Annotated in this window: 51 protein-coding genes and 1 pseudogene (1 of these 52 running past the window's edge); 20 read left to right on the top strand and 32 right to left on the bottom strand. The window is 68.1% G+C overall.

The genetic code is table 11. From position 1 onward, the window contains the following. The 3 genes from B2K11_RS19035 to B2K11_RS19025 form a co-directional block, all read left to right on the top strand. Positions 1-559 carry the 3' portion of a glycosyl hydrolase family 32 gene (locus B2K11_RS19035; protein ID WP_163620660.1) on the top strand. It extends 449 nt beyond the left edge of the window, so 559 of the gene's 1,008 nt are visible here — the last part of the coding sequence; its start codon lies off the left edge, out of view; its stop codon occupies positions 557-559. A gap of 24 nt (positions 560-583) precedes the next feature. Then, the gene (locus B2K11_RS19030) at positions 584-4,903 is read left to right on the top strand and encodes a GH32 C-terminal domain-containing protein (RefSeq protein ID WP_163620659.1); all 4,320 of its coding nucleotides are present in this window, start codon (positions 584-586) and stop codon (positions 4,901-4,903) included. 243 nt (positions 4,904-5,146) lie between these two features. Next, a complete protein-coding gene (locus B2K11_RS19025) occupies positions 5,147-6,031 on the top strand; it encodes a carbohydrate kinase (RefSeq protein WP_163620658.1) in 885 nt (294 codons plus the stop codon). A gap of 27 nt (positions 6,032-6,058) precedes the next feature. Here the strand turns inward: B2K11_RS19025 and B2K11_RS19020 are convergent, their stop codons facing one another. After that, positions 6,059-7,060 (bottom strand): LacI family DNA-binding transcriptional regulator, encoded by a 1,002-nt coding sequence (locus B2K11_RS19020; RefSeq protein ID WP_163620657.1) that lies wholly within the window; start codon positions 7,058-7,060, stop codon positions 6,059-6,061. A 170-nt stretch (positions 7,061-7,230) separates the two neighbouring features. Between B2K11_RS19020 and B2K11_RS19015 the strand changes: the two genes are divergently transcribed. The 4 genes from B2K11_RS19015 to B2K11_RS19000 all read left to right on the top strand — a co-directional run bounded on the left by B2K11_RS19015 (position 7,231) and on the right by B2K11_RS19000 (position 10,617). Continuing rightward, complete coding sequence (locus B2K11_RS19015) at positions 7,231-8,331, top strand: substrate-binding domain-containing protein (RefSeq protein ID WP_163620656.1); 1,101 nt, start codon at positions 7,231-7,233, stop codon at positions 8,329-8,331. A 75-nt stretch (positions 8,332-8,406) separates the two neighbouring features. Beyond that, positions 8,407-9,444 (top strand): ABC transporter permease, encoded by a 1,038-nt coding sequence (locus tag B2K11_RS19010; RefSeq protein WP_163620673.1) that lies wholly within the window; start codon positions 8,407-8,409, stop codon positions 9,442-9,444. Next, positions 9,441-10,241: an ATP-binding cassette domain-containing protein gene (locus B2K11_RS19005; protein ID WP_204260196.1), complete on the top strand. Its 801-nt coding sequence runs from the start codon at positions 9,441-9,443 to the stop codon at positions 10,239-10,241. Before B2K11_RS19010 ends, B2K11_RS19005 begins: the two co-directional genes overlap by 4 nt. A gap of 67 nt (positions 10,242-10,308) precedes the next feature. Then, positions 10,309-10,617, top strand: a complete 309-nt coding sequence (locus tag B2K11_RS19000; protein WP_163620655.1) for a putative quinol monooxygenase — start codon at positions 10,309-10,311, stop codon at positions 10,615-10,617. A gap of 82 nt (positions 10,618-10,699) precedes the next feature. Here B2K11_RS19000 and B2K11_RS18995 read toward each other — a convergent pair whose 3' ends face one another. From B2K11_RS18995 to B2K11_RS18980, 4 genes are all read right to left on the bottom strand, one after another. Beyond that, on the bottom strand, positions 10,700-11,365 hold the full coding sequence (locus B2K11_RS18995) for a class I SAM-dependent methyltransferase (protein WP_163620654.1): 666 nt from the start codon (positions 11,363-11,365) through the stop codon (positions 10,700-10,702). A gap of 76 nt (positions 11,366-11,441) precedes the next feature. Further along, positions 11,442-12,518, bottom strand: a complete 1,077-nt coding sequence (locus tag B2K11_RS18990; RefSeq protein WP_239526269.1) for an alpha/beta fold hydrolase — start codon at positions 12,516-12,518, stop codon at positions 11,442-11,444. Between the two features lie 381 nt (positions 12,519-12,899). Next, complete coding sequence (locus B2K11_RS18985) at positions 12,900-13,466, bottom strand: hypothetical protein (protein WP_163620653.1); 567 nt, start codon at positions 13,464-13,466, stop codon at positions 12,900-12,902. 19 nt (positions 13,467-13,485) lie between these two features. Beyond that, the gene (locus tag B2K11_RS18980; RefSeq protein WP_239526266.1) at positions 13,486-14,400 is read right to left on the bottom strand and encodes a DMT family transporter; all 915 of its coding nucleotides are present in this window, start codon (positions 14,398-14,400) and stop codon (positions 13,486-13,488) included. Positions 14,401-14,458: 58 nt separating this feature from the next. Here B2K11_RS18980 and B2K11_RS18975 point away from each other — a divergent pair, with 58 nt between their 5' ends. Beyond that, positions 14,459-15,013: an XRE family transcriptional regulator gene (locus tag B2K11_RS18975; RefSeq protein ID WP_239526265.1), complete on the top strand. Its 555-nt coding sequence runs from the start codon at positions 14,459-14,461 to the stop codon at positions 15,011-15,013. 31 nt (positions 15,014-15,044) lie between these two features. Beyond that, entirely contained in the window at positions 15,045-15,887 is an 843-nt protein-coding gene (locus tag B2K11_RS18970) for a PhzF family phenazine biosynthesis protein (protein ID WP_163620651.1), read from the top strand. A gap of 150 nt (positions 15,888-16,037) precedes the next feature. Here B2K11_RS18970 and B2K11_RS18965 read toward each other — a convergent pair whose 3' ends face one another. Next, positions 16,038-16,694, bottom strand: coding sequence for a GntR family transcriptional regulator (locus B2K11_RS18965; RefSeq protein WP_204260195.1), 657 nt, complete (start codon positions 16,692-16,694; stop codon positions 16,038-16,040). 207 nt (positions 16,695-16,901) lie between these two features. On the opposite strand from B2K11_RS18965, the gene B2K11_RS18960 reads away from it, so the two are divergent. Then, a complete protein-coding gene (locus B2K11_RS18960; protein WP_163620650.1) occupies positions 16,902-17,612 on the top strand; it encodes an alpha/beta hydrolase in 711 nt (236 codons plus the stop codon). Positions 17,613-17,692: 80 nt separating this feature from the next. Here B2K11_RS18960 and B2K11_RS18955 read toward each other — a convergent pair whose 3' ends face one another. The 13 genes from B2K11_RS18955 to B2K11_RS20720 form a co-directional block, all read right to left on the bottom strand. Further along, the gene (locus B2K11_RS18955) at positions 17,693-18,298 is read right to left on the bottom strand and encodes a GNAT family N-acetyltransferase (RefSeq protein WP_163620649.1); all 606 of its coding nucleotides are present in this window, start codon (positions 18,296-18,298) and stop codon (positions 17,693-17,695) included. Further along, positions 18,295-20,397, bottom strand: a complete 2,103-nt coding sequence (locus tag B2K11_RS18950; RefSeq protein WP_163620648.1) for a penicillin acylase family protein — start codon at positions 20,395-20,397, stop codon at positions 18,295-18,297. The genes B2K11_RS18955 and B2K11_RS18950 overlap by 4 nt, the downstream gene beginning before the upstream one ends. Before the next feature lie 4 nt (positions 20,398-20,401). Then, a complete protein-coding gene (locus B2K11_RS18945) occupies positions 20,402-22,189 on the bottom strand; it encodes an IucA/IucC family siderophore biosynthesis protein (protein ID WP_163620647.1) in 1,788 nt (595 codons plus the stop codon). Next, positions 22,186-22,740: a GNAT family N-acetyltransferase gene (locus B2K11_RS18940; RefSeq protein WP_239526264.1), complete on the bottom strand. Its 555-nt coding sequence runs from the start codon at positions 22,738-22,740 to the stop codon at positions 22,186-22,188. Before B2K11_RS18940 ends, B2K11_RS18945 begins: the two co-directional genes overlap by 4 nt. An 8-nt stretch (positions 22,741-22,748) precedes the next feature. Further along, positions 22,749-24,074, bottom strand: a complete 1,326-nt coding sequence (locus tag B2K11_RS18935; RefSeq protein ID WP_163620645.1) for a SidA/IucD/PvdA family monooxygenase — start codon at positions 24,072-24,074, stop codon at positions 22,749-22,751. Continuing rightward, positions 24,071-25,543, bottom strand: a complete 1,473-nt coding sequence (locus tag B2K11_RS18930; RefSeq protein WP_163620644.1) for an aspartate aminotransferase family protein — start codon at positions 25,541-25,543, stop codon at positions 24,071-24,073. Before B2K11_RS18930 ends, B2K11_RS18935 begins: the two co-directional genes overlap by 4 nt. A gap of 288 nt (positions 25,544-25,831) precedes the next feature. Further along, positions 25,832-27,109, bottom strand: a complete 1,278-nt coding sequence (locus tag B2K11_RS18925; protein ID WP_163620643.1) for a vanadium-dependent haloperoxidase — start codon at positions 27,107-27,109, stop codon at positions 25,832-25,834. Positions 27,110-27,325: 216 nt separating this feature from the next. Continuing rightward, on the bottom strand, positions 27,326-30,673 hold the full coding sequence (locus B2K11_RS18920; protein WP_163620642.1) for a BTAD domain-containing putative transcriptional regulator: 3,348 nt from the start codon (positions 30,671-30,673) through the stop codon (positions 27,326-27,328). Between the two features lie 163 nt (positions 30,674-30,836). Further along, on the bottom strand, positions 30,837-32,096 hold the full coding sequence (locus B2K11_RS18915) for a Wadjet anti-phage system protein JetD domain-containing protein (protein ID WP_163620641.1): 1,260 nt from the start codon (positions 32,094-32,096) through the stop codon (positions 30,837-30,839). Next, positions 32,093-35,452, bottom strand: coding sequence for an SbcC/MukB-like Walker B domain-containing protein (locus tag B2K11_RS18910; protein ID WP_163620640.1), 3,360 nt, complete (start codon positions 35,450-35,452; stop codon positions 32,093-32,095). The genes B2K11_RS18915 and B2K11_RS18910 overlap by 4 nt, the downstream gene beginning before the upstream one ends. Beyond that, positions 35,449-36,204 carry a DUF4194 domain-containing protein gene (locus B2K11_RS18905; protein ID WP_163620639.1) on the bottom strand — a complete coding sequence of 252 codons (756 nt, stop codon included), beginning with the start codon at positions 36,202-36,204 and terminating at the stop codon, positions 35,449-35,451. Before B2K11_RS18905 ends, B2K11_RS18910 begins: the two co-directional genes overlap by 4 nt. After that, entirely contained in the window at positions 36,197-37,666 is a 1,470-nt protein-coding gene (locus B2K11_RS18900; RefSeq protein ID WP_163620638.1) for a DUF3375 domain-containing protein, read from the bottom strand. Before B2K11_RS18900 ends, B2K11_RS18905 begins: the two co-directional genes overlap by 8 nt. Before the next feature lie 340 nt (positions 37,667-38,006). Continuing rightward, positions 38,007-38,210, bottom strand: coding sequence for a hypothetical protein (locus tag B2K11_RS20720; RefSeq protein WP_239526263.1), 204 nt, complete (start codon positions 38,208-38,210; stop codon positions 38,007-38,009). Between the two features lie 445 nt (positions 38,211-38,655). Between B2K11_RS20720 and B2K11_RS20520 the strand changes: the two genes are divergently transcribed. Then, entirely contained in the window at positions 38,656-38,847 is a 192-nt protein-coding gene (locus tag B2K11_RS20520) for an SDR family oxidoreductase (protein WP_204260194.1), read from the top strand. A 20-nt stretch (positions 38,848-38,867) separates the two neighbouring features. Then, a complete protein-coding gene (locus tag B2K11_RS18890; RefSeq protein ID WP_163620637.1) occupies positions 38,868-39,233 on the top strand; it encodes a DUF2255 family protein in 366 nt (121 codons plus the stop codon). Between the two features lie 76 nt (positions 39,234-39,309). On the opposite strand, the gene B2K11_RS18885 is transcribed toward B2K11_RS18890, so the two are convergent. Beyond that, on the bottom strand, positions 39,310-40,197 hold the full coding sequence (locus B2K11_RS18885; protein WP_163620636.1) for an aldo/keto reductase: 888 nt from the start codon (positions 40,195-40,197) through the stop codon (positions 39,310-39,312). Between the two features lie 82 nt (positions 40,198-40,279). Between B2K11_RS18885 and B2K11_RS18880 the strand changes: the two genes are divergently transcribed. From B2K11_RS18880 to B2K11_RS20710, 3 genes are all read left to right on the top strand, one after another. Continuing rightward, positions 40,280-40,810 (top strand): cupin domain-containing protein, encoded by a 531-nt coding sequence (locus B2K11_RS18880; RefSeq protein ID WP_345770794.1) that lies wholly within the window; start codon positions 40,280-40,282, stop codon positions 40,808-40,810. A gap of 423 nt (positions 40,811-41,233) precedes the next feature. Continuing rightward, a complete protein-coding gene (locus B2K11_RS20715; RefSeq protein WP_239526277.1) occupies positions 41,234-42,262 on the top strand; it encodes a PTS transporter subunit EIIB in 1,029 nt (342 codons plus the stop codon). Then, positions 42,145-43,344, top strand: a complete 1,200-nt coding sequence (locus tag B2K11_RS20710; RefSeq protein ID WP_239526273.1) for a glucose PTS transporter subunit IIA — start codon at positions 42,145-42,147, stop codon at positions 43,342-43,344. Before B2K11_RS20715 ends, B2K11_RS20710 begins: the two co-directional genes overlap by 118 nt. Positions 43,345-43,365: 21 nt before the next feature. On the opposite strand, the gene B2K11_RS18870 is transcribed toward B2K11_RS20710, so the two are convergent. From B2K11_RS18870 to B2K11_RS18850, 5 genes and pseudogenes are all read right to left on the bottom strand, one after another. Beyond that, positions 43,366-43,818, bottom strand: a complete 453-nt coding sequence (locus B2K11_RS18870) for a pyridoxamine 5'-phosphate oxidase family protein (protein WP_163620635.1) — start codon at positions 43,816-43,818, stop codon at positions 43,366-43,368. A 311-nt stretch (positions 43,819-44,129) separates the two neighbouring features. Continuing rightward, a pseudogene (locus B2K11_RS18865) lies at positions 44,130-44,420 on the bottom strand (hypothetical protein); the annotation flags it as partial. A 67-nt stretch (positions 44,421-44,487) separates the two neighbouring features. Beyond that, the gene (locus tag B2K11_RS18860) at positions 44,488-45,132 is read right to left on the bottom strand and encodes a response regulator transcription factor (RefSeq protein WP_163620634.1); all 645 of its coding nucleotides are present in this window, start codon (positions 45,130-45,132) and stop codon (positions 44,488-44,490) included. Beyond that, positions 45,129-46,640: a GAF domain-containing protein gene (locus tag B2K11_RS18855; RefSeq protein ID WP_163620633.1), complete on the bottom strand. Its 1,512-nt coding sequence runs from the start codon at positions 46,638-46,640 to the stop codon at positions 45,129-45,131. Before B2K11_RS18855 ends, B2K11_RS18860 begins: the two co-directional genes overlap by 4 nt. Before the next feature lie 274 nt (positions 46,641-46,914). Continuing rightward, entirely contained in the window at positions 46,915-47,553 is a 639-nt protein-coding gene (locus B2K11_RS18850; protein ID WP_163620632.1) for a hypothetical protein, read from the bottom strand. 221 nt (positions 47,554-47,774) lie between these two features. Here B2K11_RS18850 and B2K11_RS18845 point away from each other — a divergent pair, with 221 nt between their 5' ends. Next, positions 47,775-48,371 (top strand): hypothetical protein, encoded by a 597-nt coding sequence (locus B2K11_RS18845; protein WP_163620631.1) that lies wholly within the window; start codon positions 47,775-47,777, stop codon positions 48,369-48,371. Between the two features lie 66 nt (positions 48,372-48,437). Here the strand turns inward: B2K11_RS18845 and B2K11_RS18840 are convergent, their stop codons facing one another. From B2K11_RS18840 to sigJ, 3 genes are all read right to left on the bottom strand, one after another. After that, positions 48,438-49,175 (bottom strand): SDR family NAD(P)-dependent oxidoreductase, encoded by a 738-nt coding sequence (locus tag B2K11_RS18840; RefSeq protein ID WP_163620630.1) that lies wholly within the window; start codon positions 49,173-49,175, stop codon positions 48,438-48,440. 231 nt (positions 49,176-49,406) lie between these two features. After that, positions 49,407-49,886 (bottom strand): MarR family transcriptional regulator, encoded by a 480-nt coding sequence (locus B2K11_RS18835; protein WP_239526262.1) that lies wholly within the window; start codon positions 49,884-49,886, stop codon positions 49,407-49,409. A gap of 44 nt (positions 49,887-49,930) precedes the next feature. Beyond that, the gene (gene sigJ, locus B2K11_RS18830; protein ID WP_239526261.1) at positions 49,931-50,878 is read right to left on the bottom strand and encodes an RNA polymerase sigma factor SigJ; all 948 of its coding nucleotides are present in this window, start codon (positions 50,876-50,878) and stop codon (positions 49,931-49,933) included. 214 nt (positions 50,879-51,092) lie between these two features. On the opposite strand from sigJ, the gene B2K11_RS18825 reads away from it, so the two are divergent. Next, positions 51,093-52,082, top strand: a complete 990-nt coding sequence (locus B2K11_RS18825) for an alpha/beta hydrolase (protein WP_163620628.1) — start codon at positions 51,093-51,095, stop codon at positions 52,080-52,082. Between the two features lie 38 nt (positions 52,083-52,120). Continuing rightward, positions 52,121-52,864 carry an alpha/beta hydrolase gene (locus tag B2K11_RS18820; RefSeq protein WP_163620627.1) on the top strand — a complete coding sequence of 248 codons (744 nt, stop codon included), beginning with the start codon at positions 52,121-52,123 and terminating at the stop codon, positions 52,862-52,864. A gap of 100 nt (positions 52,865-52,964) precedes the next feature. Here B2K11_RS18820 and B2K11_RS18815 read toward each other — a convergent pair whose 3' ends face one another. Continuing rightward, a complete protein-coding gene (locus tag B2K11_RS18815) occupies positions 52,965-53,282 on the bottom strand; it encodes a hypothetical protein (RefSeq protein WP_204260193.1) in 318 nt (105 codons plus the stop codon). Between the two features lie 106 nt (positions 53,283-53,388). Next, the gene (locus tag B2K11_RS18810; protein WP_163620626.1) at positions 53,389-53,859 is read right to left on the bottom strand and encodes an amino acid transporter; all 471 of its coding nucleotides are present in this window, start codon (positions 53,857-53,859) and stop codon (positions 53,389-53,391) included. 238 nt (positions 53,860-54,097) lie between these two features. Between B2K11_RS18810 and B2K11_RS18805 the strand changes: the two genes are divergently transcribed. Both B2K11_RS18805 and B2K11_RS18800 read left to right on the top strand, forming a co-directional pair. Beyond that, positions 54,098-55,045, top strand: a complete 948-nt coding sequence (locus tag B2K11_RS18805) for a hypothetical protein (protein ID WP_163620625.1) — start codon at positions 54,098-54,100, stop codon at positions 55,043-55,045. Between the two features lie 84 nt (positions 55,046-55,129). Further along, positions 55,130-55,288, top strand: coding sequence for a hypothetical protein (locus B2K11_RS18800; protein ID WP_163620624.1), 159 nt, complete (start codon positions 55,130-55,132; stop codon positions 55,286-55,288). Between the two features lie 18 nt (positions 55,289-55,306). Here the strand turns inward: B2K11_RS18800 and hutI are convergent, their stop codons facing one another. Both hutI and B2K11_RS18790 read right to left on the bottom strand, forming a co-directional pair. Further along, entirely contained in the window at positions 55,307-56,452 is a 1,146-nt protein-coding gene (gene hutI / locus B2K11_RS18795) for an imidazolonepropionase (RefSeq protein WP_163620623.1), read from the bottom strand. Continuing rightward, positions 56,449-57,671: formimidoylglutamate deiminase (locus B2K11_RS18790; RefSeq protein ID WP_163620622.1), on the bottom strand; the 1,223-nt coding region annotated here is incomplete at its 5' end. The genes B2K11_RS18790 and hutI, both read right to left, overlap by 4 nt.

Here is a 57,671-nt window from a genome sequence, read left to right as displayed (position 1 = left end):
GGTGTTCGAGGCGCCCGGCATTCCGGGATGGCAGATGCTGGTCACGGCCCGCAGCAAGCAGGGAGCCGCCGACGATCGCGGCGTCATCGGACACGCGACGTCCAAAGACCTCTCGACCTGGACCCTGCAGCCGCCATGGTCCGAGCCCGGAGCCGGCTTCGGACAGCTGGAAGTCCCCCAGGTCGCCGAGATCGACGGTCGCCACGTCCTGATCTTCAGCTGTCTGGCCGGCGAACTGAGCGCGTCACGACGCGACAGTGCAGGGGGGGTGTGGGCGGTCCCGATCGACCGTCCCGAGGGCCCCTATGACATCCGCCGGGCGGTGCGACTCACCGACGAATCGCTGTACGCCGGTCGCTTGGTGAGGGACCGCGATGGCCGCTGGTACTTGTTCGCCTTCCTTCACGTCGACCCCGCAGGCGAATTCGTGGGCGCGCTCTCGGACCCGTTGCCGGTCTCGTGGGGCACCGACGGAAACCTGCGCGTCGCAGACGGCCGTTTCGACCACATCCACAACGGTGCGCTGCGCGTTCCCGCAGGTACCCCCAACGTCACCTGAACCCCGCCGTCGAAGGAGATGGACATGAGGACAACCAGGATGAGCGCGCCACTGCGCGCTGTCGCCGCCGCAGTCGCAAGCACCCTCGCCGTGGGGGTGCTGAGTTTCACGGCACCGCTCACGGCGACCGCCGCAGCCAACACGATCGAGAACCCGAGCTTCGAAACCGGCGACCTCGCGGGCTGGACGGCGCTGGAGGGCAACGCGTTCACCGACGCGCACGTCAGCGACGCGACCGACTGGGGCTGGGGCTGCTGCTTCAACCCCGATGGCACCTACCACCTTTGGGGAGCGGCGGCCGGGGGCGATGAACCCACAGGGAAGCTGCGGTCCTCGACCTTCACCCTGGGCGGAATCGGCGAGGTCAGCTTCCTGATCGGCGGCGGCAACGACATCGACAACCTCTATGTCGCGTTGCGTCGCGCCAGTGACGACACCGAGATCCGACGCGCGACCAACACCGCGTTCGCTGACTCCGAAGCGCTCACGCGAGTCGTGTGGGATGTGTCCGCGGAACTCGGCGAAGACCTCTACCTGGAAGTCGTCGACAACTCATCCGGCGGGTGGGGGCATATCAACCTGGACGATGTCCGCACCTACACGGAGACGTCGGTCACCCAGGTGATCAATCCCAGCTTCGAGAGCGGCGACCTCACCGGCTGGAACGTGGTGAGCGGGGATGCCTTCACTGACGCGCACATCAGTGACGCCACCGACTGGGGATGGGGTGGGCCATTCAACCACGACGGCACCCACCATCTCTGGGGTGCCAGCAACGGAGGTGACGCGCCCACCGGCACGCTGCGCTCCTCCACCTTCACGCTGACCGGGACCGGCACCATCGAGTTCCTGATCGGAGGGGGCAACGACATCGACAATCTGTACGTCGCCCTCCACCGCGCGTCTGACGGAGCGGAGCTCATGCGGGCGACCAACACCGGCTTCGCTGACTCCGAGAGCTACTCGCTGGTGCGATGGAGCGCAGCCGCCCACCTTGGAAAGGACCTGTACTTCGAGGTCGTCGACACCGCCACTGGCGGATGGGGGCACATCAACGTCGACGCGATCAACACCAACGTCGAGGTCCTCGGCTACGAGTTCGACAACGCCGGGTTCGAAACCGGAACGCTCGACGGCTGGACCGCCGAAGGAGCCGCATTCACCGCGGCACACGTCTCGGACGCCACCTCCACACCGGACAGCCACCCCTTCGATGCGGAGGGCACGTACCACCTGTGGGGCGGCGCGCTGGACTCGGATGACGCCATCGGCACCCTCACCTCGCCCCGATTCCGAGTCGGCGGGGACGCGGAAGTACGCCTTCTGCTCGGCGGATCGAAGAACCCCGACGTGTACGCGGCCATCGTCTCGGAGACCGACGGCAGTGAGCTCGCACGCGTCGGCGTCCCCCAGGCGACCGACACGTATCAGCCGGTGGCCATCGACCTTGGCGCGCACCGCGGCGACGTCGTGCGGCTGCGCTTGGTCGACAACTCGCCCACCGGGCACCTCAACGCCGACGGAATCCGAACCCTCCTCAACGACCCGATGCACTGGTCCTTCGACGAGGGATCCGGCAAGACCGTCGCAGGTGGGGCAGCGACCTCTGATGCCGTCGCCTACGTGTTCAACGATGCTGCCGACAAGCCCGACAGCGACCCACTGTGGACCGCCGGCGTCGTCGACGGTGCGCTGCTGTTCGACGGCTACTCGACATCCATCGAGCGGGAGGGAACGGCTGCGCTCGTCCCCAGCAGCACACTCAGCATCGAGGCGTGGGTCGCCCCGCGCTCCTATGAATGGGGCGACCTCGGCCAGGCCTCCGCGGTGGTCAACCAGCACGACGCCAAGGCCAAGACCGGCTACCTGCTCGGCATGTACCGGCACGGCACGTGGGGCCTCGAACTCGGTGACGGCGTGAACTGGCACACCCTCCGCGTCGGTGACGACGCCGTTCTCCCCAGCTACGAGTGGAGCCACGTCGCGGCCACCTACGATGCCGGCACCGGACTGATCCGCTTGTACCTGAACGGGGAACAGGTCGCTGAGAAGAACATCGGCGGAGGCACCCGCATCCTCGCCGCCGAATCGCGGCCGCTGCTGATCGGCCGCCACAACAACGCCGCCGTGATCAACGGAGCGTTCCGCGCGAACATGTGGAACGGCGCCATCGACGAGTTGACGGTGACCGACGCCCTCCTCGGTGCCGATGAGATCGCTGCTGCCGCCGACGCAGGTGCAGACGCGACCGCGCCGGCGATCACGCCGTCACGTGACCGTTTCGACGGGGACAGGTACCGGCCGCAGTACCATTTCCTGCCTCCGGAGCATTGGATGAACGAGCCGCACGCGCCTGTCTACTACGACGGCAAGTACCACGTCTTCTACCAGCACAACCCGCAGGGACCGTACTGGCACCAGATCCACTGGGGGCACGCCATCAGCGACGACCTCGTCCACTGGGAGGACCTGCCCGTCGCGATCGCCCCGACCGCGCCGGTGACACCAGACGGGGTGTGGTCCGGGAGTGCGACCCTAGACGCCGACGGAAAGCCTGTGCTGTTCTACACTGCCGGCAACGACGCGGCGGTGCCGAACCAGGCCACAGGCTTGGCGTGGCCGGTGGACGGAGCGGAGAACAGCGACCTCACCGAATGGCGCTTGGAGCCCGCGCCCGTCACCACCCAGGCGCGCGATCTGGCGTCCCCGGTGGGCACCCCGTGGTTCGGGCAGTTCCGCGACCCGTTCGTATGGAAGGAGACCGGCGACGACGGACAGCCGATCTGGTACCAGATCGTCGGCTCCGGCATCCTCGACGGGGACACCCGCGTCGGCGGAACCGCCCTGCTCTACACGTCCCGTGATCTGGTGAACTGGGAGTACCGCAACCCACTCTTCATCGGCGACGCCCTGAAGTACCCCAAAACGGGGCAGGTGTGGGAGCTGCCGGTGCTGCTCCCCGTCGGAGCCGTCGACGGCGAGGAGAAGCACGTCCTGGTCGTGAACCCCTGGTTCGACGGGTACAACATCAACACGGCGAAGAACACCTACTACTGGGTGGGCGAATGGGACCGCGACACGTTCTCGTTCGTGCCCGACCACGAAGAGCCGCGTATGTGGGACTACGGCGAGCACTTCACCGGCCCCTCCGGAATGGTCGACCCCGACGGCCGCACGATCCTCTTCACGATCACCCAGGACGGGCGCAGCGAAACCGACCACTACGACGCCGGATGGGCGCACTCCATGGGGTTGCCCGTCGCGCTGGGAATCCTGCCCAACGGCGATGTCGGTATCGAACCGATCGAGGAACTCGAGTCGCTGCGCGCTCAGCAGGTGGTGGACCTCAAGAACACCACCGTCGCGAAGGCCAACACCGCCCTGGAGAACAAGCAGGATCAGCTCACCGACCTGCTCGAGGTGAAGGTCGAATTTCAGGTCAAGGGCACCGACTCGGCCGTCGGCCTGGAAGTGCGGCGCAGTGCGGACGGCACGGAGCGCACCACCCTGACCGTTGACCCGGCAGAGAACACGCTCGCCGTCGATCGCAATTCCTCCAGCCTGGATCCGGACACGCGAAAGGGCGTCAACTCGGGCGAGTTCAGCGTCGGTCCCAACGGCAAGGTCACGATGCACGTCTACGTCGACCGCTCCGTCGTCGAGGCCTACGTCGACGGAAAGAAGTCCCTGACAACCCGCGTCTACCCGACACTCGCCGACGCCGTCGGACTGCGGGTCCTCGGTGACGCGAAGGTCCAGGTCAAGTCCGTCAAGGTCTGGAACCTCGATGGCGCCTTCGGACCCGTCACGCCCTCGCACTTCGACGAGCCCTCCACGCCCGAAGGAACCGGACTCCCCAATGGGGACTTCGCCTCATGCGATCTCACCGACTGGACGGTCATCGACGGCAACGCCTTCAGCAACGCCACCGTGACCAACGCCGACGACTGGGGATGGGGTGGCACGTTCCGACAGGCCAACGCCTGGGGCAGCACTGACCGCTGCCACCTGTGGGGCTTCGACGACGCCGTCGGCGACGCCGGCACCGGCGCCCTGCGATCCGCCACCTTCACCCTCGGCGGTGATGGCCAGATCGACCTGCTCACGGCCGGCGGCTACGACCCGGACAACCTTTACGTCGCCGCCATCCGCGCATCCGACGGAGCGGTGCTCGCCAAGGTGTCCGGAAACGAGCAGGAGGCGCTGCGCGCGCAATACCAGCGGCGAAACCTGGACCTGGCGGAGCACATCGGCGAGGACCTCTATATCGAGATCGTCGACCGCGCCACCGGCGGGTGGGGGCACATCAGCGTGGACGACATCAACGTCCCCACGACGCAGTAGTCGCGGTCAGCGGGCTTGCCATCCTCCCGACCTGAGCTCGGGAGGATGGCGACCCGTCCGCGAGCTGTACCGCTAGAACTCACCGGCGCAGGTTGGAAACCGTCGACCTCTGACTCGGATATCTTGCTCTCACAGCAACCCACGTCATCAACCGGGTCCTCTCCGAACGCTTGACCAACGTCCCGACCGACAATGTGCTGGCTCGCGACCAAGCGCCACCCAATCAGAGGATCCCGAGGAGAAATGACCCACCGACGAGACTGCGATGTTCTGGTGATCGGCGAGGCGCTCATCGACATCGTCCAGACGGACACTGACCGAATCGAACACGTCGGTGGCTCTCCAGCTAATGTCGCCCTCGGGCTGGGCAGGCGGGGAGCCGACGTCGCACTGTTGACCCATCTCGGGGACGACTCTCGTGGTGAAGCCATCATTCAACACCTGGAGCGATCCGGTGTTCACGTTCTGGTGGAGTCGATCAGCGCAGGGCACACCGCTACGGCCATCGCCACAATTGGAGCTGACGGCCAGGCGGAGTACGAGTTCGACCTGGCCTGGGCTGTGCGCCGCCCTGCGGGCTTGGCGCGAAGACTTGTGCACACGGGATCCGTGGCAACGTTTCTCGAACCAGGAGCGAGCTCTGTGCGCGACCTGCTCCGGGACACATCGGCCGCCGAGATCACATACGACCCGAACATCCGACCCGCACTACTGGGCTCCCACGATGAGGCGTTGCCGGTTTTCGAGGAAACCGCGCGGCTCGCCACGGTAGTCAAGATGAGCGATGAGGATGCGGCGTGGCTTTATCCCGGCGTCGCGCCGGATCTTGTGTTGGACGCCGTACTCGGACTCGGTCCTCGGCTGGGCGCGATGACGCTGGGGTCCAAGGGAGCGATCATCGTCAACGCCGATCATCGGGTGTGGGTCCCGGCGGCAGCAGTGAGCGTGGTTGACACGATCGGTGCGGGCGATACGTTCATGGCCTCATTGATCAACTCGCTGCTGATCACCGGAAGCGAGAACCTCGGCCGAGAAACGCTGGAGTACATCGGGCGCGACGCGGTCGCCGCCGCTGCAATCACCGTCTCACGCAAGGGCGCGGACCTTCCGTGGGCAGCGGAGCTCTAGCTGTACTCGGGGCACGATAGGGCGTCGCTACTCCGCCGCGGGTGCGATCTCGCCGCTGCCGCGGGGGATGAGCTTCGTGGGCGTGATGGTATGTCTGGCGGGGCTGGTGTCGCCTTCGAGCCGAGCGAAGACGCGCTCCACGGCGACCCGTCCGATCTGCTGCGGGTCCTGCGCGATGACCGTGACGCCCGGCTCCACAAGGTCGGCGAGGGGGATGTCGTCGAATCCTACGAGAGCGACCGCGTGCTGGAGGCCAGCCACCCGAAGCGCGTGCAGCGCGCCGACCGTGATGAGGTTCTGCGCGCTGAACACCGCGGTAGGCGGGGCTTCTGATGCGAGCAGTCGGGCCAGGGCGACCTGGGCAGAGGCGGCGTCGTGCAGTTCGGTGACCATCGGGGCCAGGGTGGTCGAGATTCCCGCGTGACCGAGCGCGTCGAGAAATCCCCGCTGTCGCTCGCGGGCGGTGCCGATGTCGAGGCGGTCGGCGAGGAGTGCGATGCGCCGGTGGCCGTGAGAGATCAGGTGCGCGGTCGCTAGTTCGGCGGCGGCGCGGTTGTCGCTCGTGACCGCGTCCAGCGTTTCATCGACGGGCTTCCGGTCGACGTAGACCACGGGCAGCCCACGCTGCAGCACTGCGCCGAGATACTGGGGGCGGGGGCTCGCGGTGGTGAGGATCAGCCCGTCGACTCTCCGCTGCAGGAACGCACTCACCGCGTACGCCTCGCGAAGCGGATCGTCGTCGAGGCTGGAAGTGAAGACCGAGACGCCCCGCTCGACGGCGGCGTCCTCGACGGCACGATGGATCGCCCCTGCGAACGGGTTATCGACGCTGCTGACGAGTAGCCCGAGCGTGCGTGTGCGGCCGCCTGCGCGACGAAGGCTGCCCGCCTGCAGGTCCACGTGGTAGTCCAAGGCCCGCACAGCGTCCCACACCCTGGAAGCCGTCGCCGGAGCCACATTTGCTTCGTGATTGACGACGCGCGACACCGTCTTGATGCCTACTCCGGCGAGCGCCGCAACCTGTTTCATCGTGGCGGTGGTTCGACCCTCATGATCGGGCCGCCGTGCTGACATCGTTGTCACGAACTCATCTCGATTCGGATTTGGTGACTTGACTCTATCCCAGGAGTCGACTACACCCGACTATGACATCGTTGTCAACGGACAGCGCGACCGAGAGGAATTCAATGAGGAATCACATGCACCGGGGCCGCAAGGCGCTTTTGACCACCTTCGCGGTGTCCGCTGTCGCGGCGCTCACCCTTACCGGTTGCGCCGGCGGCAGCGGATCGGCGCTTTCTGCCGGCGGCGAAGCGGGCGACGAGATCGGCGTCTCGCTGATCGTGAAGACGAACTCGAACCCGTTCTTCATTGCGATGCAGGAGGGGGCGCAGGCCGCCGCCGAGGCCAACGGCGTCAGCCTGACGCTTGCGGCCGGCAAGGAGGACGGCGATGAAGACACTCAGATCCAGGCGATCGAGGCGGCCATCTCGAAGGGCGATGCCGGCATCCTGATCACACCGAACGGACCTGCGGTGCTGGACGCAATCGAGAAAGCACGCGATGCGGGACTTTTCGTGATCGCGCTCGATACCGTTCCCGATCCCGCGGATGCCGTCGACATCACGTTCGCGACCGACAACTACCTCGCGGGGCAGTACATCGGCCAGTGGACCGCCGCCACGCTCGGTGATGGAGATGCGGTGATCGGGTTGATCGACCTCTTCGACGATAAGGCCGTGACGGTGGACTACAACCGCGACCAGGGTTTCCTGGACGGACTCGGCATCGACCTGGGCGACGCTCAAGTCAACGGCGACGAGGAGCCCACCGGAACGCTCCCGGGTGGCGGCACCTACACGATCGTGGGCAACGAAGCATCCCAGGGTGCCGAGGACGGTGGCCGCACGGCCATGGAGAATCTGCTCGCCAAGAACTCTGACATCAACGTCGTCTACACGATCAACGAGCCGGCCGCATACGGGGCGTACCAGGCGCTGGAGGCGGCGGGCAAGAGCGGAGATGACGTGCTCATCGTCTCGGTCGACGGCGGCTGCGCCGGAGTGGGGCAGGTCGCCGACGGCATCATCGATGCGACCAGCCAGCAGTACCCCGTCAAGATGGCCGAACTCGGCGTGGAGGCGATCGTGGAGCTGGTTGAAGACGGCACCGTACCGGAGACGAGCGAGGGCCTCGACTTCTTCAACACCGGTGTCGCGTTGGTCACGGACCAGCCCGCCGACGGCGTCGAGTCGATCGACACCACCGAAGCCGCCGAGATCTGCTGGGGCGGCGAGTAACACCCGAATCGGGATGCCGCGACGGCCGCTCTCCACGGCGGTCGCGGCATCCCTCCCTCGACACGACGGAGTGAAATTGTGACCCAAGAAGCACCGCCCACATCCACCCTCGACCTGGCAGCTGAGTTCCTCGATCGCCGGACGCCGCTTGACCGGGTCCGCGGCACCTTGCATCGTTACCCGGCGATCAGCCCAGCGATCGTTCTCGTCCTGGCGATCATCGTCTTCGGCAGCATCAACCCGCGGTTCTTCGCCCCCGCGAACTTGTCGCTCATCCTCGACCAGGTCTCGGTCGTCGGCACCGTGGCGATCGCCCAGACCCTCATCATCCTGACCGCGGGAATCGACCTCTCCGTCGGCGCGTCGATGATCCTCGCCTCGATGGTGATGGCGCAAACCGCGGTGCACAACGGTCTCCCGGCGCCCCTCGCTCTCTTCGCCGGCCTCATCGCCGCCCTCGCCGCGGGAGCACTCAACGGATTCCTCGTGACCCGCATCAAGCTCCCGCCGTTCATAGCCACTCTGGGAACACTCAACGTGTTCATCGCCTTGACGCTCCTCTACAGCGGGGGGCAGACGATCCGCAAGGCGGAGATGCCTGAGCTGCTGACGTTCACAGCCACCGCGTTCCCGATCGGGGATATCCGGCTCACGGTCGGGGTGATCATCATGCTCGCCCTCTACGTTCTGATGGCCTATATTCTCGGTCGCACCGCCTGGGGGCGGCACGTCTACGCCGTCGGCGACGACGCTGAAGCGGCACGTCTCGCGGGCATCTCGACCAGCCGTGTGCTGATGAGCGTCTACGTCGCCGCCGGCGCCGTGCTCGCGGTGGCCGCGTGGATCCAGATCGGCCGGTCCGGTGCGGCGAGCCCGAATGCCGGCGCGGATCTCAACCTCGACTCGATCACGGCCGTCGTCATCGGCGGCACGTCCCTCTTCGGCGGCCGCGGCGTCATCTGGGGAACCCTCCTCGGCGCGATCATCGTCGGTGTCTTCCGCAACGGACTCTTCCTCGCCGGCGTCGACGGGCTCTACCAGACTCTCGCGATCGGCATCCTCGTCATCGTCGCCGTCGCAGTCGACCAGTGGATCAGAAAGGTACGCAAGTGACTCTCATTGAAGGAGCAGTTGAGCCTGCACCCACCCCGGCAGGCGTCCCGGTCCTCGAGGCGAAGCGGCTCGTGAAGACCTTCGGTCGCGTCGTCGGCCTGGATGGCGTCAGCCTCACGCTGCACGCCGGCGAGGTGCTCGCCGTCATCGGCGACAACGGGGCCGGCAAGTCCACCCTCATCAAGTGCCTCACCGGCGCCTACATCCCCGACGAGGGGCAGCTGCTGCTCGACGGCGAGGAGGTGCACTTCAAACGGCCGCAGGACGCCCGCTCCGCGGGAATCGAGACGGTCTACCAGAACCTCGCCGTCTCGCCCGCTCTGGATGTGGCGGCGAACCTGTTCCTCGGCAGGGAGCGCCGTAAGCCTGGAATCGCCGGATCGGTGTTCCGCGCGCTCGACACGTCGGGGATGCGCAGAGAGGCGCGAGAACAGGTCCAGAAGCTGGGCATCTCAACGCTGCAGGACGTGACCGTCTCAGTTGAGAACCTCTCGGGCGGACAACGCCAGGCAGTCGCCGTCGCGCGCGCCGCGGCATTCGGGTCGAAGGTCGTGGTTCTGGACGAGCCGACCGCAGCTCTCGGCGTGCGCGAGTCCAACCAAGTTCTCGAGCTCATCGTGCGACTGCGCGAGCACGGGGTGCCGGTGATCCTCATCTCGCACAACATGCCGCAGGTGTTCCAGGTCGCTGACCGCATCCACGTACAGCGGCTTGGAAAGCGTGCAGCGACCATCACTCCGCAAACGCACTCGATGACCGATGCGGTAGCGATCATGACTGGCGCGGCACAGGGGTGAACCCGGTCGTCTCATACGCTGCAGCCGGCATTGCTCGGCACCAAGGACCCCGGAACGTGAATCCCGCATGACCGAGTCGGAAGCGGTCGTCCTTTACGCGGAGTTCACGGCGCGCGCCGGTGCCGCCCAGGCTGTCGACGGACTCCTGCGCGACTTCGCGCAGGTGGTCCGCGCGGAACCGGGCAACGTGACGTTCGACGTCTACCGCCGCGCGGAGGCGCCCGACCGGTTCTTCGTGTTCGAGATCTACCTCAATCGAGCGGCGTTCGACCAGCATCTCGCCGCTCCGGCAGGACGCGAGTTCAATGATGCACTCGGCCCCTTGATCGTGCAGTCCGGGAGCCAGCTGAGCTTCTTGCGGCCGGTCGAGCCTTGACGGCTCGACCGGGAGACCGCGGGCGAGGGGAGAAGAGTCCAGGAATCAAACGATCGGCGTGCTCGGCATCCAGGTGCGATGTCTACGCCCGCGCGATGCCGGCGATGTGGGTGTTGAACGGCAGGAAGGGGGTATGCACCCGGTAGCGCTCTACGGTGACCGTCGCGAATCCCGCGGCGCGCACGGATTGCTCCAGGTCGCGTTCGCAGGAGCAGCCCTCGAACGTCCATGCCCATGGACGGCGAAGCATCCGCTGGGCGAGGCGGGTCGGCGAGCCTGGCGCCGCCACGACGTGCTCCAGGAACCGGAAGGTGCCGCCCGGGCGCAGGATGCGCCGTACCTCGGCGAGCACGGCCGCTGGATCCTGCACCGAGCAAAGCACCAGCGAAGAGATCACGCTGTCCACACTGCTGTCGGGAATGTCCGTCTGCTCGGCCATGCGTTCGCGCAGATCGAGCTGCACGCCGCGCCGCTGTGCAGCTTCGATCAGACGGCCGTGCATGTACCGGTTCGGTTCGATGGCAACGAGCGTGCTGCCGGGGGGCAGGTGGCGGAGGTTGGCGCCGACGCCCGGTCCGATCTCGACGATCTCACGCGGCAGCCCGGCGAACAGACGCTGCTTGCGGCTGCGCAGGTTCCACTCCATATAGGGGTCCATCACTCGAAAGAACGCGGCATTGAATCGGCCGCGCAAGGCGTGCTGCTCGAAGGTGGCTTCCGGCGAGGTTGCGGTCGCGGTCTGTGTCATCTCTGCTCCTGGGTGTGACGTTGTGGATGACATCAGCGTGCGCCGCCGGCCACGGTCTTTCAGGCGTGGAACTACCTCACTTCGTCGATCCCGGCGCGTCGCGTCGGGCGACGAACCAGGCGGCGATCTGGGCTCGCGACGTGAAGCCGAGGCGCAGTCGGATCCGTTCGACGTGACCTTCGGCCGAGCGTTCGTCGATGCCCAGCCGGGTGGCGATCTCCCGATTCGTGCACCCCGCGCTGACCAGGGCGGCGACTTCCGTCTGCCGAGGTGTCAGCGTTCGTGGCCCGCGGGGCAGGCTGCGCAAGCCCAGGAACCGGCGAATCGGCGTTACGACGCCCTGGGCATCGCCCTCGTACGGCAGATGCGAGCGGCCGGGCACCACGACAAGACGCGCATCGGGAATGCCGTCTGCCAGTGCTGCCGCCTGCTCGACGGGAGCGGCCCGGTCTTGCGCACGATGCACCACCAGCGTGGGAGCGCGGACCCGCGCGAGCAGGTCACTCACGTCCAGGCTGTAACTCATCGCCAGCAGCGACCGGGCAGTTTCGGCGGTCGATGATGCCCGCTGGTACTGAGCGAACTGCTGACGCGACGCGGGACTCGCGTCGGGGGCGAAGATGTCGGTGAGCAGGTCGGAGCCCAGACCCCAGTGCGACTCGATCAGTCCGAGGACGTGGTCCTGCACAGCGGGCGGGGAGACCTCCGCGCCGGACGCCCATCCGCCATAGAGCACCAGCCGCCGGACGGATTCCGGGTGTGCCGCGGCCCAGGCCACCGCGACGAGCGCGCCCATGGACGTTCCCATCAGATCGAAAGGCTCGCGGCCGACGGCCTCGGCGACTGCGGCCAGCTGCTCCAGCTCATAAGACATGGACGGTGCGCGATCGGATGCTGCGGACAGACCGCAGCCGGCGCGGTCGTACCGCACGAGGCGGCACCCCTTCCCGAGGCTCTCGTAGAAGGCGCGCTCTTCTGGCAGTTCCCAGCTCAGCTGGAGATGACTGAGCCAGCCGCTGACATACAACAGCGGGCGCCCGGCGCCGATCGTCGCATACGCGATCTCGGTGCCATCGGTCGCCGTCAGCCGCCCCATGCGTTGCTGCACACGCCATTTCACCATGGCCGGGCTTCGGCTCGGCGAGATCAGCACGAAGGAAGCTAGGCCCCACCATCACCACTCATCCATCACCCAGCCGGCACGGGCCCTGCGAGACCCACCCATGGGGGTGCTTCTCTCAGCGCGATTGGGACGACCAGTCACGACGGCCCGCAGGAGCAGCGTTCGGAAGCCGGTCGCCACCAGTGCTTGTGGGTGCTCCGGAGGCCCGCGTCCGATCGATGGCCGGCGCGCCCGTAAACACCCGCGCGAGGAAGCGCGTCAACTGCAGCAGTAGTCCATCGCCATGCCGTCGGTCAGCTGCCCGAGTGTGAGACTGATCTCGAGGGGCAATCGGGTGCGAGCGTCGGAATCCGTATGACTGAGGCGCCGTCGCGGGTCAGAACGCGTGGACGGCTGTCGCCATGACGAGTTCTAGACCGCCCTCGACCTGGCTGGTGGTGAGCGTGTGGTGATGCCGGCGATCTCGGTGATGTTCGTGACGTGTGTGCCACCGCAGGGGATGTCGGTCGAGCCGCCCGGCAACTCGCAAACCCAGGTGCGCCGGGAAGACAGCCGGTCATCGTCACGATCGATGCGCACCGGCCCGCCGGCGCCGACCCAGGTGGCGAGCTGCGCATTGGTTCGATCGGTGACGGCGTCGAGGTCGTCCAGCGCAGTGACCATGAATCCTTTGCGACGCAGCGACTTGCCGATCCTGTAGATGTCGACCGAGTGATGGGGTGTGATGCGCGACTGCTGAATCGCCAGCGAGTCGAACGCGGGACTTCCGAGCGCATCCGTCGGGACGGCTTTGCTCCACGACCCAGCTAGTGCGGCGTCGAGAGCGAGCGCGGCGAGGTGGCACGCGGTGTGTGCCCGGGAGAGCGCAGCGCGGTGCTCCGGGTCGACGTCGATGCGGACCCCTTCGCCGGTCTCGGGTGGTGTGCCGTCGATGATGTGGGCCACGACGAAGGTCCAGCCTTCGGTTCCCGTGCGCACCGGCAAGTCGTGGGGAGGGTCATGCGTTGGTCCGTTCGCTCGGGAGGGGGTCAGGGAGGGGCCCGTCTGCAGACTCGTCGGGTTCGGTGCGTTCGCGCGGCTTGAGTTCGCTGACGACGGCGCCGGCGACGATGAGGACCGCCCCGGCGATCGCGACGGGGGGAAGCCTGTCGCCGGCGATGCGGCCGATGATCGCGGCCCACACCGGTTCGCCCGCGTAGATGATCGTGGCGCGCGTCGGTGAGACTGATCGCTGGGCCCAGTTCATCGTGATCTGGATGAGACAGCTCGCCGCGCCGAGAGCGACCGCCGCTGCCAGCCACCCCCACGAGAACTCGGGAGCCTGCTCGCCGACGACGGGCATGGTGGCGAAGCCGAGTAGTCCGGCCACGAGCAGCTGCACAACGGTGACCCGACCGAGGTGCACCTTGCCGGCGAAGAAGCCGATGAGGATGATTTCAGCTGCGATCGGAAGGGTGCTGGCCAGCGTCGCGATCTCGCCCGCCCCGAAGCTGAAGCCGACGTTGCCGGGGTCAGCGAGAAGCAGGAGGCCGGTGAAGGCGAGTGCCACGCCGAGCCAGGTGAGAAGCCCTGGGGGCTTTCGGAACACGATCCACTGCAGCACCGGAACCAACGGAACGTAGAGGGATGTGATGAACGCCGAGGTGCTGCTGTTGATGGTCTGCAGCCCAACGGTCTGCAAGCCGTACCCGAGGTAGATCATCAGCCCGATCGCACACCCAGCCCAGATCTCCTTCCACGTCAGTCCCGAAAGGACCTTTGCGAAGACCACCGCGGTGATCACTCCAGCAGTAAGAAACCGCATGCCGACGAAGAACCATGGCCCGCTGTACTGGACCGCGATGTGCACGATCAGGAACGTCGCGCCCCACACTGCCGTAATGGCGATAAGGGCGACCTCTTGCCGAGACAACGAGACCCTCCTGCCAGTGTGCAACATGCTGCACACTCTATGGTGCAGAATGATGCACATGCAAATCGAAGGAACGTCCGCGGTTCTCGCGCACGTCAGCGCTAACGTACGCAGATTTCGTGTGGCTGCGGAACTCAGTCAGGTCGCGCTTGCAGATCGTTCGGGCATCAGTCGCCGCACCATCGTCAAGCTCGAGGCAGGGGAGGCGAACATCAGCTTGACCGGACTCGATCACCTCGCGGATGCACTGGGTGTCACCTTCGTCGACCTCGTTGCAGCGCCGGCCGCACCGCATACGGACGTCAGGGAAGTCGCCTGGCAAGGGAATGTGCCGGGCAGCGAGGCCGTGCTGCTCGCTTCCGTTCACGCCGCGAAAGATGCGCAGCTCTGGGCGTGGACGCTCGAACCCGGCGACCGCTACGATGCCGAGCCCGACCCTGTGGGGTGGTCCGAGATGATCCTCGTCTCCGAAGGCTCCATCCTCATTCAGAAGGAAGATGGCGGCGTCACTCTGCAGACCGGCGACCATCTCGCCTTCCCCACCGCCCAGCAATACGCGTACATCAACGAAGAAAATGCTCGGGCGCGATTCATACGTGTGGTCGTGAGTTGAGACCAGCCGGAAAAGAGAGGCGAGCGCTCCCGTGAATCGCGGCTTCCGCCAGGTGGATGTATTCGGACAAGGCCCGACGCGCGGCAACCCTGTCGCGGTGGTGCTCGAGGCAGACGGCCTCGACGACGAGACCATGCGGCAGTTCTCCGTGTGGACGAACTTGTCCGAGTGCACCTTCGTGCTTCCCCCGACGAACGCGGGCGCGGACTATCGCGTTCGCATCTTCAGCCTGAACACCGAGATCCCGTTCGCCGGCCACCCGACCCTGGGTACGGCACGCGCTTGGCTCGACGCGGGCGGCATGCCGGCGGATCCCACGGTCGTCGTGCAGGAATGCGACGCAGGCCTCGTACCAGTCCGGATCGATGGAAGCATGCTCACCTTCACTGCACCTCCTCGTACGCGCTCTGGTCCCGTCGATGACGAGCTGCTCAAGACGCTCACCAGCATCCTCGGCATTGATGGCAGTCAGGTCCTCGACGCCGAGTGGCTGGACAACGGTCCTGGCTGGGTCGGCCTCTTGCTGGATGGCGCGGACACCGTGCTCGGTCTCCGACCTGATGCGTCCCACCACCCAGGCCGCTGGGACATCGGTGTTCTGGGGCTGCACCGAAGGAGCTCGGACGTCGCCGTGGAGGTGCGCGCGTTCTTCACCGAGGGCGAAGAGCCTCTTAGAGAAGATCCCGTGACCGGTAGCCTCAACGCTGCGGCGGCGGAGTGGCTGATCGCCAGTGGGCGTTTGACTGCTCCCTTCGTCGCTGCTCAAGGAACTGCGATGGGGCGACAAGGCCGAGTGCACATCACCAGCGAAAACGAGCAGGTCTGGGTCGGTGGGCACGCCGACGTCATCCTTACCGGAAGCGTCCTGATCTGAAGGCATGGCGGAACCAGGTCTCAGATCGGGCTCGCCGCTACGCCGCCGGCCTTGCGGGGTTTCGGAGCACCGTTCCCAGCGGGGCCGCTACACCCACGTACGACCCGAGTTCGCGTCGAGTCCGCCGATCCCGGGTAGTCCGTTTCGCGCCTAAGGGTGTGGTTCAGCGACGGGAAGACTGTGCCACGTCTGGAACGCGAGCTCGGCCGCGCCCTCGGCATCCGCGGCTTGGCACATCGCGATCAATGCGGCGTGGCGTTCGCGCGAGGTGAATCGGTCGATCGACACGAAGCGCAGGAACTCAGCCCGCCGCACGACGGGCTCGAACTGTTCGAGCACAGCTGCGAGAGAGGGATTGCCGGACGCGCGGACGAGCGCTCCGTGGAAGTCATCGTCGGCTGCGACAGCGGCGATGGCATCGCCGGACTCCACGGCCGCTGAGAACCTTTCGTTGGCCTCGCGCATCTCTTCGACGACCGAGGAGGCCAGGTCAGGTACTGCCAGACGTGCGGCGAGTTCGTGCATCGCGGCGACGACGTCACGTGCGTGTCGCACGGTGCCCTCTTCCATCTCCGCCACGACCGTCGAGCGTCCCGGCCGGGCCACGATCAGCCCGCTCGCAGCGAGCCGCAGAAGCGCTTCGCGTACCGGCGTCCGACTCACGCCGAGCCATTCCGCGAGCTCGCCGTCCCGGAGGCTCTCACCGGGCGCGAACGTGCCGTCGACGATCGCGTCACGCAGGCGCACATAGACGTCATCGCGGAGGAGCGAGCGGCCGACTGGTAGGTGATTCTGCGGGATCGGCATGCGATGTATTGCACACAGAATCCCGGCATCCGTCAAGTCTGGACGAGTCAGGGTGGGGGCCGACTCTGGGTAACCGACACCCCCGGAATATAGACCCGAGCATCCTTGTTGCTGAATGCAACATGCAATATATTGCTCGTGTTGGCTCCGCCGACTGACGAGTGCTCGCTCCGGAGACACCGGACGAGAGACAGAAAGGAAGAGAAAATGAGCACCTCCGATCAGCAGATCAAGAACGTTGTGCTGGTGCACGGCGCCTTCGCCGATGGCTCGGGCTGGCGTGGCGTCTACGACAACCTGACGTCTCGGGGCTTCAAGGTCACCATTGTCCAGAACCCACTCACCTCGCTCGAGGATGACGTCGCCGCGACCACGCGGGTCCTCGATCGACAGGACGGCCCTGCGATCCTCGTCGGCCACTCCTGGGGCGGCACAGTGATCACCGAGGCGGGCGTCCACCCCAACGTCGCGGGACTGGTCTACGTCTCGGCGCTGGCACCTGATGCGGGCGAGACCACCGGGCAGCAGTACGAGGGTTTCGCCGAGACGCCGGAGTTCGTCATCGATGTCGTCGACGACGGGTACGGCTTCCTCAATTCGGAGAAGTTCAAGGCCGGCTTCGCCCACGACGCGAGTGACGCCGACGCCGCGTTCCTGCGGGACGCGCAGGTGCCGATCAACATGTCGGTCTTCGCCACGCCCGTGAAGAACGCGGCGTGGCGCGAGAAGCCCACATGGGCTGTCATCGCCACGGAGGACAAGTCGTTCGACCAGGCGATGCTGCAGCACATGGCCACGCGGGCGGGCGCGAAGATCACGAACGTCTCTGCCAGCCACGCACTCTACGTGACGCAGGCCGGAGTCGTCGCCGACACCATCGCTGCAGCCGCAGAGGGCGCCCCACCCACCGGTCAGTGAGTCGCGGTGCGCCCACCTTCGGCGCCTCTCTCTCAGTGCGCCGGGGCGCGCGTCGGCTGCGATGTCCAGGAACCCGGACCTCACATGGGCTGCGGCGAGTTCTCCCACTCGTCGCGCGTGAGGAACGCGAGTCGCCCGGACTTGCCCGGCAGTTCGACGCGCGGTCCGAGAGTGAATCCGAAGAGGCCCGCGCGGGCGAGGGCGCGGTCGTTGTCGACGTCGGGCTCGATCACGATCCGCTCCGCGCCCGGCTGCGAGAACAGGAAGCCGGCGATCGCGTGGGCGACGCGAGTGGTGAACCGAGGCGCGGGCGCGCCACGGTCGCCGAGGAGGAAGTGGATGCCGACATCGCCGGATTGCACCTGATACACCTCGCCGACCGGGTCGTGCTCGGGCTCGTAGGTCTGCAGGAGCACGATCGGGAGGGCGTCGCGGCGGATCAGGAACGCGTGGTGGGTCGTCAATCCGTCGACGTAGGTGTACAGGTCGCGGAGCTCTTCGGGCGTCAGGTCGCCGAGCCCCCAGAAGCGGGCCGAGGGAGCGGTCACCCAGCGATGGATGACCTCGAGCTCGGCGACGGGATCGAGCGCCGACACCTCGAGTCGGCCGAGCCCGGGAACGTCGGCGGCGTGCACGAGGGAGCCGGCGGCGCCGGTCGCGAGGCGTGGGGTGGCGGTCGTCGTCATGCTGCTCCGGTCGGGGTGTCGGCGCGCAGGCGCGTCCAGTCGGTGAGGACGCGGACGGGACGGACGTCCGTCCAGGCCGCCAGTTGGTCGGCGAAGTGCGGGGACGCGGGGTCGCCTGCCGCGCCGAATGGCACGGACCACAGGCTGTTCTCGCGGTCGGCAAGGTCCCACGCCCACCGTGCGACGGACCCCCGCCACGCCCGGTCGGTGACCCCTGGGGTCGAACCCGCGCAGCGCACCGTGTCGCCGTCTCCCGACAGCGGAACGTCGAGCCCGGCGCCGGGATCCGCGCCGCCGGGCACCTCCGCGAGGACATGCAGCGGGAGCAGGCGATGCGTCGTCCCCCAGCTCCCCGCGTCGGCGGCGTCGTCGAGCGCCGCGGCGACCAGGACGGGGGCGTCGTCGCGCAGGGCAGGATGTTCCAGGAGCCGTGCGAGCGCCGCGGCGACCTGGCCGGTGACGCCGAGCCACGGGTCGAACACCGCACCGAATCCGTGGGGCCTGTGCAGTGCCCGCAGCGCGGGGTGCGCGGCCACTCGCCGTACGAGGGCGGCCCGCCAAGCGGCGAACGTGCCGGCGACGGCGGATGCGGCATCCATCCGCCCGTCCCACGCCGCGAGCCGATTGCGCGCCGCAGCCGCGCGCGGGGGCAGCGCATCCGACGGCAGCACGGCGAGCAGCGCTGCCACGGATCCGCTGGCCGTGTCGCCCCAGATCGGGAGGAATCCGTCGACGGAGCTCGGGCGCTGATCGTCGAGCAGGACGCGGATGCGGTCGGCGCGGTGCGGCGACGGGTATGCCCAGCCGAGGTCGATCGCTGCGTCCGAGGGACGCTCGTTCGCGTCCACGGCGACGTCGGCGACGGCACGGTGCGAGGCCCCGCCCCGGTCGGCGGCCGGGAGGGTCGTGGCGGCGTCCAGGGGAAGCCGGCGCTCACTGCGGGCGCGTTCGGGTGTCGTGCCGACGGTCGCCGACAGCACCATGCCGGTGCGGTCCGCGGCGAGCACGCGGTTGACCGGATCGACCCATCCCGAGAACGCCGCGACGACGTCGTCCGCGGTCCGTGCGCGCAGCAGGCCCAGGAGCGCGCCGGCGCCGAGGTCGGCATTCGCCCGTGCCGGCATGCGGATGCTCCACGCGACCAGTTCCCCGCCGTCGGGGCGCAGGTCGGTCACCACGGTGCCGCGTTCGGTCTCGAGCGCCTCGACCTCGACGCCGCGCCCGCCGCGCACGCGCACGACGGTGCGTTCGACGTCGATGGGACGCCAGCCGCCGGGGCCGAGCGCCTCGTATCCGCCGGCCACGGGCCGCAGGCGCTCGCGGAAGACGTCGACCGCGTGCGCGATGGCGTTGGTCACGCCCCAGGCTGCGTCGCCCGTGTGGCCGAAGTGCGCGATGCCGGGCACCCCAGGGAACGCGAGCCCGACGACGTCGAACTCGTCGCACGCCAGCCGCACCTGCTGGTAGACGCCGGGGAGCTCGAAGATGCGGTGCGGGTCACCGGCGAGCAGCGGCATCCCGCTGTCGGTGCGCGAGCCGTGCAGCGCCCACGCGTTGCTGCCCGACGAGGGCTGTGTCTCGTCGCCGCCGTCGCCGTACCCTGCGAACACGTCGACCCACGCGTCGCCCAGGGTGTCGGCGACGTGCTGCCGCCACAGCAGCAGCGGGAACGTGGAGAACAGCGCATGCGCGACGTGGAGCACGCCGAGCGGGTCGTGGTCGGCCCACGGTTCGAGCGGTCGCGCTCCGCCGAAGATCTCGTCGAGCGTGCGGAACTCGGCGGCATCGCCACCGGCCTCGGTCATCCCGCGCCGAACCCCTGCGGCGTAGCGGGCCACGAAGGCGCGGGTCTCGGCATCCGTCCCCGCCAGCGCCTTGCGCGCGGTGTCGTCGAGCCGCGCGCGGCGTGCGAACACGTCCCACGCGAGTCCCGCTTCGCCGATCAGCTCCGACAGCCGGCCGGCTGCGCGCAGCCGGTCGATCTCGATCTGCCAGCCGCGGTCGCGGGCCGTGACCTCGCCCTGCGCCTCGGCGAGAGCCCCGGCATCCGTCGCGCGGATGTGGGGGATGCCGAGGTCGTCGCGATACACCTCCGCCATGGAGTCAGACTTCCAGAAGCTCGCGCGGGGCCGCGATCGGCGAACGCGAGCGCGCGATCGGGTTCGTCAGGGTTCCGGCGTACATGAGCGAGGCGGACTGGTCGGCGAGGTCCACCATCTGCAGCGTGTTGCGCAGCTGCAGGCGGTTCAGGCAGGAGTGCGCGAACACGTCGGCGCGCAGATCGACGCGGGAATCGAGATCGGGATGCTGCCCCGCGTGCTCGTCGATGATCTCGGCGGCGATCCGCCAGAACTCGGCCTCCGGCAGCGTGCCGTCGACGTGCAGGATGCCGGCGAGGTGGCGCAGGACCCCGTCGAAGACGTCGGTGAAGATCGCGAGCGCCTCCTCCCCGTCGTCGACGGGTGACACGATGCGGCGGACGTCGTCGGGTACGGCGCGATCGGCGAGCAGTGCGACCTCCTCGCCGATGTCCTTCATGAACACCCCGGTGGGCACGTGACCCTCGAGGATGAGGATGAGGTTCTCGCCGTGCGGCATGAACGCGAGGTCGTGGGCGAGCAGGCAGTGCACGAGCGGGCGTAGGTAGACCCGCAGGTACGCCCGCACCCACTGCGCCGCCGGGATGCCCGACGCCCGCACGAGGGCGGTGGCGAAGGAGTGACCGGACGCGTCGCGGTGCAGCAGCGAGGCCATGGTGGCGAGGTGCTCGCCGGGGGCGATGAGCGGGATAGGGCTCTCGCGCCATAGCGCCGCGAGCATCTTGCGGTGCGCCGACGGCGTCGGGGTGCGGTGGTACGCGTCGCCGGTGTAGCCGATCGACGCGCGCTCCCGCAGCACGCGGAAGCCGGACTCCCGGAGCGTGGCGTCGCCGGCGACGAGGTCGGCGACCCAGTCGTTGATGGCGGGTGTGACGCGCATGTAGGCCGGCGACAGGCCCCGGAGGAAGCCCATGTTCTGCACCGCGAGGGCGGTCTTGACATAGTGGCGGTCGGGGTGGGTGGTGTTGAACATGGTGCGCACCGACTGCTGGGCGCGGTACTCGTCGTCGCTCTCCCCGATGAGGACGAGATCCCGGCGGGCGATGTCGGGAGCGAACGTGATCGAGATCCGGTTCTCCCACTGCCACGGGTGCACGGGGAGCAGGTGGTAGCCGTCGGGGTTCTCGCCGGTCTCCTCGAGGCGCGCAGCGAACCGGGCGCGTTCGGAGGGCGAGAACTCCTCGGAGAGGAGGGATGTCTCGTCGAGGCCGGCGCCGAGCGCGAGGTGGGAGAGCGACCGGCGGGCGGCGAGCCACACCAGCCGGAACGGGCGGCCGGACTCGGGGGCGTAGGCGGCGTGGTCGGACACGCCGAACCCGATGCGCCCGTTGTTGGCGACGAAGCCGGGGTGGCCCTCGGTCATGGCGGACTCGATGGTCTGGAAGTCCGCCACGGTGAGCTCATCGGCGGATGGTCCGCCGCGCGCGATCTTGAACGCGGCGCCGGCGAGCGTCGATGCGATCTCCTCGAGATAGATCGGCAGCAGCTGGTCGGAGAGGCCGAGCAGCTGCTGCAGCTCGAGGATGAGCGCCTGCGCGTCGAGCTCCGCGGGAGCCCCGTCGACGAGACGGTGCAGGCTGGCCTCGTCGATGATCCAATGCTCGAGCTCGGTGCGCACCGCCGCGAAGCGGTATTCGACAGCGGCGTGCGGCACCACCAGCCGCCAGCCGCCGACGACCGGCTCGGGGGCGAGCAGGCGCTCGTGGCTGAACTCGGCGATCGCCTTCGCGACGAGGTGGCGCTGGGCATGGGCGAGCGCCACGGGGGAGAGGTGCGAGGCGGGGGAGATCATACAAGTGCCTTTCCGGTGGCGGCGAGTTCTGAACGGCGGTAGTCGTCGCGCGTGCACACCGACAGCACGGCCGCCTTGCTGTGGGCGCCGTCCTCGATCGTCACGTGGCGCAGTTCGGTGAATCCGGCGCGCACGTTCTTGCGGCGGATCAGGTGGTTGCGGGCGTCCGGTTCGACGACGACGCGCTCTGCGCCGAGTTCGTCGAAGCACCATGCCATGACGGCAGCGAAGACCGCGTCGGTCAGGCCGTGCCGGGGGTGGTCGCCGGGCGGCGCGATGAGCACATGCATGCCCAGATCGCCGGGGAGGGTGTCATGGATGCCGTTCAGCAGCACGTGCGCCGGGTCGTACGTCTCGGCGAAAAAGGTCGGCGCACCGTCCACCAGCCCGAGCCAGCCATCCTGGTACGGGTCGGTCACCACGCTCGCGAGATAATCGCACACGGCGTCGACGTCGTGACCGCCCATCTGCCAGAACGCGGCGTGCGGGTCGGCGAGCCACCGCTGCACCACGGGCGCGTCCCGGCGTGGGTCGGCGGCGACGAGCGACACGGACGCCATCATCGTGCCACCCCGGATCCCGCGCTCGCCGCCTCGAACGCGTCGGCGGGAACCCCGAAGTCCTGGAAGGCGATGCGGCGTTCGATCGGATAGACCTCGCGGCCGGTGATCGACGCGAGGATCGACGAGTTGCGCCACGCACCGAAACCGAGGTCGGGTGCGGTGAGGCCGTGGGTGTGCTCCTCGCCGTTCTGCACGAACACCCGGCCACGGCCGCCGTCGACGCTGTAGTCGCGGGCGACCGCGAGACGTCCGAGAGCGTCGTGGTCGAGGCGCTCGGCCACGGGTGACAGGAACGGGGGCGTCTCGGCGGCATAGCCGGTGGCGAGGATCAGGGAGGCCGTCTCGCGTTCGTGCTCGCGGTCGAGCTGCCCGTGGCGCAGGCGCAGGCGGTAGCGATCACCGTCCCACTCGGCCGACGTCACCTCCGTGTCGGTCAGGAGCGTGGTCGGCACCGCGCCGTGGGCGCTGAGGCGGTACAGGGTGTCGTAGATGTCGTCGATGAGCTCGCCCGAGATGCCCTTGTAGAGGCTGCGCTGCTCACGGCCGAGGTGCTGACGGATGCCGAGCGGGAGGGCATGGAAGTGATCGGTGTACTCCGGTGAGGTCATCTCCAGGGTGAGCTTGGTGTACTCCATCGGGAAGAACCGCGGCGAACGGGTGATCCAGTCCAGGCGGTACCCGCCCTCGCGCACGCCCTCCAGCAGGTCGCGGTAGATCTCCGCCGCCGACTGCCCGCTGCCGACCACCGTGATCGAGTCCGACGCGCGCAGCTCGTCGCGGCGGTCGACGTAGTCCGAACTGTGGATCGCGGGGCCGTCGATGCCGCGCAGCGCCGGCGGGATGGCCGGCCGGGTGCCGACGCCGAGCACGACGTGTCGCGCGCGCAGCTCGCTCTGCTCGCCGGTGTCGGTGCGCATGGCGCGGACGACGTAGACGTCGTCGTCGAGGTCGTGCTCGATGGCGACGACCTCGTGATTCCAGAGCAGGTTCGGCAGACGGTCCGCGGCCCACCGGCAGTATGCGTCGTACTCGGCGCGCAGCGCATAGAAGCTCTCGCGGATGTAGAACGGGTACAGCCGGCCCGTGTGCTTGAGCCAGTTGACGAAGGAGAACTCCGACGTCGGGTCGGCCATCGTGACGAGGTCCGCGAGGAACGGGACCTGGATGGTCGCGCCCTCGATCATCATGCCGTGATGCCACCGGAGCCCATCGTTGCGGTCGAGGAACACCGCATCCAGCTCCGTGGGTTGGGCGAGGCACGCCAGGCCGAGGTTGAAGGGCCCGATCCCGACCCCGACGACGTCGTGCACGTGCCCGGTCATGCGGTCGCCTCCGCATCGGCGAGAAGCCCGTCGAACTCCGGGGCGATCCCCGCCAGCGTGGTCGCGGCATCCTTCACCATCGCGAGGACCCCGCGGATGTCGTCGGCCGTGGTCTCGGGGTTCAACAGGGTGAGCTTGAGGCAGGCCCGGCCGTCGATCACCGTCTTGGCGACGAGCGCGCGCCCCGACTCGAACAGGACCCGCCGAACGCCGGCCACCAGCGCGTCCTGCGTCGCGGCATCCGCTCCGTCCGGCCGGACGCGGAACAGCACCGTGCTCAGCTGTGTCCGGCCGACGAGCTCCAGCTCGGGATCGGTCGCGACCTCGTCGCTCACCCATTGCGCGAGGTCGATGACGGTGTCGAACATCTCGCCCAGACGCTCGGCGCCGACGGCGCGGAGCGTCACCCACAGCTTCAGCGCGTCGAAGCGGCGCGTCGTCTGCAGCGACACGTCGACCTGATTCGGCTCCTCGTTCTCGAGCGGATTGAGATAGTCGGCATGCCACGCGCCCGCCGCGAGGTCTCGCGGTTCGCGCACCAGCAGCGCGCTCGATGACACCGGCTGGAAGAAGCTCTTGTGGAAGTCGACCGTGACCGATCGCGCCCGCTCGATCCCGGCGAGGAGATGCCGGCGGCGCGGTGAGACGAGGAGCCCGCACCCGTACGCCGCATCGACGTGCAGCCACACGCCGCCGGCGTCGCACACGTCCGCGATCGGTGCGAGCGGGTCGATGACACCGCGGTCGGTGGTGCCGGCGGTCGCGACGACGGCCATCGGAAGGCGACCGGATGCCTCGGCCTCGCGCAGCGCGACCGTCAGGGCTGCGGCATCCATGCGTCCCTCGCCGTCGTCGGCAACGGCGATGACCGCGTCTTCGGTCAAGCCGAGGAGCAGGGCCGACTTGCCCACGCTGAAATGGCTCGACGCCGTTGCGAACACGGCCAGGCGCGCGAGCGCCCGCGGACGCGCGAGCTCCGTCCGCGCGAGCGCCGCTTCGCGAGCGAGGAAGAGGGCGTGGAGGTTCGACTGCGTGCCGCCCGAGGTGAACACCCCACCGCCGTGCGGGAACCCGATGCGTTCCGAGGTCCAGGTCAGGAGGCGGCGCTCCATGAGGGTGCCGACGGTGGACTGGTCGTAGGTGTCGACCGAGGTGTTCACCGCCGCGAGGACGGTCTCGGCTGCCACCGCAGGCAGCGCGACCGGGCAGTTGAGGTGCGCCGCGTAGGACGGGTGATGGAACCAGACGGCGTGCTCCAGGAACAGCTCATCGATCTCGCGGATCGCGCGGGCCGTCCCGACGCCGTCGACGTCGAGGGCGACGCCGTCGACGAGCTCCTGCAGATCCGAACGTGCCGCGCCGGAGAACGGCTGGGTCACTGTCTCGAAGCGCGTCGCCACTCGCGACGAGGTCTGAGCGACCAGCGAGCGGTAGAGATCGGCGGTGGGGCGTGTCAGCAACTCGTGCACCAGCACTCCTTCGGTTAGGTTTGGCTTACCTAACTTCTACGATCCTGGTGAGGGTGTCAACTCGGACGTCATCGTCCGGTGCGCTACCCCGCCGTCGTATTCGTCGACTTCGAAGGCGACGCGGGGTTCGTCGAAAGCTCGGCGGGCTTCGAGCCGGGCGCCGTGCGGAACAGCACCATGCGGCCCATCGACCACATATTTGAGCCGGATCGACCTCCCTTTCAGGCGGGTTCGATCCGGCTCAGCCTTCTGGATTCGTTTCGTTCCTGTCGAAGCGGCCGGGTCGGGTCACTTCACTGGCTGAAGGAAGTGCCGATCAAGCCAGCGGGCGGCGCCTTCACCGATCCCTGCGCCCTGGACCTCGGCCTCCCGGAAGTGGAGACCTTGGTATACGCGCGCGTCGATGGTGTCATCGACCACGGCACTGAAGTGCTTGTACTCTCGCGTCGCACCGGTCGCGATCCTCACGACACTGAAGTTCATCCTGTTGGTGTCGAAGAAGGCCATGGCAGCGTGCATGTATGCCGCCGAAACGCAGTTGTAGCCAGATGGATGCTCGGAATACGGCGGAGCCGCGAGGAGCGGCGCCCATTCCGTATCGCCCACGGTCTTGCGGTTGCCGTCATTGTCGCCCTCGTGGATGGCGGTCACCGGACGCCAGAAGTTCCAGAAGTTCTTGTCGTCGAAGCAGCTGATGACACTGTCTGCAGTGGCCAGGTTCAACATGGCGAAAAGGCGGGCTTCTTCGGCGAGCGTGAGTCCCTCCGCTTCGGATATCGCCCGGAATGTGCGGTTGAACAGCTCCGGCGGGTGCGCCGTGTACAAGTCGGCGACGACGTTCTGCTTGGCGGTGCGGCGGCTGTCGATTGCTCCGAGGTCTTTCACCTCGTTGTAGTCCTTTGCGTAGTCGTGGCTGGTCAGTGCGTTCGGCCCTGCCGTGCGGAGCTGGGATGTGCTCTCAAGCGTGAACGGTTCGACCGCGCTCACCCATGCAAGGGCGTTGCTCGGCTCTGGCGGCGAAATGGGACGCCATTCGCCGGGCCCGGTGCCGACCTGCCACAAAATGGGCCCGCCGGTGGGAGAAACCGCGTAGCGGCCGTCATCGGTTCGTGCTTCGAGCATGGCCGCCGCGGCGGCTGCACCTGCTGCCACCCCCTCGGTCTTGGCATCGCCGGCGGGGATGCTTGCGAGCGCGGCGGCATAGAGGCCATCAAGCCGGTCCCGGACCACCTGCGGCAACGCGGGTACCAGTCCGATTCCCAAGCCGACCAGCACGTGGTGCGCGGCGGTGGCGACGGCGGCCTCCTGCGATGCCGACCGGGACACCGCTGGAAGATCTGGCAGGTAGGGCTGGTATCCGCCTACGATCGCGTTGACCGCGTCGTAGACGGCTCCCTGCACCATCGCGAGGTGCAATTGCGAGACCGGCGGCGCCTGAGCTGCACCGGGAATGTCGGCCCCTGTGGGGTTTATCAGCGCGTCCGAAGCATGGAGATTCCAGACACGCACCGCGTCGGAATGCTGCGGCTGTGCCACCGCGGGCGCGGTTCCCAGCGCTGTTGCCACCAGCGCGACGAGAGCGGCAAGCGTGAAAGTGCCGAGTGTGCGCTTATGTAGTCCTGGTCGCATGATCCGTCCCCTTCTAGGTCTCACCTGACCGCGGCTAGGCGGTTGCGTCGCGACTCGTCACATGACTGGTCGGGCTGGACGCAGTGCGAGTGGGTGCACTCAACCAAAGCGCTGTATCAGTCCTGTATCGACCGTCCGGATCTCAGGCCGAGGTCACTCGCGGCATGCCGGGGCGTACGGACGAGATCCCAACAGCTCCGCCCACTCCTGTTCGGTGAGTACTCGTCCCGCGATCCCACAGGCGTGTTCCTGCCATACGGCGGGCTCGGCGACGACATGCTGCCAACCCCCCTGGAACTCCTTGAACATGACGGTGCGCTCATTGGGTTCGAGCCACACGTGGTGCCGTAGGACAAGACGGCCGGGAAGATCCGCCGACCAGTCCCCGAGATTCCATGTCATGATCGCACCCTCGATTCCGGCCGTGACCAACTCGCCGGTCGGTCGAAATTCGGCCGCGGTGACCCAGCCGTCATGACCGACCAGTGTCTCGAGGATCTCGCCGGTCATGGTGCTGGCCACCACGACCCCTGCACCTGCGATGGCGAGTAGCGGCCTGTCGGGGTGGAAGTCGGCCGCCCACGGAAAGGATGACAGCGAGATGGTGGTTGGTGCGGCGACCCCGGAGGTATCCACGATCCGCACCGCGCGTGGGCCGTCTCGGACCGCGATACGTCCGCCATCCGGACTGATGGCGAGAATTCCGTTGCCGGCGATCCGAGCGAGCTCTTCGCCCGTTGCCGTCTCAAGAACGATGGTCGTTTTGGATCCGCTGATATACATCCGCGAGCCGTCCGGAGAGAATTTCACGGCACTGAAGCTGAAGACCTGCTCGGACAGAGGATCGCGGAAGATTACGTCCAGATCCAGGAGAATCGGCCCGGTCAGGTTCCCCTTGGCGCCCCACCAGAGGGCGACCCCACCGGGCTGCCCTGTCGGCGCAAGCGCTGCAAAGAGGGATCCGTCGACCGAGAACTCGACGTCTGCGGCCGTCCGATCCACCCCCTCGTAGGTGGTCACGCCCGATCGGCCGGCGTCTGCGAGATCGAGCCTGCCCGTTCGCAGGAACGGGTCGGACGTCTCGCTGAAAACGACCGCCCCAGTGATGGGGTCGATCGCCGAGGTCACAACTCCGCTGCCGGACGGCGAGTACTCGCCGAGCTGCGTGCGGGCGTCGAGATCGAATAGGCGCACACCCTGATCGCTGTCGATCACCGATGCTCGGGTCCCGTCCTCGGCGACGGACATGCTCAAGGCGGCCACCTCGTCTTCCGGTATGCGGATGATGCTCGTCAGGTGGGGTGCGCGTGAGATGACGCGTACGAGGTTGAGGCGTGTCTCGGAGCTGTCCCAGAGCCGGGTGGCCTCCACGGCGAGCAGAAGCGCGCGGTCGAAGTGGGGCTCGTCGAGCGCGCGTGCGGCGACGCGCCGTGCCTCGGCGGCCGTCGCGGCGTGATTCGCCTGGAGCCCCGCGAGGATGCCGGCCGTGACAGCGACGATCGCGAGAGCGGCTGCCCCGGCCGACACCCAGGACAGTCGGCGCACCATCCGGCGCTCTTTGCGGAGCTGTCCTTGCGCGGCGGCGAGTGCTGCGGTCTCATGCGCTGCCGCGGCGTCGAGGAACTCTCGCTCAACCGCGGTGATCGCGGGATCGACCGCGTCCCGCCAGTGCTGGGCCGTCGACAGCCGGCCGCCACGGTAGAGCTCGCTGTCGGGTCGGCCCATCGCATCCCAGGCGGCGGCGGAGGAGCTGAGGTGCCGCATGATCCGTTGGCCCTCGACATCGTCCGCGAGCCACTCCTTCAACCGTGGCCATTCCCGTGCAAGCGCTTCGTGAGACACCTCAACCGACTCCTCGTCTGTCGTGATGAGCCGGGCATCGACCAGCCGGTCGACGATCTGCGCGTGCGCGTCGTCGATCGCGATGCGCGTGCGTTCGACGCGACGAGAGACGACCGCACCGTCCGCGGAGGCTTCGACGAGACGGAGCAGGATGTCGCGCAGCAACCGCACGCCCTCCTCCGAGAGCGTCGCGAAGACCTCCTCCGCGGTCTTCGCGACGGCACCAACGATCTCACCGGATGCCCGATACGCCTCGACCGTCAGAACGCGGCCCTCACGACGGAACCACACCTGACGCAAAGCGTGAGAAAGCAGCGGAAGCGTGCGCCCATCCGCATCGCGGACCAGGATCTCCACGAGGCCCGGCTCCAGGATGAGGCCCGCCTGATCTGCAGGCCTCTCGATCACGGTTCGGAGGCTGTCGGGTCCGAGCGCGGTGAGGAGGAGCAGATGCGACTGGATGATCTGGGCGAATCCTTGGTGATCGGCCAGGTCTCCGAGACGGTCGGCGCGGATGGCGACGACGAGCATGCCGCAGTACACCATCTGCGACAGGGCGTCGAAGAATTCGCGGATCTCGGCGGGGTCATCGGCGGCGAAGGCCTGCTCGCATTGATCGACGATCAGGAGCGACTCTCCCACGGGCAGATCGACATCGCGAAGGACATCGATCGGGTGCTCGCCGGGCGTCACGATGGCGACGTCGACACCTCGCGCGAGGAACTCGGCAGCGATCCCTGCCCTCACGAATGAGGACTTGCCGACGCCCGATGAGCCGGCGACGAGCAGCACGCCGCGCTCCTCGAGCGCCCGAACAGCGCCGATCAGCTCCTGCTCGCGACCGAAGTACCGCTCGGCATCCGCCACTCCCGCGGGAGGCAGCCCGAAGTACGGGCATTCCGGGCTCTCGGCTCGGAACACCCGGTCGGACATCAGCGCGGGATCCTGCCGGAGGATCGCCTGCTCCAGCTCGGCGAGCTCGGTGCACGGATCCAGGCCCAGCTCGGCGGCGAGCAGCACGCGCGCCCTGCGGACCGTGGCGAGCGCATCCGCTTGCCGACCCTGGCGGTACTGCGCCACGCTCAGCACCACCCAGCGTCGCTCGCGCAATGGTGCCTCGGCGACGCGGGCGCGCGCCAATGCGGTCACCTCCTGTACATCACCTGCTTGCAGCCGCGCGTCCAGAAGCAGCTCCTCCACACCGAGCCGCAGCTCCGCCAGACGTCCCGACGCGATCCGAGCCGGCCCCCAGTCCATGAGCTCGACGTAGGGCTCCCCCCGCCACAGTGCGAGCGCCTCCGAGAATGTGTGCGCTGCCCGCTCGGGCTCGCCTAGCTCCAGCTGACGCGAACCCCTTGTGACAAGTCGTTCGAACCGCTCGGCGTCGACGTCGATGTGCTCCGGGATCAAGCGGTACCCGCGCGGGGTCGTCTCGATCCGGTCGGGCGCGATGAGCCTGCGCAGCCGCATGATGCAGCCCCGAATGACATGGGACCATGAGGCGGGAGGATCATCTCCCCAGACCGCCGCCGCGAGGGAATCGACGGACAGGGATGCGCCGAGCCGGATGGTGAGCGCACCCAGCACCGCACGATCCCGCGGAGCCAGTGGAATCCGGCCATCGTCGAGTGTCAGCGCTCCAAGAACGCGAACCTCCATGGGGCCACTGTGCGCCCGGCTCCGACATCCGTCAAGACAGCTGCTATCGGCCGAACACGTCCGGAAGGCCCGTTTGTCCTGACACGATCGCACCGTTCCCGGTGAGCGGCGACATCGACGTCGGCACGTAGCTCGTGACCGGCAAATCCGGTGACCTCCGAGGTCAACCCGTCCCAGAATGCAGGCGTGGTGATCTGGGTCTGCTGTCGCTACCAGGCTGTCCTGCCAGCAGACGGCACAATGCACGCCGGGCATCCGCGAGATCGATGCGCTCCTGCTCGATTCGTCTTGTCGCTGCGGGGCCGGATGTGGCGATCGCCGCGTAGCAGTCCGCCTCCTCCGGGGTGAGATTCGCCAGCCGCGCTGTCGATGGCTGCAGGAGCTTGCCCGTGCGGTCCCGGTCGACCCCCAGGTGGACGTAGCGCACGCGTGTCGCCTCGTCCATGAGGATCGACTCGACGCTGACCCCGCGCGGTGACATCTCCGATCTGAGATTGTCGAGGATGGCGAAGCCGTCGCTGTCGATGTCTCCCCAGTAGACGATGCGGGCTCCGGTGATCCAGTCGATCCCACCGAGTAAGACCGCGGCGGCCATACCGCCACCCTCGACGACCACGGTGTCGGCGAGCCCGGGAAACCACAGACGACAGTCTCGGTTCTCGACGATGAGCACATTCCTCGGAAGGTATGCGAGTTCGTGGCTGTCGCCGGTGGTCCACGCGTCGTGGCGCCGACCACCGGTGGCGAGGTAGTCGGGGTCGACGTAGGTGAAGTGGATGACCGAGAGCCGCGGTCGCGTCTCGACCGCGGGGTCGCGGTCGACGAGCGCCGCGATGAGCTGCCGGTGGCCCGACAGCCACTTCGTATGCATGCCGGGAACCGGTAGCTGGCGGGACGTCCACCCGCTGAGGTCCTCGTGCTCGCGCAGCCAGGCGGCGACATCGACGGCGACATCCACGTCCGCATCGGAGAGCCGGCAGACCGTCCGCAGCGTTCCGGGCGTGAGGATCGCTCCGGTATCCCGCAGGCGAGCACCGACCTTGCGGGCGCGGTCCACATCCTCCTCGAGCGGGGATGCCGCGAAGTGGGCGAGTGCACGGATGCCGGCGGCCAGGGAGTCGATGTGAAGTCGCCGTGGTTCGACCGTGGTCCGGCCGGCGACGTTGATCCTGCTCTCCTCGAGGCGGACGCCCTTGAGGTCGGTGAGACCGGCGTTCCGCCATGCCGTGCGCCACTCGTGCCACGCTGGGATTCCGACTCGCTCGACGCTCGCCGAGCCTGAGATTCCCGGTCGCAATGACACCGCGAACGGCCGCTCGGCCTCGCCGACGAGTTCCGCGTAGATCCGCTCCGCCCATGAGTGCTCGAGGTGGCGTGCGAGCGCCTTCGCGGCGTCGGCCGGCTGGAGGAGCCGTTCGCTCACCCGCGAGCCTCCGAGAGGGCCACCTTCGGCTTGGCCCACGAGCGGCCGTGGGTGTCTTTGAGGATGTCGTACTCGACATCGACGTGCGGCTCGATCGCGCTGTACTTGTCGTTCGGAGCGCCGATGATGAGCTGGAACCCGAGACCGCGCCAGGCGCCGATCGCGCGCTTGGTGAAGTGCGCGTCGGCCTTGATGAGGGCTTCGTCGAGGAACACGGGAGCGTACCGTGGGCGCTCGGCGCCGGCGTCACCCAGCTGGTATCGCAGGGCCGCTCCGACGATGAACGCGATCAGCTCCTGGGACTCCCCGCCGGACTTCTCGCCGATGTGATCGTAGAGCGCGACGTGCTGCGCGGTGGTGGCGTGGATGCGCTCCGCGCTCACCCGCACGTGATTTCGGACGTCGACGAGTTCGGCGAAGTCCGGAGCATTGCGGCGCAGGCGGTTGATCAACCGCGACATCCGGTGGTAGGCGCGTTCGCGCTCCTCGTCGGTGGCGACGGATTCGATCAGCGCGCGCACCTCGCGGAGCTCTTTGCGGAATCGCCGGCGTACCTCGGACTGATTCTCGCGCGGTGTGATCTGCAGCCGGTGGTCATCGTCGTAGAACGGCAGATCCTGCATGATCACGTTGATGGGATCGATGCGGTCGCGGATCTCCCGCAGCGAACGGCTGAGTGTCGAATCGAGGTTGGTGAGGTCGTTCCCCGAGAGCTTCAGCAGGCTGTCGCGCCACTCCGTCTCCAGTTCGTGCAGGCCACTGGTCTCGAGGTCGGCGAGGATGCGCTCGAAGTCGCCGAGCGAATGGTCTGGGTCGGCGAGAAGGTTCGGGTTGGGCCAGCGATCCAGGAAGCCGCTCAGGGTCCGCCGCAGGCTCTCTCGCTGTTCCGCCACGGCGTCCTGGGCGGCGCGCTGATCGTCGCCGAACCGGCGCGCCGCGGAGTCGAGCGCCGCATCGAAGCGCGCCAGATCCTGCGTGCGCGTCGAAGATCCGGTCTGGTCGGGAACAAGGAACTGCGTGTCGAGGTAGGACGCCTGGTCATCGCCAAGCGCACGCCCTGCGGCCTCTGCCGCGTCGATCACCGCCTGGGCGGCGTCGACCTCGTCGGTTGTGGCCGCCCACGCATCGGCGAGGCGCTTCCGCTCCGCCTTGGCGCCGCCGATCTCCTCGCGCAGCTCGGCGGCCTCCTTTCTCTTCTGGTCGATCCGGGACTGGATGCCGGCGATGGCGGGGTTCGCGGCGGTGACGTCTGCGATGATCGCCTGCCACCGTTCGCGTTCCTGTTCGAGGGAGGCGACGTCGACCTCCTCCCAGGTGAGGCCCTGGATCTTCGCATAGGCGGCGAGCCGCGCGTCGAAGGCGTCGAGCTCCACAGCGGCCTCGGCGGCCGTCGTCTGGGCGGCTGCGAGCTCGGCGCGGACGGCCCCCAGCTGCGCATCGAGTTCGCCGAGGCGACGGTGGGTGGAGAAGCCGAGGACGTTGCCTCGACCGTGCCCGCCGTGCGCCCCGCGCGATCCGTGCGAGGTCTGCCCGGTGATCGTCAGCGTCATCCGGTGGTCCGCCAGCTGAGTCGCCGCGTCGACGCAGACGTAGCCGAACCGTCGGTCCAGCTCCTCCTGCAGCCAACCAGTGAAGGGGGTGCTCTTGTAGTCGAGCCGGCCGGGAAGGGTATGCGGGTCCCGTGCGCGGGCCTCCGGAAGGCCGGTGTGCACGCCCTCGTAGCGGAGGCGGTCGGCAGTGCGGACCGAGTCGATGGCGGCGCGGAACGCCGGCAGCAGCGCGACGTCGATGAGCAGCGTGGTGGCGAAGCCCCCGAGTGCGAGGTTGAAGGCCTCCCGCCAGGGCTCGAACTCCGTGCGGACCTCTATGAGCTCGCCGACGAAGGGCAGGTCGCCGGTGGCCAGGCCGGCAGCGCGCGCCAGCAGCTCACGGGATCGGCGGAGCCGGTCGGGGATGTTGTCGTCGCGGCCTTCGGCTTCGCGCCGCTCGGTCTCGAGGTCGGTCACGCGCGCCGCGAGGGCGTTCCTGGCGCCGACCGCAGCCGCGTACGCCTCACGGAGTGTCTGCTTGGCATCGCTGTCGGCGGCCGCCTCGCGGGCGCGACGCGACAACGCCTCGAACTCCCGCGCCGAGCCGACCTCGATCTGCAGCACCTCGAGGGCGGCATCGAGCTTCTCGCGCTCCCGTCCCACGCTCGCGAGCCGGTTCTCGAGTCCGCGCAGCTCCCGGTGCGCGGTCTCGAGCCGGTCGCCGCCCGCCGCGCGCAGCACCTCTCCGAGACCTTCCCGCGCCAGGTCCGCTGCCTCGGCCAGCGTCTGCTTCTCACGCACGGCGGCATCCGCGGTGCGGGTGCCGGCCTGCAATTCGGCTTCGACATCGCGCAGCAGGTCGAGGCGGCGGGATGCCCGCCACAGCGTCGCCAGCGAATCCGGCTCGGTGAAGCGGCCGATGGCGTCGAGCAGGCGCAGCCGCTCGGCCGCGCCTTCGATCCGCGCCCGCGCCGACCTGATCGGCTGCAGCGCGCGCACCTGATGCTGCGCGGTCAGCATGCGGCTGCGGGTGCCCTCGAGACCGTCGAAATGCGCGACCACCGCGTCGGCGGTGGCCAGTGTCTCGGGCTCCTCGAGCACCATCCGCTTGTAGAGGTCGTCGACGGTGGTGATCTGCTGCCCGGCCTGGATGCGGGCGAGGAGGCTCATCGCCTTGGCGCCGGCGCCGGCCGCGCCGATGCCGAGCACGGTATGAAGACGAGCAGAGAACTCGCGGTCGGTCGCGACGGTGTCCAATCCGACACTCTTGACGGCGGCATCCGTCAATCGCAGCGATGCCGCGGCTTCGAGCGAGCTCAGATCGAACGGACCATTGACGGTCGCACGCACACGCACCGTGTCCTCCAGGACGCGCGCGGCCGCCGGGATGTACCAGGCGCGCACCGCCGTGAAGCGAGAGCCGTCGTGATCGAGCCAGGTCATCGAGATCGCCGACCAGGTGTCGGTGCCGTCGCCGCGGAGCACCGTGAGCTTCGTGCCGTCCTCGGTGCGGGTTTCGTCGGTCTTGCCCCGCCCGTACGAGAGGATGTTGCGCTGCTCCTGACCCCGCGGCCGCCCGACGACGGCGCCGTTGGAGGCGCCGTTGAACGGAGTCGTGTGCGGCATCATGAGGGCCACATACGCGTCCATCAACGTCGACTTGCCGGAGCCCGATCCGCCGCACAGCAGCGTGGCCGCCGGCGAGAAGCGGACGCGGTGCGCCCCGTCGTAACCGCCCCAGTTGACGAGCTGGAGCTCATCGGCCACCCACTGCTGCCCGCGGGATGCCGCGGGGATGAGCCCGAAGAGCGTGTCGAGCATGGTCACAGTGGGGCCTCCGTGCTGTCGCCATCGACATCGAGGTCAGCGTCATCGACATCGTCCGCGTCCTCGTCGTCCGCCTCATCGAGGTCGATCGGTCCGGACCGCGCCGACTGCGTCTCGAGCCAGTCCCGCAGCGCCCGCAGGCGGTCGGAGCTGAGCAGGATCTCGACGAGTGCGTTGATCCGGTACCGGCCCTCCGACTCCTCCTCGATGACGCCGTCCTGGCGCAGCCGGGCGACCGCGCCGCGAATCGCCTTCTGCCGGCGGGCGGTGCTGCCGTCCGCCTCGGCGAAGTAGGTCAGGACCGTCTGCTCGATCTCCTCGATGTCGACGCGCGCCGATGACTCACCGGCGGTCGTCTCGCGCTGGAAAACCGTGCGCAGATGCACCAGCACGAGCGTCTCGGCGCGTGAGTACGCCTCATCGCGCAGCAGGATCGGGATCTCGAGCTCGTCCGACCGGATCTGCTCCTTGTACGCGACGCCGCGATCGTGGTCCACCACGAGCCGGACGAAGAGGTCGTTCAGGCGCGACTCGATGGTGTGCTGGTGATCCATCAGCACGGTCCACTCGCCGCGGTTGCGGTCGGCGAGCAGGAAGCGGCGCTGCAGCAGGCGCACGAGCACGCGCCGCACCTCGGGGTCGAGGACGCCCCGATCGCCGGGAAAGAGCTCCTCCGGATCGTGCTCCATCGCGACCGGATCGATGAACGGGTCGTCCGTCGCGGTGTCGGGCGCGGTCGCGAGGTCAGTCATTCTCAGGCTCTTTCACAGTGCGGGCGGTCACGGCGCCGAAAGCGAACCGGCGACTCGACCCATCGGGCCGTCGCGCTTCGGCGACGGAGACCTCGTCGCTCTCGGTCATGCCGTTGCGATGGGCGATCTCCAGGAGTCCGAGGAGGTCGACGGGGCGGCGCGTGTCGTCCGCGGCGCGCTCGAAGGCGGTCGCGAGGTCGAAGCGATCGCCGAGCGTCGCGACGTATTCTTCGAGCTCCGCGTACCTGGGCCCGCCCCAGGCGCGGGTGTCGGCATCCACGAATTCGATGTCGTCCGGTGCCGTCAGCGGCGCCGGGGCGCCCTGCGGGCGGAGGTCGCTGAGCGACTGCCGAAGGTGCCCGATGTCGGACACGGGCAAGGTGTGCAGCGGCTCGACGCGGTCGCCGGGCTTCGAGCTCTGCATCCACACGTGGAGTCCCGACATCACGCTTCGCAGAAGCTCGTCGACCTGACGGTCGCGGATCGGGTCATGGGTGCGCACCTGCGCCGTGATGACCTGCGACGCCCGACGCTGCGCGGTGAGGACGTCCTGCACGCCCTTCTCGACCTGGCGTCCGATCGAGTCGAGATCGCTGCGCTGTGAGGTGCCCATCAACCGGGAGAAGGGCTGCGCGAGCAGGGTGCGCAGCTGCGTGGTCAGGCGGTCGATGTGCTCCGGGTCGCCGATGAGGCGCAGCGCGCCTTCGAACGCTCTCCCCTCCGGCGTCGACTGCATCACGTGCTGACCGCGCTGCAGGTACTCGCGGAGGATCTCACCAGTGGGACGGATGTCGCGGCGCAGGTCCGCGACGACATCCCGCTGCATCGCCTTGATCGATTCCGCGACGCGGGAGAAGTCCGCGGGCAGCTCGCGAGCGAGGTGGAGGACGTTCTCCGCCTCCTCGAGCAGTTGCTCATCGTCGATCGGCTCCGCTTCGTCGTTGCGCAGCCGGGCGATCTCCGCATCAAGCGCATCACGCTCTTCCAGCAGCAGGGCGATCCGCTGCTCCGGGTCGGATTCCGCGTCACGCGACAGCCGCTCGACGGCGTCCAGCAGCGTCCGCACCCGCGACCGCGACACCCGCGCGCGTCCGCCCCCGGTCCGGCCCGCGATCTCGAGCGCGCCGACGGCATGCGCGGTCAGCCGGTAGACCTCGACATCGTCCTCGAGCTGCGGCGCGAGCCAGCCGACGCGCACCCAGCTGCGACAGATCTCGCGAGCGGTCCCGACGGGGAGCCGGCGCTCGTCCTCGTCGTATCCTGCCGCGCGCAGCTCTTCGAGAGCCTCGCCGATCTCGGCGTGGGCGTCGGCGACCGCGACCGAGCGGCGCTCGGACGTGAACACGATCGACAGCATGGCCACGACGAAGGGCGCATAGCGGCCGTGGAGAAGATCGAGAGTCGGATCCTTGAACGCCAGTACCGAACGCCGGTAAGCAGCCTCGGCGCGCGTATTCGACATCGTTGCAAGATTAGCCGTGCTGCCGACACCCCCGCTGAGCAGACCGCGACGAGCGCGAGGATGTCGCTGTGCTCAGTTCTACTGACCCGGTTCCGCGATCGGGTCAGCCAGACGGCCCGACCGGATCGATCAGGGCTCCGTCGCCGTTCTCGGGCAGGTCCCCCGCTCGACCGGCTCGAGGCGACCGCTGGAAGGTCGGAGACGCGGACCGCGCGGAGTGGACCGGCTGGGAGGTACTGGCGTTACACGTAAGAGCAGCCACTACCTCAGGTTGGGCCGCTGGAGTTCACTGGAACACGCATGCTTCGCCGCCATGCCTTGACCGATACCGCTCCCGCCCCTACCAAGAAGGAACCACCTCATGACTGAAGTCGCCGTCCTCATCGGCACCGGAAGCATCGGCGTCGCCGTCGGCCGCCGCGCCGCCGTGGGCCGCAAACTCCTCCTGGCGGATTTCAACGAACAGACGATGGCGGATGTCGCCTCCCGGCTGCACGGCGAAGGCTACGACGTCACCACCCAGCAGATCGACATCGCCGACCATGGCTCCGTCGCATCCCTCGCCGACGCTGCGGCGAGCCTCGGCGACGTCACCCGCGTCATCATCGCGGCCGGCGTCTCACCCGTCCAAGCCAACACGCAGCGCGTCCTCGAGGTCGACCTCGCCGGCACCGCCTACGTGCTCGAGGAGTTCGGCCGCGTCATCGCACCAGGCGGGTCTGGTGTCGTGATCGCGAGCATGGCCGGGCACATGGGCGACGGGTACCCGAAAGACGTTGAGTACGCCCTCGCCAATACGCCTGCGGCGGAGCTCTTGGAACTCGCAGCGCTCGACCCGGAAGCGGTCGGAGATTCCGGCGCCGCGTACACCCTCGCCAAGCGCGCCAACGCGCTCCGCGTGCAGGCAGCCGCTGTGACGTGGGGTGCCCGTGGCGCCCGTGTGAACTGCCTCAGCCCCGGCATCATCTCCCCCTCTGGCCCAGGACGAGATGACCGGCCCGAACGCCGCCGGCTATGCCGCGATGATCGACACCTCCGCCGCGCGACGGATGGGCACCCCGGTCGAGATCGGGAACATCGCCGCGTACCTGCTCGGCCCGGAAGGCGCGTTCATCACCGGCTCGGACCTGCTCATCGACGGCGGGGTCATCGCGGCCATGCGCGCCGGCCGGCTCGGCTGACCTGATTGGAGATCTTCGACATGAGTACCTGGACCAAGCAACACCTCGACACGCTCGCTCGCGCGAGCGAGATCCGCGTCGCCGGGCGCCGCCAAGACGGCTCCGCGCGCACGCTCGTCACCGTGTGGCACGTCGTCGTCGACGGCGCTCTGTACGTTCGCTCCGTCTACGGGCCCGAGGGCCAGTGGTACAGGGGCGTCATCCGCCATCTGGAGGGGTTCGTGTCCTGGGGCGGGGACACGCAGCCTGTCACCTACATCCCGGATCACGCCCACGACTCGGACATCGACGACGCCTACTTCGCGAAGTATGGCCGGGGTGCGCCATCCCAGCACATCACCAGCCCCATCGCGAAGACCACGACGCTTCGCATCGAGCCGAGGTAGTCGGCGACGCAAGCTGAACGAGTGAGCCCCTCGCCCCGAGACGGGACGAGGGGCTCACTCGTTCAGGCAATGTCCGTCACGCCTCGGGGATGGCGAAGGACAGGTACCGGTCGTCCGCCTCGGCGGAGGGCTGATAGGTGCTGCGGCCCGTGTCGAGCCCGTCGATGCGGGCGACCTCGTCGGCGGTGAGCTCGAAGTCGAAGATGTCGAAGTTCTCGGCGATCCGCTCCGGCCTCACAGACTTGGGAATGGCAGACCGGCCTTGCTGCACGTGCCAGCGCAACATGACCTGCGCCGCGCTCTTCCCGTGAGCTGCGCCGATGCCCTGCAGCACCTCATCCTCCAAGGTGCTCCTGCGATCGTCCCCGAATCCCGGGTAGAACGTGATGCCGCCGATCGGAGACCACGCCTGCGTCACGATGCCCAGTCCCGCGTGCAGCTCCTGAAGCTCGCGCTGCTGCGAGTACGGGTGCAGCTCGATCTGGTTCACCGCCGGCACCACGCTCGTCTGCGCCTGCAGGTCGGCGAGGTGCTGGGGCTGGAAGTTGGAGACCCCGATCGCGCGCACGCGCCCGTCAGCAAGCAGCTGCTCGAGCGCCTGATAGGCAGCGATGGTCCGGTCGAACCGGCTCGCGAGCGGCTGGTGCAGGATCAGCAGGTCGATCACATCGACGCCGAGCTTGCCAACGGCTTTGTCATAAGCGTGGAGGGTCTCGTCGAAGCCGAAGTCACTGACCCAGATCTTGGACTCCAGGAAGATCTCGTCGCGATCGATGCCGGATGCGCGGATGCCTTCGCCCACGCTGCGCTCGTTCAGATACGACGCCGCGGTGTCGATGTGGCGGTAGCCGGTGCGAAGCGCAGTCGTCACCGCTTCAGCTGTTTCGGCAGCCGGCGTCTGGAAGACGCCGAGACCGAGGGCCGGCATCGTCACTCCGTTGTTCAGTTCGAGTTGGATAACCATCTTTCGACTGTACGAACGCGCAGGCCGCGGCTGGGAGTGACTGTCATTACACCCCTGCGGCTGCCCGGATGCCTGTGTCCAGATGGCCGACCGCGATGTTGAAGCGCGTACTGACAGGGCCTCCCTCGCCAGAGGTGTCCGGCGCACACTGGACAACAGCTTCATCAGACCAGCGAAGGGAAACCCGATGCAAGTACAGCGGCCGGACACGGTCAAGAATCCGCCCGAGTGGTTCACGGGCGACGTATGGCTCGACCCGATCGCCGCGCCCAGCGCACCCGGACAGCAAGCCAACGCCGGTCTCGTCCGTTTCGCTCCTGGCGCGCGAACCGCGTGGCACTCGCATCCCGGAGGGCAGACCCTTCATGTCCTGGAAGGGATCGCGCGGATACAGTCCCGTGGCAGCGCGGCCGTGGAGGTTCCGGCCGGACAGACCGTGATCTGCCCGCCCGATGAAGAGCACTGGCATGGCGCCGCGCCCGGAAGCTTCATGACCCACCTCGCCATCTGGGACACCCTTCCCGGTCAGCCCAGCGCGGTCTGGGGCGACCACGTCACCGACGCCGAGTACGACGCACGCGGCAACGGCGGGGCGACGCACGAACAGGAGTGACGCCGCGTCAGCCGCCCGGTCCGACCGGATCGATCGGCGCACCGTCGCCGTTCTCCGGCGTCTGCGACGCGCATCCGCTGAGCGACACGGCGACGAGGGCGACGACACCAACGGTCGCCGAAGCCACGCCGCGGAGTGAATAGTGACTGTCATTACACCCCCTGCGGCCACCGGATGCCTGTGTCCAGACGACCGACCGCGATCTTGAAGCGCGTACTGACAGGGGTGGGGGTGCGGTCGTCGAGGTTCCGCCCGGACAGACCGTGATCTGCCCGACTCAGGTGGCACCGGCGTGAGGGGCTGAATCGCGCACTTCCGAGACGAGCCGGTATAAGCATCACGCTCAAATGGCGGTCATCCCTCACTGTCGCTCCAGGGGCCGCCGCACATTTCGGCGGGGAGCTCTTCAAGGGAGACGATCTGATGGCAAACAACACCGCAGCCGACATCGTCAAGAGTGTCGGCGGGCCGGCCAATATCGATAGCCTCACGCATTGCGCGACCCGGCTGAGATTCCAGCTGGTGGACTCTTCAAGCGTCGACCAGAAAGTCGTCGAGGCCATCCCGGGTGTGATGGGCGCGGTACCGCAAGCCGGCGACCGCTACCAAGTCGTCATGGGCGGCGCGGTCCAGACCGTATACAACGACATCATGGCGCTTCCGGATATGAAGTCCGGCGGCGGAGGTGGCGGGGCCGACGATATCGACGCGATCAAGGCGCGGGAGCGCGCCAAGGGCGTCCGCGGCAAGGTCGCGTGGATCGACTCCTTCTTCGAGTTCCTGTCGGACTCGTTCCGGCCGCTCCTCGGGGCATTGCTCGGGGCGTCGTTCTTCATCACCTTCATGGCCCTCATGGCCACTCTGAACGTCATCCCCGACTGGAACGCGCCCGGCGTCACGCTGGAACCGCAGTGGGCGTTCGTCAACCTGATGTGGCAGTGCATCTTCGTGTTCCTGCCGCTGATGGTCGCCTACAACGCATCGAAGAAGATCGGCGCCGACCCCTGGGTGGGTATCGGGATCATGGCGGTGCTGATGCTCCCGGGGTTCCTGGCGCTCGGCGATGGGGTGGAGCCGACGAACGTCTTCGGCGTGGACGTCACGATCGTCCCCATCTTCGGCTTCCCGCTGACGATCTTCGACTACAGCTCGCAGGTCTTCCCGCCGCTGCTCATGGCCGCTGCCCTCGGTCCGCTCTACAAGCTGCTGCGCAAGATCATCACGCCCAACCTGCAGCTCATCTTCGTGCCGTTCCTCGCGATGCTCGTCATGATCCCGCTGACGGCGTTCATATCGGCCCGATCGGCGTCTACGCCGGGGCTGCGCTGGCGAACCTGCTCGCGGCGATCAACGGCTTCTCGCCGTTCATCTTCGCGATCGTCATCCCGCTCGCCTATCCCTTCATGGTGCCGCTGGGTCTGCACTGGCCCATCAACGCCGTCATGCTCCTGAACATCCAGACACTCGGATACGACTTCATCCAGGGCCCGATGGGTGCGTGGAACTTCGCGTGCTTCGGCGCGACCGCCGGTGTGCTCGTGCTCGCGATGCGCCACCGTGACACGCAGATGCGGCAGACTGCGACGGGTGCCCTCGCGGCCGGCCTGCTCGGCGGGATCTCGGAGCCGTCTCTGTACGGAATCCATCTGCGCTTCAAGAGGATCTATCCGCGCATGCTCGTCGGATGCTTCGTCGGCGGCCTCATCATCGGCACGGGCAGCTGGATCATGAGCCTGCCGGACGGCATCACGACCCCGGCGTTCGTGTTCACATCGCTGCTGACGATCCCGGCGTTCGAACCGATCGGCCTCTACGCGATCGCGATCGCCGGCGCATTCTTCACGTCGATGTTCCTCGTGATGGGTGCCAACTTCCGCACGCCCGAGCAGCAGGCGGAGTTCGAGGCGGTACGGGATGCCGCCGAGGCCGCCGCCGTAGCGGAACACGTTGCGCCGGCGGCCGTGGAGGCGGGCGAGGCCCGCGCGATCGACGCATCGGAGCCTTCGGCCGCTGCAGCGACGGCCGCAACGGCCACCGCGCTGCTCGAGCGCGTCGCGATCGAGGTCGCCGCACCCCTCGACGGCGAGGTCGTACCTCTCTCGGAGGTGCCCGACCCCGTGTTCGCTGGAGGGACGATGGGCCCGGGTGTGGCCATCATCCCGGCCGGCGACACCGTGTACGCGCCAGCGCCGGGAGTCATCGCGGCTGCGCAGCCGACGGGTCACGCGTTCGGTCTCGTCCTCGACGGCGGGGTGGAACTGCTGATCCACGTCGGCATCGACACCGTCAACCTGAAGGGCGAGGGTTTCGACGTGAAGGTGAAGAACGGCGACCGCGTCGAGCTCGGTACGCCGCTCGTGACCTTCGATCGGAAAGTGATCGAGGCGGCCGGGTACCCGCTGATCACCCCCGTAGTCGTGCTCAACGCCGATGACTTCGGGGACATCACCCCCGTCCTTGAAGGCACGGTGACGGCCGGGACGCCGGTGATCACGGTGCTTCCCAAGCGGCCGGCGACGGACGCGCCACCATGACGGGTACTGCGTGCCGGGCGCTCAGTTCCTGTCGTCCACATCGCTGGCGCGGTACCGGTCCGGCTCCAGCGCTCGCGCGAAGCGTCGACCGCTGACGGTATGCGCGGAGATGCGCACCCAGCGGTATTTCAGGGTCGGCGCCCATGAAACGAGGCCGAGTGCATCGGCGGCGTCGATCTCACTCTGAGTCTCGAGGCGCCTCGCGGTCCCCTTGATCACCACGCTCGCGGCTTGTGCGTCGTCGTACTCGTCGACCTCGAAGGCGACCTGTCGGTTGGCGGAGATCTCAGCGAGTTTGGACCCCGGAGCCGTGCGGAAGAGCACAGACGGTCCGTCGACGACGTAGTTGACGGGAAAGATGTCGGGTACATCGTCGACACTGGTGGCGAGGCGTCCGAGTTCGCGCCGCGCGAGCAGATTCCAGCATTCATCGGTGGTCATTGCCAAGACGGCGGAGTCCTGATTCGAGTCCATGAGGATGAGCCTCCCGTGCGGAGCAGATGTCGGCGGGCGTCTGCTCTGCACAGTCAATCGCGGATGCAACGGATCCGCCACCGCGGGCGGCAGGCAGGTCGTGTTCGCTTTACGCCGGCGCCGTCACGGGAGGCGCAGACGATGTGTCATGGGCGCGCCAGAGTCCGGCGCCGGGCGCGAGCGTTGTCCGGACCACTCGAGGGGTCGTCTTCGGCGACGGGCGGCTCGTCGGTCTCCGGGTGCCACACGCCCTTGTCCTGATCGAGATCGCCGGATGCCGTGAGCGTGTGCTCCAGGTCGGTGTCGAAGTGGTCGGCGATGAGCATGATCCCGCCCGAGGAGTTCGCCGACTTGGCGAGCTCCTCGATCCATGCCCGGGACAGTTCCGCCGGCTTCGAGTCGTCGAAGACGAACCGCAGGGGGATCGACGGCCCTAGCCAGATGGTGGTGCGGCCGCGGGGCTGGTCCTCCGGATGCCGCCAGGACACCGTGAAGCTCTCGTTGCGCCGGAGCTTCGTGGCGATCACCACTTTGAGGTGCGCGAGCGCGCGGTCCTCGATGTGAATCGGGGTCGCAGACCCGCCGTAATAGATCGTCCCCATGGGACGAATCCTCGTTCGTCTGTCCCCGCACGCATAGGCCGAAGGTCCCGTCCTCGCGGGCGTCCGGTCAGCCCTGGTGGTGCTTGCGCTCAGCACCGTACACGGCGGCTTGAGTGCGGCGTTCCATCCCTAGCTTGGCAAGCAGTCCACTCACGTAGTTCTTCACCGTCTTCTCCGCCAGGCCGAGGCGTTCACCGATCTCGCGATTCGTGAGTCCTTCTGCGATCAGTGAGAGGATCTGGTTCTCTCGGAGCGACAGGGCGGGGCGCGGGGATTCGCGAGCGGTCTGCGACTCCGGGTGCAGGGCCTTCGCGGCATGCAGCAGGACATCCGTTGCCTGGACGGTCGCTCCGCTGGCGGCCCGGCGGATGGCCTCGACCAGGAACCGACTTCGAACGTCCTTCAGCACGTAGCCGCTCGCGCCGGCGAGCACGGCGGAACGGAGTGCTTCGTCGTCGTCGTATGCGGTCAAGATGAGGCAGAACACGTCCGGGTTCGCAGAACGGATGTCGCGGCACAAGTCGATACCGCTCCCGTCGGGAAGACGCGCATCCAGCACCGCGACATCCGGCCGCGTGGCCGCAATCCTGCGCATGGCCTCGTGTACCGTCGCGGCTTCGCCGACGACGTCCAGATCGACCTCGGCATCGACCAGTTGAGCTATCCCGCGCCGCACGATCTCGTGGTCGTCGACGAGGAACACGCGGATCATGCGCGCTCCGCATGAGCGGGACCAACCGGGACGCTCCACTCGATCCGAGTGCCGCGCTCCGCGCGGGAGGCGACCCGGCAATAGCCCGTTCGCAGCGACGCGCGTTCGGCGACGTTGGCGAGTCCGCTTCGCGGCGCGGAGTCGGAGATCCCCTGTCCGTCGTCGGCCACAACCAGCGTCACGTCCTCCCCGGCGATCGCCACTTCGATCTCGAGGGTCTGCGCCTGGGCATGCTTGAAGACGTTCGTGAGCAGTTCTCTGAGCACCGCCACCAAGTCATCTGCGAGCTCAGCGGAGACAAGGCTGTCGAGCGGGCCCGCGAACGAGATCCGCGGCTGGGACGTCCACGTTGCCGCGACTTCCGCCACGACGTCCAGGAGCCGGTCTCGCACTCGTTTCGATCCACGCCGTTCGCCGCTGCTGAGAGCGAAGATGACCGTGCGGATGTCCCGGATGGCCGCATCGATCGCGTCGATCTGGGCGTCGATGTCAGAGGAGCTCTCGGGGTCGACGGTGGCCGAGACAGCTTGGAGCGCAAGTCCGGCGCCGAACAGGCGCTGGATGACATGGTCATGCAGGTCGCGTGCGATGCGCTCTCGGTCTTGCGCAGTAGTCAGCCGCTGGCGGTCTTCGCGTGCGCGCACCACTTCGAGGGCGATGCTGGCTTGAGCGGCGAATGCGAATGCCATATCCACGTCTGCGTCGGTGAACGCCTCTCCGCCTTTCGGTCGTGAGACGCTCAGCACGCCGAGCGGTTCGTCGTTCGCGAACAGAGGGATCGCCAACGTCGGTCCGACCTGTGGCCACCAGTCCAGCGTGGTCCATTGTGACCGGCCGTCGCTGCTCACTGCGCGCCGGGTGGCGAGGACGCGAGCAGAGAGCGTCCCGGCCGCTGGGTATGCGCGGCCGCGGAGCTGATCCGAGTCGGAGCCGTAGACGGTCGTCAAGGCCAGCTCGCCATCGCCGCGCGGGACCGCGACCGCTACGCGGTCAGCGTCGATCAGCGCCGCGACGCGTTCCGCGATGACGTCGAGCACGTTCTCGCCGCTGACATCCAACATGGCAGCCATCACCTCCGCGATGGTGGCGTTCCAGTTCTCTCGGGTGCGGGCGACGTCGTACAGGCGGGCGTTCTCGATGGCGATGCCGGCGGTGGCCGCAAGCGCGACGATGAGTTCTTCATCCTCTGCGCTGAAAGATCCGTTCTCGCTCTCCGTCAGGTAGAGATTGCCGTAGACCTGCTCGCCGACCCGCAAGGGTACGCCGAGGAACGACTCCATCTCAGGATGCTGGGCGGGGAACCCCGCAGAACGCGGGTCTTCGTGCAGATGGTCCAGTCGGATCGGCTCGCGGTCAGCGATGACGGCACCCAGAACACCGCGCCCCGACGGGAGAGGACCGATGCGCTCCACCGTCGGCGTGTCGATTCCGACATGGATGAAGCGCTCGAGGCCGCCCTCTGCGCTGATCACCCCCAACGCACCGTACCGCGCACCGACGAGGCTCATGCCGGCCTCCACGAGACGGCGAAGCACGACCTCGAGATCGAGCCTCTCTACGACAGAGGTCGTCGCCCGCAGCAGGTCCCGGAGTCGGTCTTGCGAGCGCTTGGCATCAGCCCCGGCTCCCCGATCACCGCCCCGGTGGGCTGTTGATGCCGCGTCCTCGGTCATAGCCGGCTCCCGTCGACGCGATTCTAGCGAGGCCGCACGCGCGTCGGTGGGCCGCTGTCACCGCTTTGGGTGGGGGCAGGGCGTTGCGGAGCAGCTTCGCGCGGCAGGGTCAGCCGCCCGGTCCGACGGGATCGATGGGCGCTCCGTCGCCGTTCTCGGGCAGGTCGCCACGCTCGACCGGCTCAGGGGAGACCTCCGGAAGGTCGGAGAAGAGGAGTTGGAGTTCGGCATCCGACGGCACGTGCACCGCCTTCGCGGCTGCCAGAAGCTCTTCGGGCGAGGCGTCGCTCATCCCCGTGACTCGGATCAACGCGCCGTCCCGGACCGCGATGTACTCGTGGACGCTGCCGCTCGATCGGTGCCAGACGCCTTCCTCATCGGTGCACGTCACCGCTTCGTCCGGCGCATCCCACAGCGGCGTCTCGGCGCAGGACGCCGCCGTCAGTTCACCTCGGTCCGTTCGAATGGTCAGCATGGCCCCGGTGGTCTCCTTGACCCAGGTGGCCGACATCCCGTCAGCGGCACCCGGCCCGACGGACTGCGGCGCCAGGTCGTAGCCGTCCACCCGGGTGGTGTACACGAGTTCGGGCGCGATCCCGACGACGCTGGCGCGCTCGGCGATCGAGCTCGGATCGGCTGCATCCGTTGCAGGCGCCTCCGATGCGCATCCACCGAGCGCAAGGACGAGGAGGACGACGACGCTCACGCTCACCGTGGCCCCTGCGCGGAGTCGACGTATCCCAGGCATGAAAGCATCCTTCCGCACACTCGGGCTGCCGCACCACGACACGGCCCTGTTCTCTTCCGGTCGTCACATCCGCGGGTTTCGTCCGGTCTTGTCTTGCGTGGGTGGCCGACTGACAACGGCCGGGACCGACTCGCACCTCGACATCGGAAGGACCTGTGATGACTGACCATGGCGAACCGGGCGACGGGCGCCGACACGGCCGCGATCGTGAGGAGCGCATGATGGCGGATGCCGACTCCAACGCCTCCGCGTTCAACAGTGCTGTGGGCACAGAGCTCTTCGTGCTCCAATCTGTCGCGAGCTCGACGATCAGTGAGGCCGGGACGCGCAGCACGATCTACTTGTCGACACTGTCCAGTGGGCTCGTGGCGATCGGGTTCGCGGGCGGATCGCCGGCGTTGCTGGCCAGTCTCGCCTTCACTGTCTTCCCGACGATCTTCATGCTGGGGTGGTTCACCGTCGTGCGGCTGGTCGACACCAGCGTCGAGAACATCACCGTGCGCCGGCGCATGGAGCGGATCAGGGAACATTTCGTCGGTTTGCATCCCTCGGGGCCGGATCTGATCTCGCTCGACAGCCCGCGCACCGGCGAGTTGGGTGTGCGTTACTCCCGCTCCTCGTTTCTCTTCACCATGGCGAGCATGGTCGGAGCCGTGAACGCCGTCCTCGGGGGAGCGCTCGTAGCCCTCCTTCTGATCTTCGCAAGGGAGGTGGAGCCTCTTCCGGCCCAGATCGCGGGGGTGGCCGTCGGGTTGCTGCTCCTCGCGGCGACGCTGACTTACGAACGCCGCCGCATCCGGGTAGCGTCCGCGGGGTGACTGGGGAGGGAGATCCGGGCACTCGCGCACCCGGCCATCGCACGGGCGTGCGAGCGAGAACCGGTGTCAGCGGACCTGATCGGTGGGGCGGATGAGGATCTGATTCACCGCGACATGGTCGGGCTGGCTCAGGGCGTAGACGACCGCCTGCGCGATATCCTCCGGCACCAGCGTCCGCATGGACTGTCCGATCTCCGCCGCGGTTGCCCGCATGGCCGGATCCGTGATGTGGCTGGTGAGCTCGGTGGCGACGAACCCGGGTTCGATCAGGATGACGCGCACCCCGCGGGCGGTCACCTCTTGACGCAGCGCCTCGGAGAATGCCGAGATGCCGAACTTGGTCGCCGAGTACACGCCGCTCCCGAGCGAGGCGATGCGTCCGGAGGTCGAAGACACCTGGACGATCGCCCCCCGCGTTTCGATCAGATGAGGCAGTGCCGCGTGGACCGCATACATGGAACCCAGGAGATTGGTCTCGACCATCTGGACCCACTCGCGCGTATCCGCACCCAGGATCATCCCGCTCTGCATGAGCCCCGCATTGTTCACGAGGGCGTCGAGACGCCCGAACCTCTCGACGGTCGCGGCGATCGCCCGTTGGACCGACCCGGAGTCGGTGACGTCCAGTTCCAGTGGGAACAGCTCACCGGGCGCTTCGTCGGCGAGAGTCCGCAGCCGGTCTCGTCGGCGCGCACCTGCGGCGACCTTCGCTCCGCCGCGTGCAAGCGCCAGGGCGGTGGCGCGTCCGATTCCTGAAGATGCGCCGGTCACGAGCACGACCCGATCGTCGAGGCTGTCGCTCATCTGTTCCTCCGATACCCGTATGTCGGGGACCCGCGGGATGGGGGTTCAGGGGAGCCGCGATCTTCGGGATCTCCTGGCCTTCCGCGTGTCCAGGGCGCACGGTTGTGCACCCGCAGCTATGACAAGGGAGGAGCAGCAGTTGTGACGGATGCAGCGTGCTGTCCGGGAAGCCGTCGAGCTGCGCCTGCCGTCAGGCTCGGGCGATCGCGACGTGATGCGGCTGCTGAGGGCTCATGGCCCAGGGTGACGCTCGTCGGCTGCCGGCGTCTTGGCGGCGTTCGCGACGATCGACTGGAGCACGTCGAGCGCGGCATCCGCCTTCTCCGGGGTGAACCCGAACGTGTCTGTGATGACCTGGTAGATCCGCGGTGCGTGGACCCTGAGCGCATCGCCCTCGGGTGTGAGTGCCACGGTGACGGATCGCTCGTCCTTCGGGTTACGGGTGCGGGTGACGAGCCCTTGCGTCTCCATGCGCTTTACGAGGGGGGTGATGGTCCCGTAGTCCGACCGCAGTCGTGAGACCAGCTCGCCGACCGGGAGGTCGCCGTGCTCCCAGAGCATCGCGAGGACCAGGTACTGCGGGTACGAGAGCCCGAGGGGTTCCAACAGCGGCCGATACACCGCGGTGACGGCGCGGAACGCGGCGTGCAGGTTGAAGCACACCATGTCGTCGAGCGCCACGACGGGGGCAGCGGAGGCTTCCTCGGTCACGCATCGACGCTACCACGTGCTCCAGTCAATAGCAGGCGAGGTAATTACAGATACACATCCGAGAGCTCCGCGCCCAGGGGTCCCTGCCGAGCCGCCTCTGCGGGCGCGATGGCGCCGAGTTTCGCAGGATTCATGACCCACATGATCTGACTGACGGCGCCAGCCTCGAGGGTGATCGTCAGCAGGGCGAAGACGCGTCCTTCGCGCGACAGGAGGGCGGCTTCTTGTCCGTTCGCTCTGACCGGCTGCAATGTGACATCGCCCCAGAACCACTTCGAGATCCCGAGGAGGAACCGGACGAGTTTGTCGCGGCTGCGGATCGGGCGGCGGGCGGTGCGGTGGACGGCGCCCCCGCCATCGGTGTAGCTCACCGCATCGGTCGCGAGCATGCGCTCGAGGACGGCGGTATCGCCGCTGCGGGCTGCATCGAGGAACGCCTGGAAGAAGAGGCGCTGGGCTTCCAGGCTCACCCCGCGCCGGGCGTCGCCGGCGAGATGCTTGCGGGCTCGGCTGACGAGCTGGCGCGCGGCAGCCTCGGTCGTCTCGACGACCTCCGCGATGCGGGCGTACGGGTATACGAATGCTTCGCGCAGGACGTAGGCCGCCCGCTCGGTCGGTGTGAGCCGCTCCATGAGGAGCAATGTCGCCAACGCCAGGGCTTCGGCCCGCTCGGCGCCGAGCGTGGGGTCGCTGCTGGTGTCCACGGGGGTTGGAAGCCACGGCCCGATGTAGGTCTCGCGGCGCGTGTGCGCGCTGGTGAGCACGTTGATGGCAAGGCGGGTCGTGGTCGTTGCCAGGAACGCGGCCGGCTCTCGGACAGCGCCGCGATCACAGAGCTGCCACCGCACCCAGGTCTCCTGGAGGACGTCTTCAGCGTCAGCCGCGTTGCCGAGGATGCGGTACGCGATGCCGAACAGCATCCGTCTCGACCGCGTGTAGGCCTCCACGTCCGGGTCGTCATCAGCCAGTGCAGTGCGTGGGTCGATGGTCACTTCTCGCTCCATTCCTCAGCTCGCGAGAATGAAGATACCTTGTGTGCTAGTAAATAGGAAGCGTTAACATCTGGTCCGGGTAAATAGGACCAGATCTCATCTTCTTCGACGTCGGTGTCACAACGGCGGGCGATCCGCGGTCTTCTTTGCAGGCTCGGCACGAACTGGTCGAGCTTTCGCACCGCCCACCCGTCACCAGACAGAAGGAACCGACATGTTCGACCACACTCTGCAGCCGGAGGCCCAGGCGTTCGCCGACCTCACCTCGGCCCCACCGTTCCTCGCCGATCTCGGCGTCGAAGGTGCGCGCAAACTCCTCGACGATGTGCAGGCCGCACCCGTCGACAAACCCGACATCGAGGAGGAGTGGCTCACCGTGCCGGCGGCCGTCGGCGACGTCCGGGTTCGCATCGCGAAGCCGATCGGTGCGAGCGGCCCGCTCCCGGCCGTGCTCTTCGTCCACGGGGGAGGCTGGGTCCTCGGCAACGCGGGCACCCACGACCGGCTCGTTCGCGAGATCGCGACGGGCGCGGACGCTGCGGTGGTGTTCGTCGAGTACGACCGGTCGCCCGAGGCGCGGCATCCCGTCGCCATCGAGCAGGCCTACGCCGTCGCGCAGTGGATCACGCGGGAAGGTGCCGCGAAGGGGCTGGATGCCGCCCGCCTCGCCATCGCCGGAGATTCCGTCGGCGGCAACATGGCGGCCGTCGTCGCGATCCTCGCCAAGCGGCGCGGGGATGTCACGTTCATCCACCAGTCGCTGTACTACCCCGTCACCGATTCCGGCATGGACACCGGCAGCTACCGCGAGTTCGCCGAAGGCTTCCACCTGCGCGCCGACGCGATGGCCTGGTTCTGGGACTGCTACCTTCCCGACGCCGAGGCGCGCAAGGACGTCACCGCCTCACCACTGCAGGGTTCGGTCGACGACCTCGCCGGACTGCCCGAGACCTTCCTCATCGTGGACGAGAACGACGTCCTCCGCGATGAGGGCGAAGCGTACGGACGGAAGCTCATCGAGGCAGGGGTGCGCACCACCCTTGTCCGCTACGACGCCACCATCCACGACTTCATGATGCTCAACCCGCTGCGCCCGTCGGCGGCAACCACCGCCGCGGTGGAGCAGGCCGTCTTCATCCTGCGCAAGGCCTTCGATCCCGAGCGGGCCGTCCTCACCCCGGCCAAGGCCACCGCTCTCGCCTGATCCAGCCACACCGACAACACACGAGAAGGAAGCAGATCATGTCAAACCAGAAGCCCACCATCGTCCTCGTTCACGGCGCCTTCGCCGAGTCCGCGTCCTGGAACGGCGTCATCGCCCGCCTGCAGGAGCACGGAGTCCGCGCGATCGCGGCGGCCAACCCGCTGCGCAGCCTCTCGAGCGACGCCGCGTACGTCCGCGATGTCATCGCCTCGGTGGACGGGCCTGTCGTCCTCGTCGGCCACTCCTACGCCGGGATGATCATCACGCAGGCCGCCGCGGACAGCAGCAACGTCGTCGGCCTCGTGTACGTCAACGCCTTCGTGCCCGAGACCGGGCAGAGCGCGTTCGACCTCTCCACGAGCGCGCCCGGGAGCACCCTCGGCGACGCTCTCGCGGCGTACCCCGTCGCGACCGGTGGCAACGAGTTCGTGATCCGTCCGGAGCTGTTCCACGACCAGTTCGCGGCGGATGTCCCTGAGGATGTCACCGACATCATGGCGGCGACGCAGCGTCCGGTGACCCAGGCCGCGCTTTCGGAAGGGCTCGCCACCGACCGGCCGGCGTGGAAAGACATCCCGTCCTGGCATGTGTTCGGCGATCAGGACCGCAACATCCCGGTCGCCGTCCTGCGCGCCGGCGCAGCGCGGGCCTCATCCCGCGGCACCACCGAGATCGCCGGGGCTTCGCACGCGACATCGGTTTCGAACCCCGAAGCCGTGGCCGCGACCATCGCCGAAGCCGGCAAGGCCTACGTCGCCGCATCGGAGGAGGCCGCAGCATAGGCCCACAGGGTCTGCTGATGCCCCGGAGCCCGGTCCGGTCCCGGGGCGTCAGCACCCATCTACGGCATCCGTGCGCGCAGGTGCCCAGTCGTGCCGGGGTCTACGACACCTGGGTCCAATGACGCACGACGTCGTCGCGTTCGACCAGGAACCGGTCGTCCTCGGGGTAGTAGACGGCGGTGTCGATGTCGGCGCCGGCGAAGCGTGTGATGGCCTCCAAGCTCCCCCAGCGCGAGACCGTCAGGATCTCGGTCGTGCCGTCGCCGAGGTCGCGCGTCAGCATCCACGCGTCGAGGTTGCCGGGCGTCTCGCGGTATTCCGCCATGCCGGTGCGCTCGATGTAGGCGACGTACTCGTCGACATCCTCGCTCCGCACAGTGCCGCGCCACATCCGGAAGATGCTCCCCTGCCCTGTCATGCCGCCATTGTGCGCGGAACCCGGATGCCGCGCACCTGGGTGATCCGACAGATGCCACGCGATTCCCGCCAGCGCCGGGCGGACTTCCGCGCCGCGCTGACGATCGCTAGCGGTATTTCCGCAGCAGCTCGAGGTCGTGAATGTCCGCGGCGCGAAGCTCGTACCCCTCCCGAAAGCGCAGCTGCTGGGCGACGGCGAGGCAGGGAATCACGGAGCCGTCGATCGTGCCTATGGCGAATCCGTCCGAGGCGTAGTGGAAGCTGTCGCCACCCAGGCCCGCCTGCTCTCCGCTGCCGTCTTCGGCGAATGCCACGGGATGCACGTCGACGGCTTGACCGTCGGGGGCCGTGAGTTCCAGCCGGGAAGGCGCCCAGTCCGTGGTCACGACGAAACACCGCTCGCCGAGCAGTTCGAGGAGCCTGCGCAGGTCCCGCGTGTCCACCGCCACGTCCATGTCGCCGTGTGCTCGCGTCTGACGCCCCACGATCGCGTCCACGGCCCAGCCGCCGGCCAGCCACACTCTCAGTTCCGCGGCCGCGAACACGCGAAACAGATCGACGACCTGGCTGCTCTCCACGGCTCTACCTTCGCTCACCATCCGCCCCTGCGTGTCGGCGCTGTTCGCATGCCGGCTGCAGCGGTCACCGGATTATGGTCGGCCCCAGGTGCAGCTGCATATCCACAGGCCCCGCCTTCGGTCGGTGGCCGGTTCGCGCGGCGTGCAACGATGTCCTGGTTCGGGTGGGGCGGAGAGCGCGATGCTCGTCGGGGGCACCGCAACGGTTAAAGCGGATCGGTGGAAGCGCGGAATTGACATGACCTTCCTTCGCTGGCTGGTTCCGACGCCCTATCCCTACGTCTCGCTGGGCATCCCCCTGATCGTGTTGGTGATGGGGTACGGGTGGCTGAACGTCGTCGTTGCGCTGACCATGAGCCTCGGCATCTTCCTCTCTGCGGGTTGGGTCGACTATCGCCGGCACGCGCGCGGGAATCCGTCGCCGTCCGGCACGAGCGCCTCGCCCGCCCACGTCGTGGATGCGCTGCACATCGCGGACCCGCTCACACCCGGCGGCCCGCGCTTCGCAGAGTTCGATCGCCGCATCCCCACGCGCGCGGAAGCGGATCGGATCCTCTCCGAGGGGCTCGGGCTCGCGTTGCGGCGTGTGCCCCGTGAGCACAGTGAGCTGGAGTTCCTCCAGTGGTTCCCGCACCTCCGCGGGCTCTGGATATACGGTCCCGTGCACGCCGCCCGCATCGGCGACCTGACCGCCTTGTCCCACCTTTCGCTGATCGCGGCAGGCGGCGACGACATCGACTTGTCGAAGCTGAGAGGCCTGACGTTCTATGAGGGCGAATTGCGGGGGCGTGAGTCGGTGACAGCGCTGCCCGCCGTGCGAGAGCTGTATCTCGGAGAGGTCGACGCGGGCCGTCTGGAGCGCGTGCCTCCTGAGCTCAAGAGCCTCGCACTCCACGGTGCCACCGGCCTCACCGCCCTCGACGTGGTCGGCGCAGCCCCGGGTCTGCGTGAGCTCGACGTGCAGGGCCCGCGACACCTCGACATCGCTGCTCTCTCAGACCTCAAGCACCTGCGGAACGTGAGCTTGGCCGACATCGGCCGGCTGACGGGGTGTGCGGCACTCTCGTCTCTCGCAGCTCTCCGTGAGCTCCGCCTTGACAACGTGGAGGACGTCGACGATCCCGGTGCGCTCCGCTCCCTTCGCGGCGTCGAGGTCGTCATGACGGGCCTCGGACCCCGTGTCTAGCGTTCGTTCGGTCGGAGCGGTCGTTTGAGGCGCCGCCTGGGTAGGTTCCTCTCGTCGAGCGCCGGTCTCATAGCTGTCGTCTGTGTGGTGATCTGCGCCGTCCAGCCGTTCGAATGGTGGCAGCGGTTGATCCTCGCGGTCGTGATCACGCCCGTGGTCGTCCTGAGCACGAGTCGATTCTTCGGCGTCGAGCAGCTGTGGGAATGGAAGTGCTCCCGCAGGGAGCGGGGCGATGACGCGTGAGCTCTGACAGGCTCTCGGTCAACCCCACACCCGATACGTGAGATCCATGCCCGGGCGGTAGGCGAAGTGCGAGACGGACGGCGCATCGATCGCGTGCAGGTGCGCCCGGTAGCCGGGGATGATCGCGCCGATGCTGTCTGACCGGCGCAGCGCCGCGGCGCCGCCGGCGGTGGCCGCCCACACCGCCTCCTCCACGGTCAGACGCATCTGCAGCACGGCGGTGGCGACGCAGAACGCCATGGAGGTCGTGTTCGACGTGCCGGGGTTGCCGTTGCTCGCGAGCGCGATCGTCGCACCCGCATCCAGCAGCGCGCGTGCCGGGGGGAACGGTTCGCGGGTGCTGAGGTCGCACGCCGGCAGCAGGGTCGCGACGGTGCCCGACGATCCCAGCGCCTCGATGTCGCGCGCGCTGAGGTGGTTGCAATGATCGACGGATGCCGCATCCAGCTCCACCGCGAGCTGCACGCCGTCGCCCTCGCCCAGCTGATTTCCGTGCACGCGGAGCCCGAGCCCGGCGGCCCGACCGGCCTCCAGGACGACTCGTGACTGGTCGGGATCGAACGCGCCGCGCTCGCAGAAGACGTCGATCCACGTGCAATACGGCCGCACCGCGTCGAGCATCTCGCCGGCGACCAGCGCCACGTAGTCGTCGGCGTCCACGTCCGGCGGAACGACGTGCGCGCCCAGGAACGTCACGTCGGTGGTCACCTCGGCGGCGAGGCGCGCCAGCCGCGTCTCCGCGGCGACGCTGAGCCCGTACCCGGTCTTGATCTCCATCCACGTCGTGCCGCTTCGCCGCGCGACCGCTCGTCGCAGCGAGAGCTCGGTGCGGAGACGCTCGTCAGATGCCTCGGTCGTCGCGCGAACCGTGGTGCGGATGCCCCCCGCCTGGTACGCGTGGCCGGCCATCCGATGCTCGAACTCCTCCGACCGATCGCCGGCGAAGACGAGGTGGGTGTGCGAGTCGACCCAGCCCGGCAGCACGGCGCGTCCGCCGAGGTCGCTGCGCCGGTCGGCAGCGGGCGCATCCACCGCGTGCCCGACCCACGCGATCGTGCCGCCGTCGACGACGACCGCGGCATCCGTGATCCGGCCCAGCAGGCCGCCGCGCTCGGGGTCGTTCGTCGTCAGCTCGCTGATCCCGGTCACAAGCTCGCTGGTCATCTGTCCTCCTCGAACAACGTGTCCTCCTCGAACAACGTGGTGATGCACCGACGCAGGCGCTCGGCCACCGCGACCTCGTCGTGCACGACGACGCGGCCGCCCACGATCGTTTGCGTGACGTCCGCCGCCGTCGCCGTGAGAGGAAGTTGCTCGATCCTGCTGCCGGCGGTGCGGATCGAGACCGGATCGAGCTCGACGAGGTCGAGCGGTCCGCCGAGCCGGGCGGGCTCCGCGAGCCCGAGTGCGCCGTAGCCGCCGGCGGAGCCGATGCGCCACAGCCATTCGGGCGCGATGCGCCCGCGGCGGAGCGAGCGCAGCCGTTCGCCGGCTTCGAGACCTCTGAGCTCGAGCAGCGGGTCGACCACGGCGTTCTGATCGGACCCGACGGCGAGTGTCGCCCCGGCCTCCATCAATTCGACGGCAGGACCGATGCCGTCTCCGAGGTCGGCCTCGGTCGTCGGGCAGAACACCGCGTGAACCCCCGCCTGCCCGAGAAGACGGATGTCGCCCTCGGTCAGGTGGGTCGCATGCACGACCGAGAGCCGCCTCGAGAGCACGCCCTCCTCGGCGAGGAGCTCGGTGGGGGTGAGTCCGTAAGCGGCGACGCAGTCCTCGTTCTCGGCAGGCTGCTCCGACAGATGGATGTGCAGCGGCACGTCGTCGGGCAGTTCCCGGGCGACGTGGCCGAGCGCGTCGCGCGGAACACCCCGCACCGAGTGCAGCGCGGCGCCGAGCGTGACGAGCTCAGACCTGCCGTCGAGGGCCGCGCGCAGCGAGCGCCACCGGTCCAGCCACGCGCCCGCATCGGCGTCGCCGAAGCGCGCCTGCTCCGCGGCGAGCGGTCGACCGACGCCCCCCGCGAGATAGCAGGTGTCGAGCAGCACGAGACGGATACTCGCCTCGGCTGCGGCATCCGCCAGCGCGATCTCCATCGCATGGTCGTCATAGGGGGTGCCGTCCGGACGGTGATGGACGTAGTGGAACTCGCCGACGCTGGTCCACCCGACCGCGACCATCTCCGAGAACACCGCCGCCGCGAAGTCCCGGTACATCGTGGGGTCCAGCCGGGCGGCGGCGCGGTACATGAGCTCGCGCCACGTCCAGAACGATCCCGACTCGTGCGTGCGCCCCCGGAGCGCCCGGTGGAAGGCATGCGAGTGCGCGTTGGCGAAGCCGGGAACCGCGAAGTCGAGCACCGTCGCATCGGCGGGGGCCGCGG

Origin of the sequence: Microbacterium sp. B35-30 (genome assembly GCF_010634855.1) — a bacterium.
Classification (GTDB): domain Bacteria; phylum Actinomycetota; class Actinomycetes; order Actinomycetales; family Microbacteriaceae; genus Microbacterium.
This window is presented reverse-complemented; position numbering and strand designations above follow the sequence as displayed.

Bases quoted from the DNA above. Each gene is read 5' to 3' on its own strand.
- B2K11_RS19025 (WP_163620658.1), top strand. From the start codon at position 5,147: ATGACCCACCGACGAGACTGCGATGTTCTGGTGATCGGCGAGGCGCTC.
- B2K11_RS18960 (WP_163620650.1), top strand. From the start codon at position 16,902: ATGAGCACCTCCGATCAGCAGATCAAGAACGTTGTGCTGGTGCACGGC.
- B2K11_RS19015 (WP_163620656.1), top strand. From the start codon at position 7,231: ATGCACCGGGGCCGCAAGGCGCTTTTGACCACCTTCGCGGTGTCCGCT.
- B2K11_RS18885 (WP_163620636.1), bottom strand. From the start codon at position 40,197: ATGGTTATCCAACTCGAACTGAACAACGGAGTGACGATGCCGGCCCTC.
- B2K11_RS18950 (WP_163620648.1), bottom strand. From the start codon at position 20,397: ATGGCGGAGGTGTATCGCGACGACCTCGGCATCCCCCACATCCGCGCG.
- B2K11_RS20720 (WP_239526263.1), bottom strand. From the start codon at position 38,210: ATGGTCGGCGATGTCGATCTGCTGGGTGGTGACGTCGTAGCCTTCGCC.
- B2K11_RS18975 (WP_239526265.1), top strand. From the start codon at position 14,459: ATGCAAATCGAAGGAACGTCCGCGGTTCTCGCGCACGTCAGCGCTAAC.
- B2K11_RS19000 (WP_163620655.1), top strand. From the start codon at position 10,309: ATGACCGAGTCGGAAGCGGTCGTCCTTTACGCGGAGTTCACGGCGCGC.
- B2K11_RS18820 (WP_163620627.1), top strand. From the start codon at position 52,121: ATGTCAAACCAGAAGCCCACCATCGTCCTCGTTCACGGCGCCTTCGCC.
- B2K11_RS20520 (WP_204260194.1), top strand. From the start codon at position 38,656: ATGACCGGCCCGAACGCCGCCGGCTATGCCGCGATGATCGACACCTCC.
- B2K11_RS18905 (WP_163620639.1), bottom strand. From the start codon at position 36,204: ATGACTGACCTCGCGACCGCGCCCGACACCGCGACGGACGACCCGTTC.
- hutI (WP_163620623.1), bottom strand. From the start codon at position 56,452: ATGACCAGCGAGCTTGTGACCGGGATCAGCGAGCTGACGACGAACGAC.
- B2K11_RS19020 (WP_163620657.1), bottom strand. From the start codon at position 7,060: ATGAAACAGGTTGCGGCGCTCGCCGGAGTAGGCATCAAGACGGTGTCG.
- B2K11_RS18900 (WP_163620638.1), bottom strand. From the start codon at position 37,666: ATGTCGAATACGCGCGCCGAGGCTGCTTACCGGCGTTCGGTACTGGCG.
- B2K11_RS18920 (WP_163620642.1), bottom strand. From the start codon at position 30,673: ATGGAGGTTCGCGTTCTTGGAGCGCTGACACTCGACGATGGCCGGATT.
- B2K11_RS18870 (WP_163620635.1), bottom strand. From the start codon at position 43,818: ATGGACTCGAATCAGGACTCCGCCGTCTTGGCAATGACCACCGATGAA.
- B2K11_RS18850 (WP_163620632.1), bottom strand. From the start codon at position 47,553: ATGCCTGGGATACGTCGACTCCGCGCAGGGGCCACGGTGAGCGTGAGC.
- B2K11_RS18890 (WP_163620637.1), top strand. From the start codon at position 38,868: ATGAGTACCTGGACCAAGCAACACCTCGACACGCTCGCTCGCGCGAGC.
- B2K11_RS18855 (WP_163620633.1), bottom strand. From the start codon at position 46,640: ATGAGCCTCGTCGGTGCGCGGTACGGTGCGTTGGGGGTGATCAGCGCA.
- B2K11_RS18955 (WP_163620649.1), bottom strand. From the start codon at position 18,298: ATGACGACGACCGCCACCCCACGCCTCGCGACCGGCGCCGCCGGCTCC.
- B2K11_RS18995 (WP_163620654.1), bottom strand. From the start codon at position 11,365: ATGACACAGACCGCGACCGCAACCTCGCCGGAAGCCACCTTCGAGCAG.
- B2K11_RS18815 (WP_204260193.1), bottom strand. From the start codon at position 53,282: ATGACAGGGCAGGGGAGCATCTTCCGGATGTGGCGCGGCACTGTGCGG.
- B2K11_RS18945 (WP_163620647.1), bottom strand. From the start codon at position 22,189: ATGATCTCCCCCGCCTCGCACCTCTCCCCCGTGGCGCTCGCCCATGCC.
- B2K11_RS18805 (WP_163620625.1), top strand. From the start codon at position 54,098: ATGACCTTCCTTCGCTGGCTGGTTCCGACGCCCTATCCCTACGTCTCG.
- B2K11_RS18860 (WP_163620634.1), bottom strand. From the start codon at position 45,132: ATGATCCGCGTGTTCCTCGTCGACGACCACGAGATCGTGCGGCGCGGG.
- B2K11_RS18845 (WP_163620631.1), top strand. From the start codon at position 47,775: ATGGCGGATGCCGACTCCAACGCCTCCGCGTTCAACAGTGCTGTGGGC.
- B2K11_RS20715 (WP_239526277.1), top strand. From the start codon at position 41,234: ATGGCAAACAACACCGCAGCCGACATCGTCAAGAGTGTCGGCGGGCCG.
- B2K11_RS18880 (WP_345770794.1), top strand. From the start codon at position 40,280: ATGGCCGACCGCGATGTTGAAGCGCGTACTGACAGGGCCTCCCTCGCC.
- B2K11_RS19030 (WP_163620659.1), top strand. From the start codon at position 584: ATGAGGACAACCAGGATGAGCGCGCCACTGCGCGCTGTCGCCGCCGCA.
- B2K11_RS18965 (WP_204260195.1), bottom strand. From the start codon at position 16,694: ATGCCGATCCCGCAGAATCACCTACCAGTCGGCCGCTCGCTCCTCCGC.
- B2K11_RS18825 (WP_163620628.1), top strand. From the start codon at position 51,093: ATGTTCGACCACACTCTGCAGCCGGAGGCCCAGGCGTTCGCCGACCTC.
- B2K11_RS18840 (WP_163620630.1), bottom strand. From the start codon at position 49,175: ATGAGCGACAGCCTCGACGATCGGGTCGTGCTCGTGACCGGCGCATCT.
- B2K11_RS18935 (WP_163620645.1), bottom strand. From the start codon at position 24,074: ATGACCGGGCACGTGCACGACGTCGTCGGGGTCGGGATCGGGCCCTTC.